Below are 47,538 nucleotides of genomic sequence, written 5' to 3' on the forward strand. Positions count from 1 at the left end.
TGAAGAAAGGCCTCTGTGGTGTTCGACCACGGAGGCTCGGTTTGTCTGTGGCCGCCGGCGCTACTTCAGCGCGTCGGTGATGTGCCCGGTGTGCTCGCGGTCGTGGCGCGCCACCGTGCGCAGGATCTCCTCGACGGTGACCTCGCGCATGACCGACGCGTGAGTGCCTTGCGCATCGAGCTGCGCGTCGTTCAGCGCATCGACCAGCGCGAGCAGGTCGGCCTGGCTGGCCGCCAGATCGACGCTCAACTGCTCGACGGACTTCTCCTTCTGCTTCTCGACGCCGCGCCGGTTGTAATATTCGAGGTCGAAATTGGCCGGCGTACCGCCCTTGCCGTCGAGGATGTTGCGGATCAGGCGGCCCTGGCCCGCTTGGTTGTACGCCAGGTGCGCGAACACGTCCTTGACGCTCCAGCCCTCGGCGGCGGTCGGCCGCGCCCACTGCGCGGCGCTCAGACCGGCGACGGCCTTCATCAGCGCATCGCGCGATTCCTGCAGGTCCTGCTTCAATGCGGCTTTGCGGTCAATCATTGGTTTTCCTCCCCAGTGTTGTGAAGTGATGACAGGGTGACAAGACGACAAGGTGAAAACGCACTACTGCGTCATCAAGTCACCTCGTCACCTTGTCATCCAGTCATCCGCTCACGCCAGCGCCAGCGCGTACTCCCAGACCTTCTCGCTCATGCGGGCAACGGCCTCTTCGAGGTTCGCCCAGATGCCGCGGTGCCGCGCGTTGAAGAAGCAGACGATCACCGGCGGCTTGCCGTACGGCTCGATCAGCCCGACGTCGTTGGCGATGAACGGGCCGAAGTCGCCGGTCTTGTGCGGCGTGCCCGCGCCGAACAGGTATTTCGGGATGCGCGATGTGAACTGCTGGAGCCGCATGAAGCGCAGCATCTCGTCGCACGAGGCGCGGCTGGCGCACGTGCCGGCCTGGATCATCTCCAGCAGGCGGCCCATCTCCCGCGCGCTCGACAGCCCGAACGGGTGCTCCCCGGCCAGGTGGAACCGTTCGCGGGCGGCGGCGGCCTCACGCGGCGGCAGGTTCGGGTAGCCCTTGCTGAACAGTTCGGACGGCGAGAGCGTGTCATACGACGGATCCATCGCCGTGCCGAGTGCGCGGAACCAGTCGAAGCAGGTGCCGGGCGCGTGCATGCTCGTGAAGCCGAGTGCGAACATGCTGCGGTTGACCGCCTCCGGGCCGCCGACGGCGTCGAAGCAGAGGTCGGTGCCGGTGTTGTCGCTCTGGATGATCATCAGCATCGCCGCGTCGCGCAGGGTGAGCGACAGCCCGTTGTCGAGCGTGCGCAGGACGCCGGTGCCGAAGCGCTTGTGGTACGTCTCCAGTGTGATGCGCCGATCGAGGTCGATGCGCCCGGCATCAACCTGCCGAAACAACTCGACGAGGATCGGAATCTTGATGACGCTCATCGTGTCCATCGGCCGGTCGGCGTTGATGGCGATCTCGGAGCCGTCGGCGAGGAACTTGGTGTAGACGCCCCACTCGGCGTTGACACCGTTGGCGATGCGTTCGAGGTTGAGTTGCAGGTCGGATAGCATAGCGTCTCCGTTGTGCGTCAGGCGGCGCGCGCCCTCAGCGTAATGTGGGTGATCTCGGGCGGGCAGTTGAAGCGCACGGCGGGGGCAATCATGCCGACGCCGCGCGTGACGTACAGCGGCAGGCGGTTGACCTGGTACAGGCCCATGGTGTACTTCGTGCCGAGGAACGGCAGGATCAGCGGCCCGACACCCGGCACGCGCACCTGTCCGCCGTGCGAGTGGCCGGACAGTTGCAGGTCGACCGGGTGCCGCGACACATAGTCGGCGATGTCCGGCTCATGTACCAGCAGAATGGTCGGCTCGCTGGCTGGGATGCCGCGCAGCGTCTTGTCCAGGTCGAGCCAGCCCTTGCAGGCGTCGTCCGCGCCGGCCAGCCAGAAGCGCGCGCCGTTGTGCTCGATCGCCTTCGCCGTATTGCGCATGATCGGTACGCCGGCGCTCGGCAGGGCCGCGGCGACCAAGCGCCCGTCGCTCCAGTCGTCCTGGTTGCCGAGCACGCCGTAGACGCCGAGGCCCGCTTTGAGGCGCGCCATCTGTGCGGCGCACGATTCGACGTAGCGCGGCGCATCGGCGTCGGGCACGTAGTCGCCGGTCAGCACGACCAGATCGGGGGCGAGCGCGTTGGCGGCGTCGACCGCCGCCGCGATCTCGGACTCGTCCGTGTGCGGCCCACGGTGCAGATCGCTCAACTGGACGATGGTCAGGCCGTCGAGCGCGGCGGGCAGGCGCGGCAGGGTGATCGTGACGCGCTCGATGCTGAGGACGCGCGGCTCGACCAGCGCCGAGTAGCCGAGGCCGCCCGCACACAGCGAGAGCGCGCCGATGGTGCCGCGCACGAACTGGCGACGCGTGAGTGGCATAGCGATAAGTATAGCACGGCTGAGGAACAGAGAGCAGGGATCGGGTGTCAGGGATCGGGTGTCAGGGATCGGGTGTCAGGGATCGGGACTCAGGGAACAGGGATCGGGTGTCAGGGAACAGGGCTCAGGGACTAGACGACAGAGGAAGAGTTTCGTGCTTCTTCGTGTAGCTTCGTGGATAGGTTTTAGCGCCGCGTAAGACTTCCGCTATTTGGCTTTGTGCGGGAAGAGCTCGCTCAGGCTGCGGCGCCAGTGAATGCGCCGGATCGCCTCGGCCAGCAGCGGCGCGACGGTGACGACACGCACTTTCGGCGAGAACAGCACTGGCTGGCTCTCGATACTGTCGGTGATGACCAGTTCCTCGATCGGGCTGGCGTCCAGCCGTTGCATGGAGCCGGGCGCGAAGACGCCATGGGTGACGGCGGCCACCACGCGCACCGCGCCGTGCTCGACCAGCGTGTGCGCCGTTTCGACCAGCGAGCCGCAGGTCAGCGTGAAGTCGTCCACGATCAGGGCGGTTTTGCCGCGCACGTCGCCGATCAGGTCGAATACCCGCGCGCGTTCGTCGTGCGCCGGGCGGTCCTTGTCGCCGATCGCCAGTCCCGCGCCGAGCAACTCGGCATACTGCCGGGCGCGCTTGGCGAAGCCGACGTCGGGCGAAACGACGACGACGTTGTCCAGACCGCGCGCGCGGAAATCGTCGCACAGCACGTGCACGGCGTACAGGTCGTCGACCGGAATCTTGAAGAAGCCCTGAATCTGCTGGGCGTGCAGGTCGAGCGTCACGACGCGGTCGGCGCCGGCCGACTCGATGGCATCGGCGCAGACGCGCGCGCGGATCGAGACGCGCGGCTCGTCCTTCTTGTCGCCTTTGGCGTACGAGAAGTAGGGGATGAGCGCCGTGACCGATTCCGCGCTGGCGCGCTTGAATGCGTCGATCCAGAAGAGCAACTCGACGAAGTTGTCGTTGGCGGGGAAGACGATTGACTGCACGATGTAGACGCGGCGGCCGCGGACGTTCTCCCGGATGCGCACGAACAGGTTGCCCTCGGAGAAGCGGAGCACCTCGTTGGCGCCCGGCTCCACGCCAAGCTCGGCGCAGATCCGGCGGGTCAGCGCCTGGCTGCCGCTGCCTGCAAAGACGCGGATCTCGTCGGGCTCGTAGGCGGCGTGGGTCATGGGAAAAAGAAACAGACCTGCCGAGGTTGCCCGCCGGCAGGTCTGTGCATAGTTTCGGGCTAGTGCGAGGAGGGCGGAGCGCTCTCGCGGTGGGTGACAAACGGTTCGATGAAGATGCCCATCAGAATCGCCACGCATACGGTCGGCACCAGGATCAGCAGCAGCGCGCCGCCGCCGACCATGAAGAGACCGGCCAGCGCGATAACGCCGGCGCCGGCGGCCACCAGGCCAGCCACGCCCGCCAGCAAGTATGCAATGGCGGCGAAAGCGCGCGCCAGCGGGGCGAGCACCGGGACATCGTCGAATGCCTCCACGACCGTGGCGCCGAGGAACCAGAGAATCGGCGCAGCCGCGGCGATCAGCAGGCAGCCGAGCGCGATGGTGTACTGCTCGGTGATCAGGCCGAAGCCGGCCACGATGAACATCCAGGCCACGGCGCCCAGCACGAGCGCGAGGCCCATGCGCCACAGCGCGTCGCCGACGAGCAGGACCAGCAGGAAGATGATGACCAGCAGCACGCCGGTCGTCGTCTGGTCGAGCGTCGCCAGTTCGAAGCCGATGGCGCCGAGGGTCGTCCAAGCGATGGCCGTGAGCAGCAATGCGCGGACGAAGCGGCCGATCTGCGGCGCGCGCTCGGCGAACGGGCGCGCCATGGCCTTCACCACGCCAAGCCCGCCCAGCAGTTTGAGCACCAGGTCAGTGACGAACAGGGCCACCGATGCGCCGGCCAGATTGATGATGAGCCGGAACGTCGCATCGTCCAGTCCAATGTTAAACATCGCAGTCGATCTCCTTGCGTTGTCTTTCGCCGCACTGATAATGGCGAGCGCGTGTGCGCTTACGGCGCGAATTATAGCACAGCTGGCAGCTAGCGACTAGTTTTTACAGGACGATTCAAAAGTTATAGCGCTGCGCCATAATTCGACGAGCCGCATGCTTCTCATGCGCTGCTCCTCAAGTGTATATCACCCAAACCGGTTCGACGAGTCTTTGTTGCAGCCCTCCCCCCGACCCCCTCGCAACGAAGTTGGGAGGGGGAGAGAATCCAAGGGGATTAGCGCGGCGGCGCAGCCGCCGCGCTAATCCCCGTTAGCTTTTCCCCTTCTTCCCTGCGCGCGGGGGAGAAGGGGCTAGGGATGAGGGGGCGAAACTGGCGGCCGGACTCCAAAATGAGAATTGCTGTGAATCGCCGTGCTAGTTTTTGGCCGCTAGCCGCACCTGCGCACCGTGCTCTCTCCAGTGCTCGACCGGCCGGCGGCAGACCGTTTCCATGTCCCAGAACCCGCTGCCGAAGAACTCCGCGCCTTTGCTCCATTCGTCGTCATGGATGCCGTCCAGCAGGAGCAGTCCGGCCGCGTAGTCGCGCTCGAAACGCTGCTTGAGCCCGTCGCGCTTCAACCGCATGGCGGTCAGGCGCGTCAGCCAGTAGCTGCCTGTATGAAGGAGACCGCCCGGCATGTTGCCGAGATTAGCGCCCTTGCGGGCGCTGTCGACCTGGCGCGGGAGCAGGCCAATGCTAATCACGAAATGCGTCAGCAACTCGCCGTTCGTCCAGCCGGTGCTCACGCTCGGCTGCCGCCACTGGGAGTCCGTCAGCGTATCGACCAGGGCGTGGAAGTCGGTGCGCATCGCCTCCCATTCGGCGCGCAGCGCGGCGCGGTCAACGGTTTTGGGGGATTGTGCGGTCATCGCTAGCTCTCCTTGGTCAGTTCTAGAGCGGTTTGCGGAATAATCCGATACAGTGTCACAGGGCTGCGCGCCGCATCGCATGTAGGGACAGGCCTTTGGCCTGTCCGCTGGGCAGGTCAAAGACCTGCTCCTACCCGGCGAACCGCATGGCGTGCCCGATGTTTCTGCAAAACGCTCTAGTGGCCGTATGTTACACTAGGGCCAATCCGCCGCGAAATGGCGATGTATCGAAATCTGCGCGAACGGCGTATACTGTAAGGAGAGACGGGGGGTTTTGCCGAGGGGGAAGAGCACTCGCGCGCCCGGACGGGCAAGGAGGCGCTCATGTTGAAACTCAGAATACGCTGGGTGTTGGGGTTGTGCGCGCTACTGTGCGCGTTCAACGCGTTGCTGATCGTACCGGTGGCCGATGCCGGGAGCGTGCCCGGTGAGCCGGCGACATGGTCGGAGCCGGATGGCGCGGATGCGGTCGAGCCGACCGATGCCGACCTGCCGGAAGTCACCGCATTTCTGCCCGCGCTCGCGCCGGATTTCGCGACGGGCAAGTGGATCGACGTCAACTTGTCGCGCCAGCGCATCACGGCCTACTATAACGGACGCGCCATGCGCTCGGTGCTGGTGTCGACCGGTACATGGCGGCACCCGACCGTGGTCGGGCGCTTCCGCGTCTATCGCAAGGTCCACTCGCAGACGATGAGCGGCGGTTCGCGCGCGGCGGGCGACTACTACCGGTTGCCGGGCGTGCCGCACGTGATGTACTTCTACAGCGGGTACGCGATCCACGGCACCTACTGGCACCACAACTTTGGACGCCGGATGAGCCACGGCTGCGTCAACCTGACGCTGGCCGACGCCGACTGGTTCTACAGTTGGTCGCCGATCGGCACGCCGGTCATCACGCATTACTGAGGCATGAGGGCGGCGTAGGCGCGGAGACCGCACCCCTACGGCATCGGCACGGTATGACCAGGACGATTTTTCTGCAATAAGCTCTGGGAACTCTCGCGGGAGACGCAAGAAATGATACGACGATTCATCGCTGTGTTGGCAGTGATGGTTCTGCTGGGTGTTGTGACTGCGGGGCCGGCCCTGGCTGCGCCGCCGGCGGCCGGCAAGGTGTACCGCTTTGATCGGCTGGATGCAGACCTGACCGTGCAGTCCAACGGCGACATTGACGTGGTCGAGACGCAGACGTTCTCCTACGTCAGCGGGGATTTTGAGGGGTACGGCTTCCGGCACATCCCCTTCAACAACCTGGAGGACATCACACAGGTATCCGTCGCGGAGGCGGGGCGCGAGTTCCGGCAGTCGACCGACCGCTCGGCCGGCACGTACTACACGATACGCGACAGCCAGTTCCACATCTGGTGGTGGTACGGGCGGCCGCAGGTGCCGAGCACGCGCACGTTTGTGGTGCGCTACACGGTCAAGGGCGGGCTGCGCATCTACGATGGCGGCGACCAGTTGTGGTGGAAGGCGGTCTTCCCCGATCACGCCGTCACGATTCCGAACAGCAAGATCACGGTGCGCCTGCCGGCCGGCGCGGTCGGCAGCCAGTTGAAGACCGACATCTACCGGAACGCGGAGATCGACTCGCGTGCGAAGGCGCAGGTCGTGGGCGACAACGCGGTGGTGTTCACCACGACGAGCATCCCGGACGGCACGTTCATCGAGGCGCGGGTGCAGTTCCCGCACGGACTGGTGAGCGCGGCCAGGCCGAAGTGGCAGGACGCCGCCGACGCCGAAGCCGCGCGCGCCGAGGCGATGAAGCCGATGCTGTCGCTGGTGAACCTGGCGCTGCTGGCGCTGGCGGCATTGATCGGCGTCGTCAGTCTGCCGCTGATGTACCTGCTCTGGTACGTGCGCGGGCGCGACGCGCCAACGCACTTCACGGCCAGCCAGGTCAGCGAGCCGCCGGATGCGACGCCGCCCGGCGTCATCGGCACGCTGCTCGACGAGCAGGCCGATGTGCGCGACGTGCTGGCCACGCTGGTGGACCTGGCCCGGCGCGGCCACCTGCGCTTCGAAGAACGCCAGACCGAGGGGATCTTCGGCATCGGCGCGCACCGGACCTTTGCGCTGGTCCGCGCGCGCGGCGCGCAGGACAGCCTGCGGCCGTACGAAGCGAGCGTGCTGAGCGCTGTATTCTCCTTTAGCGACGAGACGACGCTCGATGCGCTGAAAAACAAGTTCTACCGCGCGCTGCCGGGCATTCGCAGCCAGATGTACCAGGAGGTCGTGTCTTCCGGTTTCTATCGCCAGAGCCCCAATGCCACGCGCTCAAGCTGGCAGATGCTGGCGTTTGGCTGCCTGGTGCTGCTCGGTCTGCTCGCGTTCTTTGCCGGCAAGCCGCTTATGAGTGTGTTCTCGAACGTGCCGTGGGTCGGCTTTGCACTGATCGCCTTTGCGATCGAGTTGATGGTTACGGCGAACTTCATGCCGGCGCGCACGACGAAGGGGGCGGAGGCATCGGCCCGCTGGAAGGCGTTCCGGCGCTATCTCGAAGATATCGACCGCTATGTCAAGACCGGCATGCCGCAGGCCGGCGCGATATTCGAGCGGTACCTGCCGTTTGCGATCGCCTTCGGATTCAACGACCGGTTCACGAAGGCGTTTGCGGCGGCGGGCGCGCCCGCGCCGGTCTGGTACCACCCGTATTACGTAGGGCACAGCACTGGTAGCTATCGCGGCGGCGGTGCTGACTTGACGGGCGGCAGCGGCGTCGGCGGCGTGCCCGATCTGCAGAGCGTGAGCAACAACATGGCCGGGTCGCTGCAGTCGATGAGCGATGGCCTGACGAGCATGCTCAATTCGGCGTCGACCACGTTCACGAGTTCGCCGTCCTCCGGGCATAGCGGTGGCGGAGGCGGCGGCGGTGGTGGGGGCGGCGGTGGCGGCGGCGTCGGGTAGCTAAAATGTAAACGGGCGTTCAATTGAACGCCCGTATTTCGTTCCACGGGATGCTTCCCCCGCACCCATAACTGTCTGGCCTATACCAGCTCATTTGGTCGGGACGCATCATCCACCCCAGATGGTCTCGCTATGCCCGCACTCTCGCCGGGAAGATGCTTCGCCCGTACAAAAGGTCTATAATCAAATCACGACGATATGGATCTGCCATGAAATGGAGGCATCAATGAACCGCACGTTCTTCCAGCCAGCCATTGTGGCCACTTTGGTTTTGATGTTGTCACTTGGCTGCGGTGCACTGACTGGGACACCGCAGGCGCAGACGATGGGAACGATCAAGATCGTCAATGCGCACGTCAGAGGCAGCGATCCGTTTCCGGGCGGTAAGAACTTGCCGGATGCGCGCGAGTACGGGATCTGCATTCTCGCGTATCCACTGCCTAACCCGGCCGGGCTAACCAAGCCCGCTTTCGACATGATCCTGGCCAAAGACGGGGAACAGACAACCTACGGGTTGCCAGCCGGCACCTACACGGTGCAGGAATGGCAGTTTGACTCGGAGATCAACCAGGATCCGCTCTATTCGCCTGCCGTGAAGAACTATGTGCGCCCACCGGAAATGGTCGTTCTCAAGGCGAATGAGACGGTGGTATTTGGAAGCGGGCGCACCGGGGCCGTGCCGGGAGACTTTTTCGAGGGGCAACTACTCAGCCCGAATTGCCTGGGCGGGTTACAGCAACCGGGCAGGCTGCCCACGCCCACCAGCACGCCCACAGCGACACGCACAACCACGCCGACGGCGACGCCCACAGCCCCGCCGGCAGCAACGCCCGCAGCCACGCCGGTGCTGACGCCTAAAGCCGCGACCGGCGCCTGGGCGCTGAAGTTGATCCAACCGGATGTTGGCAAGAGCGAGGCACAGTTCAGCTATCCGGGGCTGGCGTGCAGCGGCGGAACAAAGGTGACAGCGTCGGAAACCAGCGCGTCGACCACGACGGCCGGCACGTGCCAGGTGAAGGGCGCGTTGGTCGCCAACGAGAAGACGCAACATTCGTGGAGTCGCCCACCCGACCAGCTTACGCCGGGCCAGGAGTTGAGCGGCAGCATGAACGTGAGCCAGTCGGGCCTGTGCAGTTGGACGGTCGCGACGACTGAGGCCGGCTGCCGTACTCAGGCCACCACAAGCCACATCGTGTGGCAGGGAGATGGTTGGCCCGGAGGCCCGGTGGAATTCCCCTACCGGAACCTGATCTATGGCAATGACAGCAACGTTCGGGCTCTGGCTTCTACCCGGCCGACCGGCAGCTTTAAGTGGAAGGTTCCCAGCGGCGCCTCCGGCGGCAAAACCCTAGTGCTCCAGTTCGTCTCGGCCTCAAGCGGCGGAAAGGTCTACACGAACTTCTGGTACGAGTGGCAGGCGCCGTGAGGGGCCGGGAGGCCATACCGCAGGTGAGTGGCGGCATCGTGCAGGGGTAAACAAAACGGGCGTTCAATTGAACGCCCGTACTGTTTCGCTCTGCGCCTACCGCGCCCGCAGCGCCACGAGCGCGATGTCGTCGTGCTGCGGCGCGGCGGCGCGGTAGCGATCGAGCGCGCCGATCAGATCGTCGCACAGCGTGTGTACCGGCTCGCCGTGAAGACTGGCCAACGCGGCGCATAAGCGTTCAGCGCCGAACGGCTGTTGCTGTGTGTTCATCGTGTCGGTAACGCCGTCGGTGTAGAGGACGAGCGTGCTGCCGGGCACGAGGTCGACCGTCTGGCGGGTCAGGGCCGGCGTCGGCAGCAGACCCAGCGGCTGGCCGGGCATGCGCGCGCTGAAATCGCACGCGCCCTGCGCGCCGACATGCGCGGGGCGCTCGTGACCGGCGCGCACGTACTCGAAGCGATGGGACGCGCCATCGAGCACGCCGTACAGCATGGTGACGAACATGCCGGCGTCGTTCATGTCGAGCAGCAGCCGGTTCACGTTGCGCAGCACCGCGTCGGGCGCGTCGGCGCGGAATGCCTCGGCGCGCAGGAGACTGCGCGCCAGCGCCATGAAGATCGCGGCGGGCACGCCTTTGTCCGACACGTCGCCGATGGCGATGCCGAGTCGCCCGCCGGCCAGCGGCACGAAGTCGTAGAAATCGCCGCCGACCGCGCGGCTGGGGATCATGCGCGCGTCAAAGTCGAAGCCGGGCATCTGCGGCAGGGTGTGCGGCAGGATGCTCTGCTGGATCTCTCGCGCGACCTGTAACTCGCGCTCCAGCCGTTCTTTCTCGATGATCTGCGCCTGCGCGGCTTTGAGGTCTTCGTAGGCGCGCGTCAATTCGGCATTCTTCTGCCGCAGGCTGGCGACCGTCTCGTTTTCCGACTCCTGCAGGCGGCTGCTCACCACGCGCACCATCTCATACGCGATCAGCGGGTGGCGATGCAGGACGGTCTCAAAGTCGGCCCGCGTCATCTCGTACATCTGCACGGGCGTGCGCGCGCGGACGCTGGCGGTGCGCTGCCGCTCCGGGTTGAGCAGTCCCATCTCGCCGATGAATGCGCCGGGGCCGCGCACGGCTAACAGGCGCTCGTCGGATGTGCCCAGCGCCTTGATGACGTCCACTTCGCCTTCGGCGAGCACAAAGAAGCGGTCGGCGACATCGCCTTCGTGGAGCATCAGCGTGCCCGTGTCGAGCGCCAGCGTGCGCATGGCGTCGGCCAGCGCTTGCACGTCGGCGTCGGGCAGGGCCGCGAACAGCGGCAGTCTCTTCAGCAGGAGCGCTTTCATGGGCGGACCTCCGGCACACACTGTAGCACAAAATGGGACGCGGCCGCAAGCGATTTGAAACGGCGCGGCCCGTGGACTATAATCGCGCCAATTCACCGGTATCAATCAAGGAGCGAACATGAAAGGCGCGGAAGCGTTGCTGCGGACACTGCTGAACGGCGGTGTCGACGTCTGCTTCACCAACCCCGGCACGTCGGAGATGCAATTCGTGGCCGCGGTCGATCGCGTGCCGCAGATGCGGGCGATCCTGGCGCTGTACGAGGGCGTAGTGACCGGCGCGGCCGACGGCTACGCGCGCATGGCCGACAAACCGGCCGCGACGCTGCTGCACCTCGGCCCCGGGCTGGCCAACGGGCTGGCGAACATCCACAACGCGCGCAAGGCGCTGTCGCCCATGGTCAACATCGTCGGCGAGCACGCGACCTACCATGTGCAGTACGACGCGCCGCTGACATCGGACATCGCGGGCATCGCCAAGCCGGTTTCGGCGTGGGTATGCACCACGCAAAGCGCCGGCACGATCGCGCGCGACGCGGCCGAGGCCGTGCAAATCGCGCGGCAGACGCCGGGGCGGATCGCGACACTGATCACGCCGGCCGACGCGACGTGGGACGAGACGGATGGCCCCGCAACCGTGGCCGCGCCGGCCGCACCAGCGGCGGTGGACGATGCGGCGATCCTCGACGCGATGCGCGCGCTGACCTCCGGCGAGCCGTGTATGCTGATGCTGGACGGCTTCGCGCTGCGCGCGCAGGCGCTGGAATACGCCGGGCGCATCGCCCGTCAGACCGGCGCGCGCCTGCTGTCGCCGACGTTCTATCCGCGTATGCAGCGCGGCGCGGGCCGCGTCAACATCGAGCCGCTCCCGTATTTCGCTGAGCTGGCGAGCCAGAAGCTGCAGGGGTTGAAGCACCTGATCCTGGTCGGCGCGAAGCCGCCGGTGGCGTTCTTCGCATACCCCGGCAAGCCGTCGTGGCTGACGCCGGACGGCGTGCAGATCCACGAACTGGCGACGCGGGCGAACGATCTGCCCGACGCGTTGATGCGCCTGGCCGATGCGGTCGGTGCGAAGGCTCCGGCGGCGACGCAGACTCTGCTGCGGCCGGACCTGCCGAGCGGCGAACTGAAGCCGTCCAGCATGGCGCGGGCGCTGGCCGCGCTGCTGCCGGAGCAGGCGATTGTCGTGGACGAATCGGGCACGTCATCCCTGCCCGGCTTCGGCATGACCGCAAGCGCGTCGCCACATGACTGGCTGGTGTCCACCGGCGGCGCGATCGGCTGGGGGCCGCCGGTCGCGACGGGCGCGGCGGTGGCGTGCCCCGATCGCAAAGTGCTGAACCTGCAAGCGGATGGCAGCATGATGTATACCCTCCAAGCGCTCTGGACACAGGCGCGCGAGCAGTTGAATGTGACGACGGTCATCTACAACAACCGCGCTTACCGCATCCTGGGCATCGAGTTCGGCCGCACTGGCTCCGGCGCGATGCCGGGTGCGCAAGCTGCGCCGCTGCTGAGCCTGGAGAACCCGCAACTCGACTTCGTATCGCTAGCGAAAGGCATGGGCGTGCCGGCCGTGCGCGTGACGACGGCCGAAGAGTACAGCCGCGCGCTGGCCGCGATGCTGAAAGAGCAGGGGCCGAACCTGATCGAAGCGGTGATATAGCGATCCAGCCGCTCGCGCCCGATTGCGGGTCAGCCGCAACCAGGAGGCAGTGGGATGATCGTTGCCTTTTGTGGACTCTTTGGAAAATCGACCAATGCCATGGAATATACGATGCCCGCTTCGACGTCTGCGGTGAAGCCTCCTCGAGTAGTGCCGAATTCGTAGTGCCCCGGGTTCAGGTGAAGGATCTTTCGGTCAATCGTATCTCCTTTCCTGGGTTGCAATATGGCCTCCAACTCGATGCCTTTTATCCCAACAATGGTAACTGGCATTTGGCCCCAGTGGTTCTCCACGATCAGAACCGCCTTGCCGGGCTGCGGTCGTTCGAACCAGGCCGGGCATTGGGGCGGCGCAGGCGGCGTCGGCGGCACATAGCCTGGGCACGCGGGCGGTGCGGGGGCTCCATAGACTGGCAGTAACGCGGGCGTCTTCTGGGGGCTGTAATAGGATACCATGACAGATATCCCCGGTCCGATGTCCACTACGATTCGCTTGCCGCCAGAAACCTCAAACTCGTGATGCCCAGGCGAGAGTGTCACACTCGCGATGCCGGATATGTCACCCTCCATGACTGGTACTTTGACGACAAGAGCTTTGGAGTCCGGCACAAGCACCTCCAGAAGCTCGTTTGTCCTGTTCTCAATGAACAGTACTCCCTTTTCCGGCGCAGGCGTGACGAACCACGCAGGACACTGGGGCGCCGGAGTTGGCGTCGGCGGCAAGCCACCCGGGCAACCGTATGGAGTGAGGACGCCACCCACATGGGCGTCAGCGATGGCTCCTGAAGTATGACCAACCCACGGGCTATACCCCTCTCGTGCTCGACGGCCTTTGTAGATTTCTGCGAGCATCATTGCGTCAGCTTCAATCGTGAACGAAATGCTGCCGCCCCCCGAGGCGCTTGCAAACGGGAAGACGTAATCACCGGGCGTGAGTTGGAGGGTTATGTACACCGGCACGTCGGACTGCGTGCCTGACAACTGGAAGGGTGAGGGGTAGCCCGGCAGGCTCTCGATGAACGTGGTGTCATTCATCTCGTTAGCGATGAAGAGCACTCCCTTGCCGGGTTGCGGCGCCTGATACCATGCCGGGCAGGCGGGCGCAGCTGCCACCGGCGCGGGCGTGTCGGTGGGGCGACGGGTCGGCGCGCGGGTGGCGGTCGCCGCCGGCTCGGGCGTTGGCGGTTCGGTTGGCGTCGGTGTAGCCGTGCGCGTTGGCGGTGGAGTCGCGGTGTTGGATGCTGTGGACGTCGGTGTTGGCGATGACACAGTCGTTGCCGTGAGCGTGGCGGGCGGCGGTACCGGCGTAGCCGTCTGAGTTGCAGTGGGCGGCTCGCCGGTTGGCGTCGGCGCGACGCTTGCAGTGGGGCTGCATGCGACGACGAGCAGCGCGCAGAGGGCCAGCAGCATGCTGATGATGGCGACGGGGAGGGAAAGGAACGGGCGCATTGTGGGCCTCCTGTTACGAATGTTACCGCAAGTGCGCGGTGTGCGTCAAGGTCTTGACAGCAACCCTCTGCTGTACCGGCAGGCAACAGCATGGCGGTTCTGCATGGTATCTGTCTCCGTGCGCCATACCACTTTTCAGGCTTGCCTCGGATCGGGATAGAATCAATTTAGACTCGCAGTGCAAATCCGATGTCCGGCGACATGGCAACCATCTGTCACGGCAAGCTGGGAGCCGCTACCGAGAACAACGGAATCAGTCACGGAGGGATGCTGTGAAGCGACATGCGCAGATCAATCCGGAAGCATTGGCATGGCTGTTAGCGCCGGACGACCCCGGCGTGCGCTACCTGGCGCTGCGCGACCTGTGCGACCGGCCTGAAGATGACGCGGAACTGGTTTCTGCACGTCGCGAGGCGCATACGCACGGGCCGATCGCGCAGGTGCTGGCGGCGATGCAGCCGGATGGCTATTGGGAGCAGCCCGGCCCCGGCTACCTGCCGAAATACCGCTCGACGGTCTGGGCCGTCTGCCTGCTGGCGCAACTGGGCGCGCGTGTCGACATGGATGTACGCATCGCGACCGCCTGCGCGTACCTCTGCGACCACGCACTGCTGCCGGGCGGGCAGTTCACGTCCAATGGCGCGCCGTCCGGCACGGTGGACTGCCTGCAGGGCAATCTCTACTGGTCGCTGGCTGCACTCGGCTGGTTCGACCCGCGCCTGGATGCCGCGCTGGAGTGGATGGCGCGCACCGTCACCGGCGAGGGTGTCGCGCCGATGGCCGACAAAAAGGCGCCGGTGCGTTACTACGCGGGCAAATGCGGGCCGCAGTTTGCGTGCGGCGCGAATAACAAGCATGCTTGCGCCTGGGGCGCGGCGAAGGTGATGCTGGCGTTTGGCGCGGCGCCGCCGAAGCGGCGCACGCCGCTCGTCAAACGGGCGATCAAGGCCGGTGTCGACTTCCTGTTCAGCGTCGATCCCGCCGATGCGACCTATCCGTCAGGCTGGGCCGCCAAACCGAGCGGTAACTGGTGGAAGTTCGGCTTTCCGTTGTTCTACATCACCGATCTGCTGCAAATCGTCGAGGCACTGGCCGCGCTTGGCTACGCGCGCGACGAGCGCCTCAAACGCGCGCTGGCCGTCGTGCACGAGAAGCAGGATGCGCGGGGCCGCTGGCCGCTTGAGTACGGCTACGCCGGCAAGACCTGGGTGAACTTCGGTGTGATGAAGCAGCCGAACAAGTGGGTCACATTGCGCGCGCTCCGCGCGCTGAAGGCGGCGGGCGGGTAGCGCCACTCGGCGTTAAGGACAGCCCGGCGGCATATACACGGTGGCCGCGCGCTTGCCCCACAGGCCCCAGGTCAACCCAATGCCGTACACCTGCCCTTCCGCCACGTCGACCGTGAAGCCGCCCTGGATCGTCCCGAACTCATAGTGGCCGGGAGACAGTTGCAGGACCAATCGATCGATCTTACCGTCGCGGGCCGGGAGTAACATGTGATCGAGAACGATACCTTGCAAGCCTACAACGGTTATTGCCTGTTGCGAGACGTAGTTTTCGACAATCAATACACCCTTGCCCGGCTGCGGGCGCTGGAACCAGGCCGGGCACTGCGGCGGAGGTGGCGGTGTCGGTGGCGTGTAGCCAGGGCAGGCGGTCGGCGGGGTCAGCCCGTATACCTGCAGCAGGTCTGGCCCCCAGCGTGACTCGGGATGCACGACGACGGCGGATGTGCCGGGGGCGAGGTCCACGACGACTCGCTTGCTGGTCGAGGTTAGGAACTCGTAGTGGCCGGGCGAAAGTGAGATCGCAACAAACCCCGGCAGCTCATTGGCATTGCGCGGCACTTTGGCGACTACCTGGCCGGTGTTTGGCGCGAGCAGATCAAACGATTCGGTGCTCCGGTTCTCGATGGCCAGCACGGCCTTGTCGGGCGCGGGCGTCGCATACCAGGCCGGGCACTGCGGCGGTGGGGTTGGGGTCGGCGGCAGGCCGCCCGGGCAGCCGTACGGGATGTCGAATCGATTTAGGTATGCGTCTGCGCTGAAGGCGGTGACGGGCCGCCACCAGGAGTCTAGCTCCTTCCCCGATGCGCGCAGAAAGACCTGGAGCAGTTGTCTATCGCCGTCGCCAATAATCACCGCGACACTTCGGCCTCCGGCTTCGCTACTGTAGCTGATCTCGTACTGACCCGGCTCCATCTGTAGAGCGTAGCGAATTGGATCGCCCGTCTTGGTTGCGTCGAGTCGCAAAGCTGTCGTGCGTCCAGGCAACCCCTCAAACCACGCGGGAATCTTCATCCCGTTCGCGATGACCAGCAGGCCCTTGCCGGGCTGTGGGGGCTGATACCATGCCGGGCAGGCGGGCGCGGGCGCGGCGGCAACCGGCACGGGTGTGTCGGTGGGCGGGCGGGTGGGCGCGCGCGTGGCGGTTGGCTGCGGTGTTGCGGTCGGCTCAAGCGTTGGCGTGCTGATCGGGGGCACGGCGGTGGGTGTTGCCGATGGCGATGGTGTGGCCGTGGGCGGCAGGGTCGCCGTCGGCGTGGGCGATGGGGTGGCCGTGGGCGCGCTGGTCGGCGTGGGCGGCGCCGAGGTCGCCGTGGCCAGCACAAGTGTCGCCGTCGGTACCGAGAGCGAAGACGGCATGGGGGCCAGCGGCCCGCAGGCAGCCAGTAGTAGAGCTATCATCAGCACAAAAGCTGGGCGCATTGGAAGTTCCTTGCAATTGCTGTAACTTTGCCTGCTAGCGGCCGGCGCAGAAGATTCGGACGCCTCCGCATTGGGCATCCTAAACGAAGAGCGCTTTTTGATCACATCATATGTGAACACTATATGACGATCGCCGCACATTTTCAAGAGCGATTTTGTTAACGCTAGATTACAGGATTGTAACAATTGTGTTACGGTTTATTGGAAGCGGGCCATGGCCGGCCTGGTCCTGCTTGTGGCCGCACGCCAACCGTCCACCCGGAGCTTGTTCCCGGCATGGTCGCTTGTGTGACCTATCGGCATTGAACGGGGCACCTGAAACAAAACAAACGCCTGCGGGATCGTTACCCGCAGGCGTCTAGTCGTCGAGGGGGAGCCAGTCGTGCTACCGCCGGATGATTGGCAGGAACGCCCTTTGGTAACACGACGCCAGTCCGTCGCGGATCTGCTCGCGCAGCAACTCGGCTTTCGTGGCGTTGAATGTGTTGCCGGAGTTGGTGTCGCTGGTCGCGTTGTTGATGAACAGACCGAAGACGTATTGCTTCGACGATGCCGGCCCGGTGCAGAACGGGATCTGCGCCCAGCCGGCGATCGCGATGTGATCGACGTATGTCGCGCACGTGGCGCCGCAGATCTTGTAGTTCCCGGCCTTGTACGCCAGATCCATTCTGCTCATGAACGTCTGTGTCAGCACACCGGGCATACCGGGCGGCGCTTCCTGGTTGATGATCTTCGGGATGTCCGTCGTCCACAGCCCGGTCCAGTCATAGCCCTCTAATTGGTACTCGGCCTTGCCCGCCATGAGGCTGAAGAATGTGGTGCGGTTCGTCGGCGTCAGGAGCGTGCCGTTCGCTACCTTTTCGTACAGCGTGCCGAGGTCATCCAGCGTGGTCTGGTTGGGGATCGGCCCGCCGCAGCCGATGACATGGTTGATGGACGTGCTGTTCATGCCAAATGACTGCGCGTAGCCGATGATGTTGTTCACGCCGAAGGTATCGCTGATTTCGCGGGTGCGCGTGTTGTCGGAATGGCGCATCATCTCGCCGAGCGCGACGGACAACGTCTCCGTGCCGTTCACGGTGTTGCCGGGGCAGGAGCCGCTGAGCGGCGGCTGATAACGATTGACTGAGCCCGACAGGCTGGCCGCGCCGTTCTGGACCTGGCGCATGGCGTACACATGCAGCACGGCCTTGATGGCGCTGGCCGGCTCGAATTGTTTGGCGTCTTCGAGGTTGGCCAGCACCGGGCCATTGACTTCTTTGAGATACAGTCCCTTGACGCCGTCCGTGCCGTTGCGCAGCAACTGGCCGACGCGCGTCGTGACGGCGTTGGCGTTGTTGATCATCACATATGAGTAGCAGCGCCCTCCGCACCCGTCGTATGACATGGCGTCGATGATGCGTGAGCCGTTTTGGGCGTAGTTGTCCAGCAACTGCTGGGCCGTGGAACCGACGTACCACCACCACAGCGGGCAGTCCGTCCCGCATGATGTCATGATCGCGTTGTAACTGCCGTCGGGGTTGCGGTCGAGGTCGATCAACCGCGCGTTGTTACTGTTGATGAAGCTGCTGAGGTTTCCCACCGACTGGCCGACGTACCACCACCAGCCGCTGGCGTCGGCGCCCGTGTTGCTGATCATCACGACGGCGTAGTACGTCTGCGCTCCGACCGTGTAGGCATGCACCTGTACCAGCCGAGCGCTGTTGGCCTGCCATGCGGCGGTCACATTGGCGATCGACTGGTTGTAGTACCACCACCAGGCCTTGGCGTCGGCGCCGGTGTTGCTGACCATCACGGCGGCAAAGTGGATCACGCCACCGCCGCTGTCCCACGCTTTGAGCACCGTCAGGCGCGCATTGTTTGCCGACAGGTGGCTGCTGAGCGTCGCCGCGTCAACGTCCACATACCACCACCATGCCTTGCTGTATGCACCGGTGTTGGCGACATAGGTGACGGTGAATTTGATCGGCGCGGTTGTCGTCTCTACATCGAGATCGACGATGCGCACGTTGTTGGAGCCGTAGTACGCAACGATGTTGGCGACGGTCTGGCCGGAGTAGACCGACCAGCCGGTGGGGGTGCTGTTCTCCCGGTCGTCGACGCCCGCCACGGCGGGCGCTTCGGGCGTTCGGGGTGCGGCAGGCGCGCCGGCGGCGCCGAGCAAACCGGGCAGCATCAGCAACACCAGCAATGGCGAAACGGCATACACGACGAAGAGCGTGAATTTGCGGCGCATGGTCCCCTCCCAGGGCTCATATTCAAACGTGGTCGCAAGCCTGTTCGTGCAAGGCGAAAAGATAAGTAAACCTAAGCGAGAATCAAAACATCGTCAAGCAGCCGGATGATGCGCCAGCAATTCTCATTTTGGAGTCGGCTGCCAATATGCCCCCTCATCCCCTGCCCCTGCTCCCCCGCGCGCGCGGGGGAGCAGGGGAAAAGCTAACGGGGAGGGCAGCGCCACTTTTTCGGCGGGCCAGCTTGCGTGACAAGCGCCTGAGAGCCAGCGCATCGCAAGCGGCATTGGAAAGTACCCGTTGCGCTGATGCGCGCTCGCGAGGTCAGTGAGCACGAAATGCTATTTGACAGTCCGCGCCATATCGGTTATACTAGCGGATATTCGTAAATTCCCTCAGAGCGAGTTCACCATGCACGCATGGACCTGTAAGAGGCGGGGCCTGTAACTCCGCCACCGTCGTCAGCCTAACGAAACTGCCTGCGGGCGGCCCTCTTGGGACCCCGCGAACACATTGCCGACAGACGGCGATGCGCCCCAAGCCGCGCGCATCGAACAGCCGCCCCGCTCTCCTCTCACTCCCGTTCCAAACGCATATCCGTTGTCGCCTCTGCTTGTTTGCGCGCGTGCGCGCCCGGCCGGCGACCGAGTACGCATTACGATCCTGCCGTTAGACTATCCATCTCAAGGAGACCATCCCATGTCCAGTGACGCGCCCGCGCGCAAATTCGGCTTTAGCACCCGGCAACTGCATGCCGGGCAGAAGGCAGACCCCGCGACCAATTCCCGCGCGGTCCCGATCTACCAGACCACGTCCTATGTGTTCAACGATACCGAGCACGCCTCGCGCCTGTTCGCGCTGCAGGAGTTCGGCAACATCTACACGCGCATCATGAACCCGACGAGCGACGTGTTCGAGCAGCGCGTCGCCGACCTCGAAGGCGGCGTCGGCGCGCTGGCGGCTTCGTCGGGCCACGCCGCGCAGACCATGGCGATCCTGACGCTGTGCGGCGCCGGCGACCACATCGTCTCGGCTTCCACGCTGTACGGCGGCACGTACAACCAGTTCGCGTACACGTTCCCGCGCCTGGGCATCGACGTGACGATGGTCGATCCGCGCGACCCGGAGAACTTCCGCAAGGCGGTCCGCCCGAACACCAAGATCATCTATGGCGAGACGCTCGGCAATCCGGGCATCAACGTCTTTCCGTTCGAGGCGGTGGCCAAGATCGCGCGCGAGTTCGCGATTCCGCTGATGATCGACAACACATTCGCCACGCCGTACCTCTGCCGCCCGTTCGAGTGGGGCGCAAACATCGTGGTGCACTCGACGACGAAGTTCATCGGGGGCCACGGCACCTCGATCGGCGGCATGATCGTGGACGGCGGCAACTTCCAGTGGGCGGGCAACCCGCGCTTCGCGAACTTCAACACGCCCGATGACAGCTACCACGGGCTGGTGTACGCCACGCTCGGCGCGCCGGCGTTCATCCTGAAGGCGCGCGTGCAGATCCTGCGCGACATCGGCGCGTGCCAGTCGCCATTCAACTCGTTCCTGTTCCTGCAGGGGCTGGAGACGCTGAGCCTGCGCATGGACCGCCACGTGCAGAACGCGCAGCGCGTGGCCGAGTTCCTGGAGAAGCACCCGAAGGTCAGTTGGGTGAGCTACCCGGGACTGAAGAGCAGTCCGGACTTCGTCGCCGCGCAGAAGTACCTGCCCAAAGGCCCCGGCGCGATCATGGGCTTTGGCGTCAAGGGCGGGCTGGACGCCGGGCGCAAGTTCATCAACAGCCTGAAGCTGTTCAGCCACCTGGCGAACGTGGGCGACTCGAAGAGCCTGGCGATTCACCCGGCCAGCACGACCCACAGCCAGTTGAGCGAGGAGCAGCAGGTGAGCGCCGGCGTCTCGCCGGACTTCGTGCGCCTGAGCATCGGCGTCGAGGACATCGACGACATCCTGTGGGATCTGTCACAGGCGCTCGGCTAGTCATTTTCACTTGACTGTTTTGCAGCGCATTTGCCGTCACGCAACTGCCCAGAGCCAGCAGTCCCCACCCCCCCTCCCCCTCCCCGCAAAGCGGGGAGGGGGAGGCAATAAAGGGGATTAGCGCAGCGGCCTGGCCGCCGCGCTAATCCCCAATGACTATTCCCCCTTCTCCCCCGCATACGGGGGAGAAGGGGCCAGGGGATGAGGGGGTTTATTCCCGGCACCGAGCGCAGAACGCAGTGAATGGTGCATTGGCACTGTGAAACAGCATATGTCCGTGCTAGCGAGCGCCGCGAAGCGTCCGCCGGCACGCCTGAGGTTAGCTTATGCCGGTTAGAATTCCCGATTCGCTGCCCGCGCGCGCTGTGCTGGAAGGCGAGAACATCTTCGTCATGGGCGAACAGCGCGCCTCGCACCAGGATATCCGCCCGCTGCAGGTGGCGATCCTGAACCTGATGCCGACCAAAGTGGCAACCGAGACGCAGTTGCTGCGCCTGCTCGGCAATTCGCCGCTGCAGGTCGAGGCGACGCTGCTGCACATGGACTCGCACGAGTCCCGAAACACGCCGCGCGAGCACCTGCTCGAGCACTACGTCACCTTCGCGGAGGTTAAGGACCAGAAGTTCGACGGCCTGATCATCACGGGCGCGCCGGTGGAGCAGCTGCCGTTCGGGGAGGTCGATTACTGGCCGGAACTGCGCGACGTGATGGACTGGTCGCAGACGAACGTCTTCTCGACGTTCCACATCTGCTGGGGCGCGCAGGCCGGGCTGTACCACCGCTACGGCATCCCGAAGTACTCGCTGGCCGCGAAGATGTTCGGCGTCTTCCCGCACAAGGTGCTGAGCCGCAATGAGAAGCTGCTGCGCGGCTTCGACGACGAGTTCTTCGCGCCGCACTCGCGCCACACCGAGATCCGCCGCGAGGACATCGACCGCGTGCCGGATCTGGCGATCCTGGCGGAGTCGAGCGAGGCGGGCGTGTACATTGTCGCGTCGAAGGACCGGCGCAACATCTATATCACAGGTCACTCGGAGTACGATCCGCTGACGCTCAAAGCGGAGTACGATCGCGATGTGTCCCGTGGCCTGCCGATCAACGTGCCGCGCAACTACTATCCCGACGACGACCCCGCGCGGCCGCCGAGCGTGCACTGGCGCGGGCACGCCCACCTGCTGTACGCCAACTGGCTGAACTATCACGTGTACCAGACGACGCCGTACGACGTGGCGCAGATCCCGCAGGGCGATCCGATTGTGGATAGCGACTGACACGCGGCCATCGGCCGGCATCTCTGACGCCAGCGCGCCCCCCGCACAGGTTATGTGCAAGGGGCGCGCTGCTTTTTCCGTGCGGCCCACAAAAACGCGCCCGGACGCCCGAAGTTCACGAATTGTTGCTGGACGTGTATCTTCCGGCATCGATCGCGCGTTATATTGGCTGTCCGGATGTTGTAGAACACACACAAGCTAAACAACCAGGGAGAGATTCTAATGCATCACAAATTGACTATGTCCGCAATCGGCCTGCTGGCCGCGTTGTTGCTGACGGGCGTTGTCGCGCTCGCAGCGGCCGACGGTAATGCCACTGGCGCGCACCAGACCCAAGTGGGAACGAGCGCGCCGGTCGCCCTGGCCCGCAGCGAAAGCGTGCGCGAGACGGAGTCGCTGACGGGCACGCAAGACATTGATGACACACATGACGACAAGGGTCAGAAGCTTGAAGTCAAGGACGCCGACGACAACGGCGTGGCGCCTGAAGTCGAAGATGCCGACGACAAGAGTCAGAAACTCGAAGTCAAGGACGCCCGGGGCACAACGCCTGAAGTCAAAGACGCCGACGACAAGGGTCAGAAGCTCGAAGTCAAGGATGCCAAGCACACGACGGCTGAAGTCAAGGACGCCGACGACAAGGGTCAGAAGCTCGAAGTCAAGGACGCCAAGCACACGACGCTCGATGTGAAGAACACGAAGGATGACAAGGGCACGTCGCCCGAAATGAAGGACAGCAAGGACGACATGCACCGGGGACCGGAGTCCAAGGGCGAGCCGGAAGGCAAGCACAAGGGCAAGTAGATCAGGCTGCCGACTTGAGTATCGAAAGAAGCAACGCCCCCGACTCAGTTCTGAATCGGGGGCGTTTGTTATTGTGACACAACAATCTCACCACGGAGACACAGAGGCACAGAGAAACGCTGCGTGCAACGACGATCTGGATGTGATACAGTCGCGCCTGGCGTCATTGTGACAGCAGCTTGCCCATAGCGTACTCGTCAACATATGTGCCGCCGACGAGCAGCGAGTGCCGCTTCACCCCTTCGACTTCAAAACCGACCTTCCGGTAGAGCGCGATCCCCCGTTCGTTGTGCGTCATCACGGTGAGCTCCAGACGGTGCAGCGCGTGCGCGCGCGCCCACTGCTCCAGCGCGGCAGACAGCCGCGTGCCGAGCCCCTGCCCGGCGAACGACTGCCGGACGCCGATGACGACATAGGCGCAGTGTCGGTTGCGCCGGTAGTCGCCGCCCATGCCCTCGATGTAGCCGGCGAGACCGTCACTGCTGTCGGCGACCAGAATCGTCTGATTGGGCCGCGCCAGCAGTTCCGAGACGCGCACGCGCTGTTCCTCGGCGGTCGTGGTCCGCTCGCCAGGTTCGAGCATCATGAACTGCGTTTCGGCGTCCAGTTGGAGGCACAGGGCTAGGAACGCAGCGGAATCGTCAACGGTGATGGGGCGGATGGTGATCATGCGCGAAGTATAGCACGCGGGGGTTTTGGAACACGAACGGTACGAAAAGAGGCGAAGGACGCGAAACGGGGCACATGCAATGTGCCCTACGAGTTTTCCGCACGCGCCCAACGCGGACGCAACTATTTCGGCATTTGGTCAAAGAAGGCCACAACACGCCGTGCGTACTCGGCCGGGTACTTGGGGTAGATAGGGGCATGCGCTGGCCGGGCCGCTTCCCAGAATTCAACTGCGGCCGCAGCAGCCCGGAACGCGGCTCAGTGCCGAGGGAGAATCAGTCGGACGCGGCGCCAGCCGCCGCTGCGCCGCCCAGCATGCCGATCCTGCCGGACTGGAATCCTTGCGCCTTGAGCCAGTCGAACGCACCGAGCACGTCGCCGTGCATGCGCGGAGCCGTGCACCGACGCGCCGACTACCTGCTACTCAGGCCCGTTCATGCGGAAGGCAGAAAATCCACCACAAAGCACGAAGACACAAAGACGACCTCGTTGATCTTCTTCGTGCCTTTGTGTCTTTGTGGTGAAGGCCCTTATCAATGGCCGGATTCGAAGGTGGCCCAGCCGTCGACGGCGGGTAGCGGCACCTGCTCGCCCGGCTTGGACTGCGACACGACGGACAGACTGCGCGAGAGCCACTCGAACAGTTCGCTGAACGCCAGGCCCTTGAGCGACAGCGGGGGCCGCAGGGTCGAGAAGCGGCCGAGCGTCTGCACGTTGGCCTTGCGCACGGCAACCGCGTAGAACGACAGGCCCTTACGCGCCTCCTCCTGCTGCACCTGCGCCGCCGCCGACAGCCATTCGTCGGTCGGCTCGCCGTCGCTGATCAGGAACATCCAGGGGCGAAAGTAGTCGATGCCGTTCTGCTTGTAGACCTCTTTGCGTTGGCGCAGCAGCGTGATGCCCTGCCGCACCGCCTCGCCCATCGGCGTGCCGCCGTGCGCGCGCAGCGTCGGCGCGTCGAAGCGGTCCACGGTGACGAAGGCGGCGTTGGCGTCGAAGACGGGCGATTCACTGCCGCTGCGCACATCGAGCGCGCGCGCTGAGCCGCCAAAGGCGACGACCGCCACCTCGACGCGCAGGGACGCCAGCCGGTCGGACTTGAGCGCCTGCTCGAAGGCGCGCAGCCCCTCGTTTAACTCTGCGATCGCGTCACCCTCCATCGAGCCGGACGTGTCGAGCAGCAGCACGACCGCACAGCGCGGCTCGGGATTATCGGCAAACTCGGTCAGGGCCAGTTGCGTGTTGGACATCGTTGCCTCGTCTCCGGTAGTTAGTCCCGATGGGATTGAAGATTCCGCCGGGTCGTCTTGGCGCCTTCACATGATTTTACCACACGGGGGACAACAGGCGAGACAACGGACAGTCAACGGACAAACGGACGATGCGGTGGACGAGACAACAGACGAGACGATGGACAGGCGCCGCGAAGCGTGACCCGGGCTGGACTCACGTGGATTCGCGCTATCCGTGCACAGCAACCCGCCCGTCGCACATGGTCGCTTTTGGGCGTGATTCGGCACGATGTTATAATCCCGCAGGCAAATGCCCGACCAAAATCAATCTGTATCAAGGGAGAAAACGCATGAACCAAAAGATGCTGTTGACGGCCCTGCTTATGCTCGGCCTGCTGATTGCGGCCTGCGGCCCGTCGGCCACGCCAGCCCCGACGACCGCCCCGGCCGCGCCCACCGCTGCGCCGACCAAGCCGGCCGCCGCCGCGACAACGGCCCCCGTCGCCCCGACGGTCGCCCCCGCGGCCGCCGTCACGCTCGACATCTGGTACCCGCTGCCGACCGAAGGCGTCCTGAAGGATGCGATGGACGCGCTGGTCAAGAAGTACAACGACTCGCACCCGAACGCCAAAGTCAACATGGTGCTGACCGGCAACTACGGCGACAACTACACCAAGATCCTGGCGGCCGCCTCGGCCACCGCCCTGCCGGACGCCGCGATGGTCGAGCTGCTGCAGATCCCGATCCTCGCGTCGAAGAATCAGCTCGTCGCGCTGGACGACCTGTCGAAGGACGCCGACTTCAAGTTTGCCGACATGGCCCCGGCGCTGATGGGCAACTCGTACTACAACAGCAAGCTGTACGCGATCCCGTGGCAGCGCAGCACGACGATGATGTTCTACAACCGCGACGCCTTCAAGGCCGCCGGCCTCGATCCGGCCAAGCCGCCCCTCACCTGGGACGAGGCGAAGACGATGGCGCCCAAGCTGCTGGTCAAGAGCGGCGACGCCGTGACGATGTGGCCGGTGATGGGCACGCTGGCCGGCGACTGGTTCTTCGAGAACCAACTGCTGGCGTACGGCGGCGCGCTGCTGAGCGCCGACGGCAAGACCGCCACGTACAACAGCGACGCCGCGCTCAAGGGCCTCGCCGTCTGGAACGACATGGCCAAGAAGGACAAGACGCTGTCGATCCGCGGCGGCGCGGAGTTCGGCGCGGTGACGAGCGACTTCATCGCCGGCAAGTCGGCGATGATCATCCACTCGATCTTCTCGCGCGCGGCAATCGAGAACGGCGCGAAGTTCGACTGGGGCGTCGCGGCGGTACCGGGCGGCCCGGCCGGCCCGGTGCTGGACGCCGGCGGCGGCAACTTCGTCATCTTTGCCAAGACCGACCCGGCCAGGCAGAAGGCGGCCTGGGCGTTCATCAAGTGGATGACAAGCCCGGAGAACACGGCGTTCTACGCGATCAAGTCCGGCTACCTGCCGGTGCGCACGAGCGCACTCGACGACGCGCAGATGAAGGAGTACTTCGCCAAAAGCCCGAAGGCGAAGGACGCGATTGACCTGGCCTTCAAGTACGGCAAGGCGCGCGCGATCAACGCGAACTTCGAGAAGGCGATCAACCAGTTCCTGAACCCGGCTCTGCAGGCGATCCTGCTCGGCACCGACGACCCGAAGACCGCGCTCGACGCAGCGGTCAAGAAGTCGAACGAAGAGCTGGCCAAGTAGCCTGCTGAAACCCGCCCGCGCCCCGGCCAATGCATGACCGGGGCGCGGACTTTCTGACACTGCTTCAGACTGATCGCGTTTGTTGAAGTTGTCATGCTGAGCACGGCCAGACCGCGCGCGGTGTGCGATGCGGCATGACGTTTGTTGTACGGGTCGGGCTTGCCCCGACCCAGCGCCGGGCGACCGCAACCCCCCAAAGGGGGCGAACAGGTCGGGGTCGCCCCTACGAGCAATACCGCGAACGTCATGAGTAGCACGGAAACAAGGCGGCTGTGATCCGGTCCGCCACGCGCGCGAAGCATCTGTAGTGAGCCACCTGAGATCCTTCGCGCGCGTAACGCCAATAAACGCGAGGGGCTTTGCCTTCGCGCTCAGATTGACAAGACCCAAAAGGCGCACGCAAGCCGCAACGGTTTAACACCCCTGCCTATGCCCAACCGCCGCCAACTGCGCGAATGGCTGACCGCCTATGCGCTCCTGCTGCCGTCGTTCGCCGGCCTGGCCCTCTTCGTGCTATGGCCGCTGATCGATTCCGGCTACCTCTCGCTGACCGACTGGGACTTCTTCGATGAGCCGAAGTTCATCGGGCTCAAGAACTACCAGAAGATGCTCGATGACGACGTGCTACACCACGTCATCGCCAACACGGCGATTTACACGCTGGCGGTCGTCCTCATCACGCTCGTCCTGGCGCTGGGGCTGGCGGTGTTGCTCAACCGCCCGATGCGCCTGCGCACGCTGGCGCGCACCGTGTTCTTCCTGCCGGTCGTCACAACGCTGGTCGCGATCTCCGGCCTCTGGCTGTTCATCTACACGCCCGACTTCGGGCTGATGACCTACCTGCTGCGGCTGGCCGGCCAGTCCGGGCAGGCCTGGATGAACCAGCCGAGCACGGCGCTGTGGGCGATCATCCTGATGATGATCTGGCAGGGGCTCGGCTACGACATCATCATCCTGCTCGGCGGGCTCGGCAATATCCGCGAGGACCTGTACGAGGCGGCCGCGCTCGACGGCGCGTCGCGCTGGACGCTGTTCCGGCACATCACGCTGCCGCTGCTGTCGCCAACGCTCGTCTTCTTAATCATCGTCTCGACGATCCAGGCGTTCCGCGTCTTCGATCCGGTGTATGTCATGTCGGGCGGGCTGGGCGGCCCGGCCAACAGTACGGCGACGCTCGTGTTCTATCTCTACAAGCAGGCGTTCGCCAACCTGGACGGCGGCTACGCCTCGGCCATCGCGTACCTGATCGTCGGCATCGCGCTGGCGCTGACGATCATTCAACTGAACATCTCGAAGCGCTGGGTGACCTACCAATGAACGCCGGAGCCCGCTCACCGCTGTGGGAACGCGCCGTCGTGTACGTCATCGTCTTCGGCGCGGCATTCATCGTCGTGCTGCCGTACGTCTGGATGGTGCTGGCGGCGTTCAAGACGCCGGAGGAGATCCACCACTACCCGCCGGCGATCCTGCCCGCCGAATGGCGCTGGCAGAACTTCATCGACGCGTGGGGCAAGGCGCCGTTCGGCACCTTCTTCGTGAATAGCGTGATCGTGACCGGCGCGATCGTGATCATCCAGGTGACGACCAGCACGCTGGCCGCGTACGCCTTCGCGCGCTTCCAGTTCCCGCTGAAGAATGCGCTGTTCCTCTGCTATCTGCTGATCCTGATGGTGCCGTCGCAGGTGACGCTGATCCCGAACTATGTAACGATCCGCGTGCTCGGCCTGCTGGAGAAGCAGGACCAGTTGAAAGCGTACGCCGCGCTGATCCTGCCGTTCCTGGCCAGCGGCTTCGGCACGTTCCTGATCCGCCAGCAGTTCATGACGATCCCGCACGATCTGATCGAAGCGGCGATCATCGACGGCGCCGGCACGCTGCGCATCCTGCGCTCGATCATGGTGCCGCTCTCGCGCGCGTCGATCGCGACGTTCGCGCTGCTGGCCGCGATGTGGCACTGGAACGACTTCTTCTGGCCGCTGATCGTGACCAACCAGCTATCGACGCGCACGATGCCGCTGGGCCTGGCGGTCTTCACGCAGGGCGAGGCGGGCACCGAGTGGCATCTGCTGATGGCGGCGGCGATCTTCACGGCGCTGCCGATCGTGGTGCTGTTCCTGATCGCGCAGAAACAGTTCGTGCAGGGCATCGCGAACGTGGGCGTGAAGGGGTAGCAAGCGAAGGCAGAACAACTGAAACACAAAGCCACCAAGGCACCAAGCGAGTCATTGCTTGGTGCCTTTGGTTTTATCTGCGCCCGCCCGCGTGACGCTGTGTGTCAGCGCGAGATCGTGCAGTCGGCCACGGCGGTGGCCAACGCGACGACGATGCGGTTGGCCGATGGCATGGGCGTGAGCGCGACGGTGCTGACCGGCTCGGCGAGCGCGACGGGCGACGTGGTGACGCCGCCGGTGTTGAGCGGGCTGACTGCCGATCACATCTACCGACTGGTGATCCAGTTCACGGCGGGCGGGAATACGTTTCAGGCGGTGGTCGAGGTGGCGAGGGAGGAGTAGGCAGGAGACTGGAAATGCAAACCGCCGGCTGCTATCTTGCCAGCAGCCGGCGGGGGTGTTCCGTGCGTGAGTGGCGCGGCTATAGAAGCGCAGGCTGATGCACTTCCAATCTCTTGGGGTACCACAGTCCGACTATGGTAAATGTCTGCGGATAGTTGTGAATGTTGCCAACGAAGAATCGCGTGTCTTTGTCGCCTGCGCAAACATCGTTAGCCAACTTGTCCACAACCACCTGTGCCGCTTCTGTTTGGGATCGGCCGCCGGTGCGTGAGTTGAAGTACAAGGCGTCGACTTCCCAATCACGAATACTGAAGTCATGCTCGATGTTGCAGCGTTTGTCATTGCATCTGAACTTGACCTTGAAGCGAAACTCGGGGGGCCTCAGTGGTTTAACCTCGTCATTTTCACGGTCCATGTCCAAAGCCATTTGTGCAAGTGTGGCGGTGTAGTCATCCCAATAGCGTTGGCGCTCATCTTCCGAGACGCGCTCAGAGGTGACGCGAATTACGTTTGGCTGAATTATGCCAAGCGAGGTTCCGTCTTCCTGTTGTTTCTGCTGAATGTCCTCAATGGACGAGAATATATTGTTCTCGTCCATAATCCATTGTGCTCGCTGCTGCCAGTTTCCGGGTTGAGGGGGAATGACTTCCCCAACCGTAATTGCGTCGTAGTTGATGCGGTAGCTTTCTGGTCGCGGGTCTTGCGACGCCTTGACGATGGGCGCTTCAATCCACTGATACTTCTTGAAAACCCTTTCCTCGTTCATTAATCGGAGTGGAATGGGATAGAGACGGATCAGTCGTTTTGTGTCCGCGAGCACTCCGCCTGTGCATACTATTTCACGATACGTTTTGCTGAGTTCGGGGCGAGTTTTGCCCCAGATCAGAATCCGGCGACGCTCCCAGCCAGTATTCATTTGAGTCTCCTTCGTTGGTGGCTTTATTCCACCTCGATTACGTTGATGTTGCGAACCTGCTTAGCCAATTGGCCGAGCAGGATGCTGCGATGGCAATCGACGTTGTTCCTCTCATAACACAGAATGGCGACGGTTTTCCCTGACACCTCCTTTGCCAGCGCGCTAATAACAGTCGGGTGTTGGCGCAGGTGCTTTGCGTACAGCGACAGGCATCGCGCGCGATCGGCTTTCAATTTGTGATATGGATTGCCTGCGCCTACCATGTGACAATACTCGATGCCCGCCTCGGCAAGCTTTGTCCCTAAACGTCGTTTGTTGTACTCCGGACGCCTGGATACTGGGGCTTGGCGGATATCGATGAGCTCCGACACGCACTTTCGTAGCAGTTCTTCTATCAACTCATCCACTTTGCGCCGTTCGTATCCTATGCTGACGATTGATGTGATCATGGTCTGATTATAGCGCACGGGTTAGTATCGCCGCCCGCTCCAGGATCAGGGCCAGCAGGCGCGCTAGGATGTCGTTGTCGGTGACGCCGGCGGGCCAGCCGTAGGCGGCGATCACGGCGGCGTCAGATGTCGAGGCGCGACTGGTTGCCCGGCTGATTGTCCGCGCGCTGCGCCTGCCGGAACGTACCGTAGGGAGGGGGAGTGCGGAACGCCTGGCCATGCAGCAACTGCTCGACCGTGAGCACCTGGATGCGCGGGAACTCGCCCCAGGCGGCCGACTTGTAGATACCGGCGCCGGAGGCTTCGCTGAGCATGTCGCGCGTCGGCGATTCGAGCGTGACGAATAACCCGATCGCGGCGCCCTCGCGGTCGACGGTGCCGACCAGGTCGCGCACGTCGCCGCTCTTCACCTTGCCGCTTTTGACCTGCACGAGTATCTGCCGCGGCTTGCCGGCTTCCTCGATGAACGTCAGCATGCCGTCTACGCCCTTGTCGCTGCCCTTCTTCCCGGACTTCGCGCCGGCCGCGCCGCCGAGTGGGCGGGCGTTGACCAGCGAGAGCGCCCACCACTGGAACTGATAGCGGTCGTCGTGCGCCAGTTGGCGGGCGTCCTCGACATCTTCGGGCTCGCCGATCACGGCGTAGTCCTTGCGCTCCTCTAGTTGGTAGCTGTCTTTAAGTCGGTACTTCATTAACGCGATCGACAAGTGTGTGATATCAATGCCGATCCAGCGCCGGTTGAGCTTCTGCGCGGCGGCGACTGCCGTTCCGCAACCGCAGAACGGGTCGAGCACGACGTCGCCTTCGTCACTACTTGTCTTGATGATGCGTTCAAGCAAATCTAACGGTTTTTGTGTTGGGTATCCCAATCGCTCGGGGCTAGTCCCGCCAATCAACGGAATATCAGTCCATACATCTTGAACCGGCACCCCTGGTAACTCTTCCAAGTAATTCTTTAGCCTAAGTCGCCCACTGACCTTGCCGGGATAATGTAGCCGACCTTCCTTGTCGAGTTGCTCCATTCGTTCTCGCGTATACTTCCAGCCATTTGGAGGCGGCTGGTATGTTATGCCATTGGATGCCTTAAATGTATACGTCAGATTTGGTCTAGGATTTGGGCTAGCAAGGTTTTGCTCGGACCAACGCCTGCCGTCGGGATCTGCAAATCGGAATCTCTCCTCAATATAGGAAGTGTCATACTCTTGATACTGTTTGTTGAATACGCGCGGCTGGCCTTTCGCAAAATACAGAATGACGTCGTGGACTGCTCCGAAGCCTTTGGAGTCATTATGTGCGCCGTATCGCTTCCAGATGATTTCAGACTGGAAAAAGACAGGGCCAAAGATCGCATCCATCACGATCTTCAGATAGTGGCTTGCGGTTGGGTCACAGTGCAAATAGATGGCCCCACCAGGCTTGAGTACTCGGTGAAGTTCAATGAGGCGCGCGGCCATCATGACGAGGTAGGCCATCATCTGGTTGGCACCGATTGCCTGGCGAAGCGCGCCAATCAGCGTTCCGACGTTGCCGCCGGCACTGGTGACCAGTTCGTTGAAGACGTGCTCAGTCTCGTCGTTCCAGTGCCAGGTGTCGGCAAAGGCCTCGATCTGAGACTCGGCTTCGTGTCCGCTCTCGTCCTTGAACAGGACGTTGTACGAGCGATTGGAGTTGAACGGCGGATCGAGATAGATCAGGTCAACGCTGGCATCGGCGATGTGATCGCGCAGAATCGGCAAGTTGTCGCCGTAGAACAGCGTGTTGCTGGTGAGCGGTGCGGGCATGGTAGGTCAGCGAGGAATGGCGATCAGGATGCTGTCCGCATCCTGATCGAGCGCCGGATGCACATCATAGCGGAATGCGCCGTCATCCACGGTCGGACCGGAGGTCATGATTGAGACCGACTGCTTGCCGCCTTCCAGGACAAGTCGCAATGTGGCGTGGTCGGTTGGAATGACCGGCACTCTGAGGCTGACCCTCAGGCTTCCGTGCAATTCGGTGAGTATGTCCGGGCTATGCTTGATTATGAGCGCGTATTGCGCCTTGGCGATTTCGCGGCCATCGCGCTGGAGGGAGCCGGTGCCGACATAGCGTTTCAACACGATGCCTCCGGGTATAGCGAAGTGCGGCTGGCGTGGCATGGCGTCCACATTCTAGCCGCATAACAGACTGGCGGAATTGTACGCTAAAGGGGGGCGAGAATCAAGCGGGCGAGTTACCTAGCCTAATATCTTACCGAGCGAGGCATCGTTGCCTAATTAGGAAATCTTACCCGGTAGTGCGTAGATTCACGCATGCCATTTCATGTGCGGAGGCCATGCGTGAATCATTCCAAACCATCAGTCAAGTATCCGAGGCATCGTTGCCTAATTAGGAAATCTTACCCGGTAGTGCGTAGATTCACGCATGCCATTTCATGTGCGGAGGCCATGCGTGAATCATTCCAAACCATCAGTCAAGTATCTGGCATCTTTGCAGAAGCGCTATCGGCGTGGCGATCGGTCAGCGCGCAGCCAGATCCTGGACGAGTTTGTTGCCACCAGCCACTACCATCGCAAGTATGCGATTGCCTTGTTGCGCGGCCAGCGCCAGCGCACAGCACACGCCAGGCCGCATAGACGTGCGGCCACCTACACGCCCGAAGATCAACAGGCTGTGCGTCAGTTAGCCGAGTTGTTCGACCAAATCGGGTCCAAGCGCCTGCGGGTAGCGCTGGATGATAACTTGCCGGCTTTGCGGGCCAATGGATTCCTGGCCGTGAGTGAAACCTGCTATGCACATCTGCGCACGGTCAGTCCGGCCACCATGGATAAGCTGCGCGCGCATGATCCGCGGCGCGTCGGTGTGCGCCGGAGCCTCACCAAACCGGGCAGCCTGCTTAAGCACCAGATACCGATCCGCACCTTTGCGGATTGGAACAACAAGCAGGTCGGCTTCATGGAGATGGACCTGGTTGATCATTCCGGAGGCCGCGCAGAAGGCGATTTCGCGCAGACGCTCAACATGACCGATGTGCTCAGTGGATGGACCGAGATGCGCGCCGTGCCCAACAAGGCGCAGAAACATGTCTTCAACGCACTCAAACATATCCGCGCGCGCCTGCCCTTTGGGTTGAAAGGCATCGACTCGGACAACGGCTCCGAGTTTATCAACAACCAACTCTATCGTTACTGCCTGGCCGAACACCTGACGTTCACGCGCGGACGGTCGGGACGCAAGAACGACAATGCCTACGTCGAACAAAAGAACTGGTCGGTGGTGCGGCGACTGGTCGGCTACGATCGCTATGATCGCGTCACCCAGGTCCAGTTACTCAACCGTTTGTACGACGTCTATCGTCTGTACGTTAATCACTTTCTGCCGATCATGAAGTTGCAACGCAAGACGCGCATGGGCAGTCGCACACGCAAGATCTATGACGCGCCGCAGACACCCTACGCACGCCTGCTGGCTTCCGACGCGCTATCCCCCACGGCGAAACAAGCGCTGCGCAAACAGCATGCCCAGTTGGATGTCGTCCAGTTGCATCGCACCGTCCTTGAACTGCTGCACGAACTCAAACCATCACCGCTGCGGTAAGGTTTTGTGGCTAGGCCACGAATCAGCTGAAAGTAAGATTTTTATATTAGGCTACACGCTAGTATTGCTTCGCCCCCTGCTGAGGCTCACGATGACAGCGCTTTGTGGTCGGATATTTGTGTATACCGTTTTTCGCATAGAACGCGACAGCCTTGGTCAAGTGAATTGGTATGAAAAAGCAAGCGCCCACTCAGACTGGACACACTCCAATATCTGAGCAGGCGCCGTATGTTGTGGTCTTGGCTGGTTCCAGGAAGATACTGCGATGCTGGCTATTTTCGCATCGGCAGTCCGGATCAGGTCAATACTATATAGTCGAGCTCGATTCTGCGCTAAACCACGTCCGCTTGATCCACAGCGAGACGTACACCAGCCCGATCAGCACCGGCACCTCGATCAGCGGGCCGATCACGGTCGCCAGCGCTTCCTGCGAGGCGATCGTAAATGTGCCGATGGCCACCGCAATCGCCAGCTCGAAGTTGTTGCTCGCCGCCGTAAACGACTGCGTCGCCGCCAGTTCGTACGGGAACTTGCGCCAGAGCGACAGGCCGAACGACACGAAGAACATGATGATGAAGTAGACGACCAGCGGGACGGCGACACGCAGCACGTCAAGCGGCGCGGCCAGAATCTTGTCGCCCTGCATCGAGAACATGACGACGATGGTAAACAGCAGGCCGACCAGCGCTGTCGGTCCCAGGCGTGGCATCAACTGCGTCTCGTACCAGACCAGGCCGCGCCGGCGGATCAGCACGAAGCGCGTCGCGATGCCCGCCGCGAGCGGGATGCCAAGGAAGATGAGTACGCTCTGCGCGATGTCCCACATGCCGATGCTGACCGCCGTGCCGGCCATGCCAAACCAGCCGGGGACGACGACCAGGAACAGGTAGGCCAGCGGGCTGTACATAACGATCTGGAAGACACTGTTGAGTGCGACCAGCGCAGCGCAGTATTCGCTATCGCCGCCGGCCAGCATATTCCAGATCAGCACCATCGCGATGCAGCGGGCCAGGCCGACGATGATCAACCCGGTACGGTAGTGCGGCAGGTCGGGCAAAAGCAACCAGGCCAGCACGAACATGATGATCGGCCCGATGATCCAGTTGAGCGCCAGGGAGACGCCGAACTGCTCCCACGCCTGCGCGACCTTCCCCAACTCCTCGTACTTCACCTTCGCGAGCACCGGGTACATCATCCAGAGCAGACCGACCGCAATCGGCAGCGAGACGGTGCCGACGGACAGCGCGTTGAACGCGTCTTTGACGCCCGGCCAGAGCGCGCCGAGCAGAATGCCCAGCGCCATGGCGGCGAAGATCCACAGTGGCAGGAAGCGGTCGAGCAGGGAGAGTTGCTGCAATACTCCGCCTGATGAAGCTTGCCGGGCGGCAGGATATTCATTCATTTTGTTCGGTTGCCTCGCCGATCATTGATCAACTAGAAGATGTATGGGCTATGAACTCACTCGCGCGTTGCGCTCGTTGACGCGCTGGCCAGCCATGCAGCTACCTCGCCTTCGCCCGGAATACGCCCCGCGCAGAACAGTTTCTCATCAATGACGAGTCCGGGGGTTGACAACACGCCGTACTTCATGATTTCAGCATAGTCGGTTACTTTGACAACTTGGGCTGCTAAACCAAGCCGGGTGACGGCCTGCCGGGCTACCGCTTCCACCTTCTTGCAGTTGGCGCAGCCGGAGCCAAGGACTTTGATGGTCAGCATAGATGCTCCTTTTTTCATCGAAAAATAGTCGCGTTATACTATTTCAACTTGGCCATGTCCTCATAGCGATTGCGCAAGTGCAACTGCCGCCCCCTCATCCCCTGGCCCCTTCTCCCCCGCGCGCGGGGGAGAAGGGGAAAAACTAACGGGGATTGGCGCGGCGGCGTAGCCGCCGCGCCAATCCCCGGAGACTTGCTCCCCCACCCAGCGAAGCTGGGAGGGGGCTGGGGGGAGGGCAGAATTTGGCGGTGTGCCGTGTGCTCATGCGACATGCACATGGGGACATTTCCAATTTGAAACAGTATTAGCCAGATGCGCTTAGCCGTATAACGCATTGAACAGATACCCTGTGATGACAATCGCCAGCGCGATGACGGCGACGAATGTGGCAATCAACTGGGGTTTCAGCACGCGCCGCAGGATGATCATCTCCGGCAGGCTTAACCCGATGACCGACATCATGAACGCGAGCACCGTGCCCAGCCCCGCACCTTTTTCCATCAACGCACTGACGATCGGGATGATGCCAGCCGCGTTCGAGTAGAGTGGAATGCCTAGCAAGACGGCCGCTGGAACTGACCACCAGGCCTGCGTTCCCATGATGCCGGCCAGCGCGCTTTCCGGCACGTAACCGTGGATGCCGGCGCCAACCGCAATGCCGACAACCACATACACCCAGACCTTGCCGACGATCTCCCGAACGGCTTGCCAGGATCGCTCAATGCGCTGCGGGGCGCCAAGGTGCTCTTCCACGCCCCCGCCGCTCTGTATCGACCAGACGAAGTCCTCGACATAGCGCTCCATCTTTAAGCGTCCGATAACTATCCCTGCGGTAATAGCAATCGCAAGTCCTGACGCGATGTAGAGCGCGGTAACCTGCCAGCCGAACAGCCCGAAGAGCAAGACGACAGCCACTTCATTGATGGTCGGCGCGGCAATCAAAAACGAGAAGGTCACGCCCAATGGAATGCCCGACTCGACGAATCCAATGAACAGGGGCACCGCCGAACAGGAACAGAATGGCGTTACGATACCGAGCAATGCAGCGAGCACATTGCCGATACCTTCACGCCTGCCGCCAAGCAACGCGCGCGTGCGCTCCGGACTGAAGAACGTGCGAATAAGCGAGACGAGGAATACCATGCCTGACAGCAGCCACAAGATCTTCGGCACATCGTACAAGAAGAACGCGACGGCCTGCCCGAGTTGCGAGTCGCGGGAGAGCGCCAGCATGCCATAGGCTATCCAGTTTGCCAGGAGCTCAATACTGCTGTAGGTGGCCCACCAAAGTACAGCGGCGAGGATCAAGACCAGGTAAGTCCGCCACGCCGCGCCTGGCGCGGCGTGCAGCTTGACCACAGAAGCAAGATTCACCGTGCCCCCCCAAGACGTGTTCTCATGCCACCGCTGTGACCTCGCGGATCCATTCGCGCACCTGCGCTTTGGTCGGCAATTCCGTGCCGCCGGACCAGACCAGTTGCTCGTTGATAACCAGCCCGGGCGGCTCGCCCGTCAGGTAGCGCTCCATTTGCCGTTCCGCCGCGACCTTCTCGACGATCGCGTCGCGGATTCCCATCTCCGCCAACACCTGCATCACGAGCAGTTCGAGTTTCAGGCAGTTGGCGCAACTCGGGCCGAGAATCTTGACGTTCATCGCAAGCTCTTTTCTGTTAAACCGATGTGCAGCGCGGGCACGGGCACTTGTCCAGCGCACGCGGGCTGATTCGCACATCACGGAATGCTTCTGCATGCCCAATGATTTCGCCTACGGTGTCGAGCAATAAGAACACGCGCGGATCACGGATGCGATAATAGATCCTCACTCCTTCTCGATAATCTGCCACCAGACCCGCGTCGCGCAAGTACGCGAGTTGCTGCGATACATAGGGTTGCCGCTGGTCAAGCAGCGCGGTCAGGTGACAGACGCATTGCGCGTTGTCACGCAGCGCCACCAGCAGGCGCAGACGCTCGGGATGAGCCAGCACTTTGAGCAAATTGGCGGGCCGTACCAGCTTGTCAATCTTGGATTGCATGTTCATTCAATTTTCTGAATATAGTGACGGAAAATAAACGGCGGACAATCCGCTACAATAAATCTATCACGGAGTGCTTGCGTCTTATAGTGATAAGCGTCCCGGGATTAGCAGGCTAATTGTCACGCGGAGCGTCCATCGATTGACTGCCCAGCCGCCCGCTCAATCACTGACTGGGGCTACTTTTGCCCGGGCGCTGACCATTCTCTCGCTGGATCACGGCGAGCAACAACTGGATGCGCACCTGAAGCTGTTGGGCGGTCTGTACGAACGCACGGCGGCGCTCAGGCTCGGACTCAAGCGCGGACGGGTCCGCGAAGCTCCAGTGGATGCGCTCCGGGTCGCCGGGGAAGATGGGACAGCTTTCGCGCGCGCGGTCGCACACGGTGATCACATAGTCGAACCGCTGGCCGATAAACTCGGTGCTGGATTTCGAGCGCAGACCGCTGGTTTCAATGCCCATCGCGCGGAGCGTTTCAATACTGAGCGGGTGGACGCGCGACGGCTCGCTGCCCGCGCTGATGACGTCAACTCGCTCACTACCCAGGTGGCGCAGGATGGCCTCCGCCATCTGTGAACGCGCGCTGTTGTGGGTGCAGAGGAACAGCACGCGCGCGCGCCGCGTGAGATGCGCATCCGCCGCGATGGGCGCAGCATTCGCGTTGAGCGAGGGGTGGAGCGCATCGCCGCTGGCCGCCAGCAGTACGCGCAGGTGCCCCAGGTCCGCGCTGTAGTAGACGGCGCGGCTGTCGGCGCTGCTGCGCCGCTCGGTAACCAGGCCGTGGGCTTTCAGACGCTTGAGGTGATACGACACCAGGTTGATCGGGCGTCCAACCACCCGAACAAGTTCGTGGACACGCCGGTCGCTGCGCGCCAGCGCGGTCAGAATCTGCCAGCGGATTTGATGATCCAGCAGGGTCAGGACGGGCGGGAGTGCGGTTGTCGCGCGCATCGCGGGATTCTCCAAGTCAAAATATATTTCAATTTGGTTTGAAGTAACTTTACAACCGTACGCATCACTCGTCAAGCGCGCTAAACGGTACGGGGCATACCGGCCTTACGCCCTCCGACAGTTTCGAGCACGCCACGAGCCGTTTGTTGGGATTTGGAAGTTGGGGCTTGGGAGCTTGTCGTTGGGTATACCGCAAAAGTGTCGGGATCGCACGGCCAGCCAGACTGTCATTCCGGCACGTTTTTGGCCGGAATCCACTTAAACCGCGCGCCACAAAAGCCTTAGATTCCGGTGGGAGTGGATGCCGGCTAACTACTTGCCGGCATGACGATCTACGGCATCTCCGACAGTTCAACGGTATACCCTTTGTCGTCAGCAGTTCTCAATTTGGCTTTGGCTGATACTTTCCAATGCCGGCTTGTCATGTGGTGGTGCTCGGCGCTTATCGCGCAAGCCGATTCGACGAGTACGCCGTGCTGCCCTCCCCCCGACCCCCTCCCAACGAAGTTGGGAGGGGGAGCGATTCGATGGGGAGGTGCGCGGCGGCGCAGCCGCCGCGCACCTCCCCGTTAGCTTTTCCCCTTCTCCCCCGCGCGTGGGGGGAGAAGGGGCCAGGGGGTAACCTGGTGGACAGACTCCAAAATGAGAATTGCTGCTTTGTCGTTCCAGTGCTTGCTCTCCCCCGACGCGCGGCTTATAATGAATGTCGCATGCGGCATTACGCCGCGTATCCTCCTCACGACGAGGCACAGCATGACAGAAACGATGCGGGCGATCTTCAAGACGCACGCGGGCCGCGGGCTCGAAATGCGCGAAACGCCCATTCCGCAGGCCGGTCCCAACGATGTGCTGATCAAGGTCAAAGCGACATCGATTTGCGGCACCGACCTGCATATTTATAACTGGGATCCATGGGCGGCCGGCCGCCTGAAACCGCCGCTGATTGTCGGTCACGAGCTATGCGGCGAGGTGGTTGAGGTCGGCAGCCAGGTCGCGACACACAAGCCGGGCGACTTCGTCTCGGCGGAGAGCCACATCGTCTGCGGGTATTGCGACCTGTGCCGCACCGGCAACGGGCACATTTGCCGCAACACCAAGATCATCGGCGTCGACCGCGACGGCTGCTGGGCCGACTACGTCGCGCTGCCGGCCGTCAACGCGTGGATCAACCCGCCGGACTACCCGGTGGACTTCGCCGTGCTGGAGGAAAACCTGGGCAACGCCGTACATACGGCGTTCGCGGTGGACCTGCGCGCAATGAAGGTGCTGGTGACCGGCTGCGGCCCGGTCGGGCTGATGACGATCCTGGTGGCGAAAGCGATCGGCGCGCGGGCGGTCTACGCGACCGACGTCAGCCCGTACCGGCTGGCGCTGGCGAAGCAGTGCGGCGCCGATGTGACGCTGAATCCGAAGACAGAAAACATCGTGGACAGCGTGCGCGACCTGACGCGCGGCGAAGGCGTAGACGTGCTGCTGGAGATGAGCGGCGCGCCGTCGGCGATCACACAAGGGTTCACGGTGCTTAAATTCGGCGGCAAAGCGGCCCTACTGGGACTGCCGTCCGCGCCAATCGAGTTCGATTTGTCAAACCTGGTCATCTTCAAGGGCGCGACGGTGGTTGGCGTGGTCGGGCGCGAACTGTGGCAGACCTGGTACCAGATGCGCGGGTTGCTGCGCTCGAACGCGATCGACCTGAAGCCGATCGTCACGCACCATTACCGGCTCGACGAGTTCGAGCAGGCGGTCGCGACGATGGCGAGCGGCGAGAGCGGCAAAGTAGTGATGAAGCCATAGAACTAACCGCAAAGCGCGCAAAGAACGCAAAGAAAACCAAGGCTGTCCTTCGCGCCCTTTGCGTCCTTTGCGGTGCAATAAGGAGAACCATGAGCGACAAACTGGCCTGGGTGCGCGAGGAGATCGCCGCGCTGAAGGCACAGGGGCTGTACAGCAATGTCCGCACGATCTCGTCGCCGCAGGGCGCGACGATCATCGTCGAGGGCCGGCCGGTCCTCAACTTCTGCTCGAACAACTACCTCGGGCTGGCGAACGATGACCGGCTGAAGGCGGCCGCGACGGCGGCGGTGCAGGCGTGGGGCGTGGGCCCCGGCGCGGTGCGCACGATCGCCGGGACGACCGACCTGCACGTAAAACTGGAGCGGCGGCTGGCTGAGTTCAAGGGCGCCGAGTCGGCGATCACGTTCCAGTCGGGCTACACGGCGAACCTGGCAACGATCGCCGGTCTGCTGGCGAAAGAGGACGTCGTCTTCTCCGACGAGCTGAATCACGCGAGCATCATCGACGGCTGCCGGCTGTCGGGCGCGCGCATCGCGCGCTACAAGCACAACGACGCAGCCGACCTGCGGCGCGTGATCCGTGAAACGACTGACTACCGGCGCGGTATGATCATCAGCGACGGCGTGTTCAGCATGGACGGCGACCTGGCGCCGCTGCCGGCGCTGGTCGAGGTGGCCGAGGAGTTCAACCTGCTGCTGATGGTGGACGACGCGCACGGCGAGGGCGTGGTCGGGCATGGCGGGCGCGGCGCCGTTGACCACTTCGGCATGCAGGGACGCGTGGACATCGAGATCGGCACCATGAGCAAGGCGTTCGGCGTGATGGGCGGCTACGCGGCCGGGCGCGCGGAGATCACCGAGTGGCTGCGCCAGCGCGGGCGCGCATTCCTGTTCTCATCGGCGCCGACGGCGGCGGACGTGGCGGCGTGCCTCGCGGCCGTGGATATTCTCGAAGGCTCGACGGTGCTGGTGGACCGCCTATGGGAGAACGCGCGGCTGTTCAAGGCGGCGATGAAGAAGATCGGGTTCGACACCGGCGTGAGCGAGACGCCGATCACGCCGGTGATGCTGGGCGAGGCGCCGCTGGCGCAGCAGTTCTCCCGGCGGCTATTCGAACTGGGCGTGTTTGCGACCGCGATCGGCTTCCCGACGGTGCCGCGTGGCAAGGCGCGCATCCGCGTGATGGTCAGCGCGGCGCACAGCCAGGACGACCTGGAGCGCGGGCTGGCGGTGTTCGAGCAGGCGGGCAAGGAACTGGGCGTGGTGAAGTAGCGGGCACGCTGAATAATACTGTTTCCAGTTAGCTGCGTCCTCAACTGTCATGTTGAGCGCGAAGACAAGTCCATTGTCCTATGAGCACGCTAGGCGCGCGAAACATCTGAAGTGCTGCCTTTGTGATGCCTAGCGCGCGAAGCGTGTGCTAAGCGCAAGTCGGACCTTCGCGCTCGGCTTGACAACTATAGGGCGCAAGCAGCTTGAATCAGTACAACACGAGAAACGCCTTTCCGGGTTTGATCCCAGCAGGGCGTTTTGGGTTGGCGGGACGCTCAGGTCCTTCGCGCGCGAGGCGTAACCGGCAATACTGCGCCTTGCGTTCGCGCTCAGGACGACAAGAAGAGGGCGGCTCGCGAGCCGCCCCTACTTTGGAAATCTACGCCGTTTTGACGGCGGCCGCAGACTGCAGGCCGAGCTCTTCGACGCTTGCCTGGCGCATGAGATACTTCTGCACCTTGCCGGTGACGGTCATCGGGAAGGCGTCTACGAACTTCACGTAGCGCGGGATCTTGTAGTGCGCGATCTTGCCGCGGCAGAACTCGCGGATATCGTCGGCGGTGGCGGTGCTGCCATCGCGCAGCTTCACCCAGGCCATGATCTCCTCGCCGTATTTCACATCCGGCACGCCAATCACTTGCACATCCTGCACGGCGGCGTTGGTGTACAGGAACTCCTCGATCTCGCGCGGGTAGACGTTCTCGCCGCCGCGAATGATCATGTCCTTGATGCGTCCGACGATGTTGACGTAGCCCTCGTCGTCCATCGTTGCCAGGTCGCCGGTGTGCATCCAGCGCGCCGTGTCGATCGACTGGCGCGTGGCGTCCGGGTTGTTCCAGTAGCTGAGCATGATGCTGTAGCCGCGCGTGCAAAGCTCGCCCGTTTCTCCGACCGGCACGACCTGCCCGGTGCCGGGGTCGATGATCTTGACCTCGACGTGCGGGTGTACCTGCCCGACGGTGCCGACCTGCTTCGCCAGCGGCGTGCCGATGCGCGTCTGGAAGCTGACCGGGCTTGTCTCGGTCATGCCGTAGCAGATCTCGACCTCGGTCATGTGCATGAGCGACTGGACCTGCTTCATGACCTCGACCGGACAGGGCGAGCCGGCCATGACGCCGGTACGCAGCGAGGTTAGGTCGTAGCGGCCAATGTCGGGGTGATTCAATTCGGCAATGAACATGGTCGGCACGCCGTAGAGCGCGGTCGCCTTCTCGGCCTGCACCGCCTCCAGCACCGCCTGCGGGTCGAAGCCGTCGCTCGGGTAGATCATCGCCGCGCCGTGCGTGACACAGCCGAGATTGCCCATGACCATGCCAAAGCAGTGATAGAGTGGCACGGGGATGACCAGCCGGTCGCGATCGCTGAAGCGCATCGTCTCGGCGACGAAGTAGCCGTTGTTGAGGATGTTGTGATGGCTGAGTGTCGCGCCCTTCGGGTAGCCGGTCGTGCCGCTGGTGTACTGGATATTGATCGGATCGTCGAACTCCTGCTGGCGCTGGCGCTCGGCCAACTGCTCCGCGCTGACGGCGTCCGCCAGCGCCAGCAAGCCGCCCCACGTCAACATGCCAGGCGCCGGCTCGACGCCGAGGCGCACCACGCAGCGCAGGTCGGGCAGTTGCGCGGCGTGCAACTGGCCGGGCGCGGCATCGCGCAGTTCCGGCGCGAGGTCGAGGACCATTTGCGTGTAGTCAGAGCTCTTGAACTGCGGCGCGATCACCAGATACATGCAGCCCGACTGCTTGAGCGCGTACTGCAACTCGTGCACGCGATACGAAGGATTGATATTGACGAGGATGGCGCCGATCTTGCTGGTCGCAAACTGCGTGATGGCCCACTCGGCACGGTTGGGCGCCCAGATGCCGACGCGCTCGCCCTTCTGCACGCCGAGCGCCATCAGTGCACGAGCGCAGCGGTCGACCTCGGCTTTCAGCGCGGCGTAGGTGTAGCGCAAGTTCTGGTGCCGCGAGATCAACGCGTCGCTGTCCGGCCAGCGCGCGGCCGTCTGATCGAACAGGTCGCCGATGGTGACGCCGAGCAAAGGCTTCTCGCTGGCGCCGCTGGTGTAGCTCCACTGCACGCTCATGGCAACTCCTCCCTCAGAGTGATGGGCGCGAACGGGCCGGGATGGATCAGTCGGTTTTCGCGCGGGGGTACGAGCCGAGCACTTTCACGCGCATGGCGCGCTCGCGCAGGTCGGCAAGCGCGGCGCTGACGTTCTCATCGTCCATGTGGCCGTCGAAGTCGCAATAGAAGACGTAATCCCACGTCTTGAGCCGGAATGGGCGCGACTCGATCTTGATCAGATTGACGCCGCGCGTGGCGAACGCGCCGAGGCAGTGATAGAGCGAGGCGGGCACGTTCGGCGTGACGAAGACGATGGAGGTCTTGTAGGCGGTGCCGGCCTGCGGCTGCACCGGCGCAGCGCCGGGCACCAGCACCACGAAGCGGGTGCGGTTGTTCGGGTTGGTCTGGATGCCCTCGGCGAGCATGTTCAGGCCGTACAGTTCGCCGGCGCGCGCGCTGGCGATCGCCGCCGCGTCGCGCCAGCCGTTGTCGCGCACGAGCCGGGCGCTGCCGGCCGTGTCCTGCGTGGCGATCTTCTCCGCGCCGAGTCTGGCGATGTACTCCTCGCACTGGGCGAGCGCCTGCGGGTGCGAGTAGATCTTCTTCACGTCGGACAGCGCGACGCCGGGCAGGGCGAGCAGGCAGTGACGCACCGGCAGATCGACCTCGCCGACGATCGGCAGGTCGTGCTCCAGCAGCAGGTCGTAGGTATCGTTGATGCTGCCGGCCTGCGAGTTCTCGATCGGGATGACGCCGGCATCGGCGCGGCCCGCGATGAGGGCGTCGAAGGCATCGACGAACCAGCGGCACGGCACGATCTCGACGTCGCCGAAATAGAGGCGCGCGGCCGACTCGCTGAACGAACCCGGCTCACCCTGAATGGCGATCTTCATTGGGACGATCCTTGCCACATGGAATTAGCATCGTTGAAAGGGAGATGGGGCGCATTGCAATGCGCCCCTATAGACACCTCAAACCGTTCACTGTTTACTGATCACTGACGACTGGCTACTGCCGACTGGTTGCTACCTCACCGCCCCGCTGCCACAGGTGATGCCTCGGCGCGAGCGACGGCGGCAGCCGGGTTCCGGGCACGGCCCTCCTTGATCATGAACGAAGCGATCGCGCCCAGCCCGGCAACAACCACATTGGCGATGATGATTGCCGTGTAGTTATGCAGGAGGTCGTAGTCCAGGCCGCCGAGGTACGAGCCGATGGCCGAGCCGACGGTCATGAACGTGTAGATCACGCCAAACAGGAAGCCGGCCGATTGGCGGCCCCACGTCTCAGCAGTGACAGCAGCCGAAAGCGGCGTGGTGGACGTCCATGAGAGGCCAAGCGTGACCGCGAAAAAGAAGAGCGTGATCTCGTTGTTGGCGAAGTACAGGATGGCGAAGGCCAGGCCGCGCAACGCGTAGGTGATGCCGAGTGGCACGCGGCGGCCGATGCGGTCCGACCAGCGGCCCATGAGGACGGCGCCGATGATGCTGAACAGGCCCGACATGCCCAGATCGTTGGCGGCGACCATCTCGTGGACGCCCATGTCGCTGGCGTAGGCCATGAAATGCACGTTGGCAAATGACATCGTGAAGCCGCACGCGAACACCCCCATCAGCAACTGCCAGAACGTCGGGTGGCGCATGGCGTCCCAGAGCGAGGTGCGCCCGCCGTCGGCCGCGTGGGCCTCCGCTCTCACTTCGGCCGTCTCGGTGGGCGGGTTGCGCAGCAGCAGCAGCACCAGCGGCAGCATTACAATCAGCATGACCACCGACAGGGTCTGATACGACATGCGCCAGCCGCCGCTGACCATGAGATACGTGGCGATCGGCGTGATCAGTAACTGGCCAAAGGCGACGCCCGCCATGGCCAGCGAGAGCGCCGTGCCGCGGCTGCGCGCCGCGAACCAGCGGCTGACCATCGCCGACGAGACTGCTGGAGACGCCAGCGCAAAGCCGATCGCACCGAAGACGCCATAGATCAGATAGACCTGCCAGAGGTCGGTCACGAACGACATTGCGAACAGTACGAGGCCGGAGATCACGAAACCGACCGTCAACGTCAGCCGCCCGCCGAAACGGTCGGCCAGCCAGCCGCTGGCGATCTGAAAAGCGCTGACGAGGATCAGGCTCAGCGAGGGCACTGCCGAGAGGGCGCTGCGGCCCCAGTGAAACTCCTCGGTCAGCGTCTTGAAGACGACGTTAAAGGTGTAGCGGCTGCCGCTGGACATGGCGAACATGCCCATCAGCGTGAAGACGACGATCCAGCCGTAAAACAGTTTCTTATTCGACATCGTATTCCCTGGTTGATTTGTAATGAAGTCTGCCAACTACAGCTTCGGCGGCTGGCCGTGGGCGACCACCACCAGATTATCGCCGAACGCGACGACCTGCGTCTTGGCCGGGTTGAGCATCGTCGAATCGCGCCGCTGGAGACCGATCAGGATTGCGCCGTGGTCGCGGCGCAGGCTGTGCAGCAGCTCGTCGAACGATTTGCCGGCCAGCGAAGGCGGCGCGGGCACCACAAACACCTCGGCGCTCTGGTCAATGCGCATCAGCGTGCTGAAGACATGGCCGACGCCGGGATTGAGCGCGGTGCGCGCCAGCAATCCGCCCGCCAACTCGCTGCTGGCGACCATCTCGTCGGTCTTGGTGCGCGAGAAGTGGCGGCGGTTCTGCGGATCGCGCACCTCCGCCACGGTGTAGACTTTCGAGTTCGCGCTCTCGACGGCCAGCGAGGTCAGCACGGTGCGCGCGTCCACCGACGCGGAATCGCCGCCGCGCGTGTCGTCGGCCAGCAGGATTGCAGACGTCGCCGCATCGGCGGAAGCGCGCTGCAGATCGGCGTCGAGCGTCGGATCGCCGCGCACAAACTTGATATGCGTGTTCGGCAGGGGATTCTCCGGCAGATCGGCCAGCAGGACCACGTCTACGCCGTGCCCGTACGCTTCCTGCTGGAGCACCTTCACCATCTCTTTGGCGTAGGAGTTCCAGCCGCAGACCAGAATATGTCCCTTCACATCGAAATCGCCCAATCCCTTACCCTCCAGAATCAGCCGGTTGACGAACGCGGACGCCACCGCGGCAGTGAAGATGCCTTTCAGCGCCGAGCCCGCGACGCCGGCGATGATCGCCAGCGAGCGGCCGCCTTCGGTGAGCGGCGCTTTGGCGCCGACGCCGATGCCCGCAACCGATGAGAGCATGTACCAGAATGAATTGTTCCAGTTCGTGAACGCCGGCTCGCCGCCCAGCGTCTGCTCCTCCCACCAGAGCAGCGTGGCAGTCGCCAGCACGATGACGGTTGTGGACAGCAGCAGAATCAGGACGAGGCTGGGGCGCCCCAGCCAGAGAATGATGGTGCTGAAGCGGCGGCGCAGAGCCGTCACAACCGTGGGGCGAGAGTATGCAATCGTCATATCGGCAACCACGCGATGCCTTGAAATCGCGCCGGGCGGCAGCGCATGGTGGCGGGTATTGTAACACCGCGTGCGGCGAACGAAAAATCGCCGCGCAATAGTTCAGCAATTCTCAATTTGGCTTTGTACGGGTACTTT

At 63.4% G+C, this 47,538-nt stretch carries 41 protein-coding genes; 15 read left to right on the plus strand and 26 right to left on the minus strand.

What is annotated here, in order from left to right; all coding sequences use genetic code 11:
• Positions 1 to 60: 60 nt before the first annotated feature.
• The 6 genes from HZB53_08500 to HZB53_08525 all read right to left on the minus strand — a co-directional run bounded on the left by HZB53_08500 (position 61) and on the right by HZB53_08525 (position 5,288).
• The gene (locus tag HZB53_08500) at positions 61 to 531 is read right to left on the minus strand and encodes a DinB family protein (GenBank protein MBI5877675.1); all 471 of its coding nucleotides are present in this window, start codon (positions 529 to 531) and stop codon (positions 61 to 63) included.
• Positions 532 to 642: 111 nt separating this feature from the next.
• Positions 643 to 1,560, minus strand: coding sequence for a serine hydrolase (locus HZB53_08505; GenBank protein MBI5877676.1), 918 nt, complete (start codon positions 1,558 to 1,560; stop codon positions 643 to 645).
• A 17-nt stretch (positions 1,561 to 1,577) separates the two neighbouring features.
• Entirely contained in the window at positions 1,578 to 2,420 is an 843-nt protein-coding gene (locus HZB53_08510; protein ID MBI5877677.1) for a metallophosphoesterase, read from the minus strand.
• 207 nt (positions 2,421 to 2,627) lie between these two features.
• On the minus strand, positions 2,628 to 3,599 hold the full coding sequence (locus HZB53_08515; GenBank protein MBI5877678.1) for a ribose-phosphate pyrophosphokinase: 972 nt from the start codon (positions 3,597 to 3,599) through the stop codon (positions 2,628 to 2,630).
• A gap of 59 nt (positions 3,600 to 3,658) precedes the next feature.
• Positions 3,659 to 4,378: a hypothetical protein gene (locus HZB53_08520; GenBank protein ID MBI5877679.1), complete on the minus strand. Its 720-nt coding sequence runs from the start codon at positions 4,376 to 4,378 to the stop codon at positions 3,659 to 3,661.
• A gap of 415 nt (positions 4,379 to 4,793) precedes the next feature.
• The gene (locus HZB53_08525; GenBank protein MBI5877680.1) at positions 4,794 to 5,288 is read right to left on the minus strand and encodes a maleylpyruvate isomerase N-terminal domain-containing protein; all 495 of its coding nucleotides are present in this window, start codon (positions 5,286 to 5,288) and stop codon (positions 4,794 to 4,796) included.
• A gap of 324 nt (positions 5,289 to 5,612) precedes the next feature.
• Between HZB53_08525 and HZB53_08530 the strand changes: the two genes are divergently transcribed.
• The 3 genes from HZB53_08530 to HZB53_08540 all read left to right on the plus strand — a co-directional run bounded on the left by HZB53_08530 (position 5,613) and on the right by HZB53_08540 (position 9,624).
• Positions 5,613 to 6,197, plus strand: coding sequence for a L,D-transpeptidase (locus HZB53_08530; GenBank protein ID MBI5877681.1), 585 nt, complete (start codon positions 5,613 to 5,615; stop codon positions 6,195 to 6,197).
• A gap of 111 nt (positions 6,198 to 6,308) precedes the next feature.
• Positions 6,309 to 8,198: a DUF2207 domain-containing protein gene (locus HZB53_08535; GenBank protein ID MBI5877682.1), complete on the plus strand. Its 1,890-nt coding sequence runs from the start codon at positions 6,309 to 6,311 to the stop codon at positions 8,196 to 8,198.
• Positions 8,199 to 8,424: 226 nt separating this feature from the next.
• A complete protein-coding gene (locus HZB53_08540) occupies positions 8,425 to 9,624 on the plus strand; it encodes a hypothetical protein (GenBank protein MBI5877683.1) in 1,200 nt (399 codons plus the stop codon).
• A 96-nt stretch (positions 9,625 to 9,720) separates the two neighbouring features.
• Here HZB53_08540 and HZB53_08545 read toward each other — a convergent pair whose 3' ends face one another.
• Positions 9,721 to 10,956, minus strand: a complete 1,236-nt coding sequence (locus HZB53_08545) for a SpoIIE family protein phosphatase (protein MBI5877684.1) — start codon at positions 10,954 to 10,956, stop codon at positions 9,721 to 9,723.
• A gap of 118 nt (positions 10,957 to 11,074) precedes the next feature.
• Here HZB53_08545 and HZB53_08550 point away from each other — a divergent pair, with 118 nt between their 5' ends.
• A complete protein-coding gene (locus HZB53_08550) occupies positions 11,075 to 12,619 on the plus strand; it encodes an acetolactate synthase large subunit (protein ID MBI5877685.1) in 1,545 nt (514 codons plus the stop codon).
• Between the two features lie 29 nt (positions 12,620 to 12,648).
• Here the strand turns inward: HZB53_08550 and HZB53_08555 are convergent, their stop codons facing one another.
• A complete protein-coding gene (locus tag HZB53_08555; GenBank protein ID MBI5877686.1) occupies positions 12,649 to 14,067 on the minus strand; it encodes a hypothetical protein in 1,419 nt (472 codons plus the stop codon).
• Positions 14,068 to 14,339: 272 nt separating this feature from the next.
• Here HZB53_08555 and HZB53_08560 point away from each other — a divergent pair, with 272 nt between their 5' ends.
• Complete coding sequence (locus tag HZB53_08560) at positions 14,340 to 15,356, plus strand: nitrogen fixation protein NifH (protein MBI5877687.1); 1,017 nt, start codon at positions 14,340 to 14,342, stop codon at positions 15,354 to 15,356.
• A 12-nt stretch (positions 15,357 to 15,368) separates the two neighbouring features.
• On the opposite strand, the gene HZB53_08565 is transcribed toward HZB53_08560, so the two are convergent.
• Positions 15,369 to 16,775: a hypothetical protein gene (locus HZB53_08565; GenBank protein MBI5877688.1), complete on the minus strand. Its 1,407-nt coding sequence runs from the start codon at positions 16,773 to 16,775 to the stop codon at positions 15,369 to 15,371.
• Between the two features lie 385 nt (positions 16,776 to 17,160).
• Positions 17,161 to 19,011 carry a serine hydrolase gene (locus HZB53_08570; GenBank protein MBI5877689.1) on the minus strand — a complete coding sequence of 617 codons (1,851 nt, stop codon included), beginning with the start codon at positions 19,009 to 19,011 and terminating at the stop codon, positions 17,161 to 17,163.
• 697 nt (positions 19,012 to 19,708) lie between these two features.
• Here HZB53_08570 and HZB53_08575 point away from each other — a divergent pair.
• The 3 genes from HZB53_08575 to HZB53_08585 all read left to right on the plus strand — a co-directional run bounded on the left by HZB53_08575 (position 19,709) and on the right by HZB53_08585 (position 23,070).
• Entirely contained in the window at positions 19,709 to 20,995 is a 1,287-nt protein-coding gene (locus tag HZB53_08575; protein ID MBI5877690.1) for an O-acetylhomoserine aminocarboxypropyltransferase/cysteine synthase, read from the plus strand.
• 326 nt (positions 20,996 to 21,321) lie between these two features.
• A complete protein-coding gene (gene metA / locus HZB53_08580) occupies positions 21,322 to 22,266 on the plus strand; it encodes a homoserine O-succinyltransferase (GenBank protein MBI5877691.1) in 945 nt (314 codons plus the stop codon).
• 222 nt (positions 22,267 to 22,488) lie between these two features.
• Positions 22,489 to 23,070, plus strand: a complete 582-nt coding sequence (locus HZB53_08585) for a hypothetical protein (GenBank protein ID MBI5877692.1) — start codon at positions 22,489 to 22,491, stop codon at positions 23,068 to 23,070.
• A 163-nt stretch (positions 23,071 to 23,233) separates the two neighbouring features.
• Here HZB53_08585 and HZB53_08590 read toward each other — a convergent pair whose 3' ends face one another.
• A complete protein-coding gene (locus tag HZB53_08590) occupies positions 23,234 to 23,740 on the minus strand; it encodes a GNAT family N-acetyltransferase (GenBank protein MBI5877693.1) in 507 nt (168 codons plus the stop codon).
• A gap of 532 nt (positions 23,741 to 24,272) precedes the next feature.
• A complete protein-coding gene (locus HZB53_08595; GenBank protein MBI5877694.1) occupies positions 24,273 to 24,989 on the minus strand; it encodes a VWA domain-containing protein in 717 nt (238 codons plus the stop codon).
• A 332-nt stretch (positions 24,990 to 25,321) separates the two neighbouring features.
• Here HZB53_08595 and HZB53_08600 point away from each other — a divergent pair, with 332 nt between their 5' ends.
• The 4 genes from HZB53_08600 (at position 25,322) to HZB53_08615 (ending at position 29,214) form a co-directional block, all read left to right on the plus strand.
• Positions 25,322 to 26,701 carry an ABC transporter substrate-binding protein gene (locus tag HZB53_08600; protein MBI5877695.1) on the plus strand — a complete coding sequence of 460 codons (1,380 nt, stop codon included), beginning with the start codon at positions 25,322 to 25,324 and terminating at the stop codon, positions 26,699 to 26,701.
• Between the two features lie 429 nt (positions 26,702 to 27,130).
• A complete protein-coding gene (locus tag HZB53_08605) occupies positions 27,131 to 28,018 on the plus strand; it encodes a sugar ABC transporter permease (GenBank protein MBI5877696.1) in 888 nt (295 codons plus the stop codon).
• Positions 28,015 to 28,872 (plus strand): carbohydrate ABC transporter permease, encoded by an 858-nt coding sequence (locus HZB53_08610; protein ID MBI5877697.1) that lies wholly within the window; start codon positions 28,015 to 28,017, stop codon positions 28,870 to 28,872. The genes HZB53_08605 and HZB53_08610 overlap by 4 nt, the downstream gene beginning before the upstream one ends.
• A 99-nt stretch (positions 28,873 to 28,971) precedes the next feature.
• Positions 28,972 to 29,214 (plus strand): hypothetical protein, encoded by a 243-nt coding sequence (locus HZB53_08615; GenBank protein MBI5877698.1) that lies wholly within the window; start codon positions 28,972 to 28,974, stop codon positions 29,212 to 29,214.
• Between the two features lie 79 nt (positions 29,215 to 29,293).
• Here HZB53_08615 and HZB53_08620 read toward each other — a convergent pair whose 3' ends face one another.
• From HZB53_08620 to HZB53_08635, 4 genes are all read right to left on the minus strand, one after another.
• Positions 29,294 to 30,130 (minus strand): hypothetical protein, encoded by an 837-nt coding sequence (locus HZB53_08620; protein ID MBI5877699.1) that lies wholly within the window; start codon positions 30,128 to 30,130, stop codon positions 29,294 to 29,296.
• Between the two features lie 23 nt (positions 30,131 to 30,153).
• Positions 30,154 to 30,579 (minus strand): DUF488 domain-containing protein, encoded by a 426-nt coding sequence (locus tag HZB53_08625; protein ID MBI5877700.1) that lies wholly within the window; start codon positions 30,577 to 30,579, stop codon positions 30,154 to 30,156.
• 122 nt (positions 30,580 to 30,701) lie between these two features.
• Positions 30,702 to 32,360 carry a restriction endonuclease gene (locus tag HZB53_08630; GenBank protein MBI5877701.1) on the minus strand — a complete coding sequence of 553 codons (1,659 nt, stop codon included), beginning with the start codon at positions 32,358 to 32,360 and terminating at the stop codon, positions 30,702 to 30,704.
• A gap of 6 nt (positions 32,361 to 32,366) precedes the next feature.
• The gene (locus HZB53_08635) at positions 32,367 to 32,675 is read right to left on the minus strand and encodes a hypothetical protein (protein MBI5877702.1); all 309 of its coding nucleotides are present in this window, start codon (positions 32,673 to 32,675) and stop codon (positions 32,367 to 32,369) included.
• A 334-nt stretch (positions 32,676 to 33,009) separates the two neighbouring features.
• Here HZB53_08635 and HZB53_08640 point away from each other — a divergent pair, with 334 nt between their 5' ends.
• Entirely contained in the window at positions 33,010 to 34,155 is a 1,146-nt protein-coding gene (locus tag HZB53_08640) for a transposase family protein (GenBank protein ID MBI5877703.1), read from the plus strand.
• Positions 34,156 to 34,462: 307 nt separating this feature from the next.
• On the opposite strand, the gene arsB is transcribed toward HZB53_08640, so the two are convergent.
• The 6 genes from arsB to HZB53_08670 all read right to left on the minus strand — a co-directional run bounded on the left by arsB (position 34,463) and on the right by HZB53_08670 (position 38,859).
• Positions 34,463 to 35,512: an ACR3 family arsenite efflux transporter gene (arsB, locus tag HZB53_08645; GenBank protein ID MBI5877704.1), complete on the minus strand. Its 1,050-nt coding sequence runs from the start codon at positions 35,510 to 35,512 to the stop codon at positions 34,463 to 34,465.
• A 101-nt stretch (positions 35,513 to 35,613) separates the two neighbouring features.
• A complete protein-coding gene (locus tag HZB53_08650) occupies positions 35,614 to 35,874 on the minus strand; it encodes a TM0996/MTH895 family glutaredoxin-like protein (GenBank protein ID MBI5877705.1) in 261 nt (86 codons plus the stop codon).
• Positions 35,875 to 36,192: 318 nt separating this feature from the next.
• Positions 36,193 to 37,107: a permease gene (locus HZB53_08655; protein MBI5877706.1), complete on the minus strand. Its 915-nt coding sequence runs from the start codon at positions 37,105 to 37,107 to the stop codon at positions 36,193 to 36,195.
• A gap of 163 nt (positions 37,108 to 37,270) precedes the next feature.
• On the minus strand, positions 37,271 to 37,528 hold the full coding sequence (locus HZB53_08660) for a thioredoxin family protein (protein ID MBI5877707.1): 258 nt from the start codon (positions 37,526 to 37,528) through the stop codon (positions 37,271 to 37,273).
• Positions 37,529 to 37,544: 16 nt separating this feature from the next.
• Complete coding sequence (locus tag HZB53_08665) at positions 37,545 to 37,907, minus strand: winged helix-turn-helix transcriptional regulator (GenBank protein MBI5877708.1); 363 nt, start codon at positions 37,905 to 37,907, stop codon at positions 37,545 to 37,547.
• Between the two features lie 166 nt (positions 37,908 to 38,073).
• Positions 38,074 to 38,859 carry a MarR family transcriptional regulator gene (locus HZB53_08670; GenBank protein ID MBI5877709.1) on the minus strand — a complete coding sequence of 262 codons (786 nt, stop codon included), beginning with the start codon at positions 38,857 to 38,859 and terminating at the stop codon, positions 38,074 to 38,076.
• A gap of 753 nt (positions 38,860 to 39,612) precedes the next feature.
• Between HZB53_08670 and tdh the strand changes: the two genes are divergently transcribed.
• Positions 39,613 to 40,653: an L-threonine 3-dehydrogenase gene (gene tdh / locus HZB53_08675; GenBank protein MBI5877710.1), complete on the plus strand. Its 1,041-nt coding sequence runs from the start codon at positions 39,613 to 39,615 to the stop codon at positions 40,651 to 40,653.
• Positions 40,654 to 40,742: 89 nt separating this feature from the next.
• Positions 40,743 to 41,924: a glycine C-acetyltransferase gene (locus tag HZB53_08680; GenBank protein ID MBI5877711.1), complete on the plus strand. Its 1,182-nt coding sequence runs from the start codon at positions 40,743 to 40,745 to the stop codon at positions 41,922 to 41,924.
• Positions 41,925 to 42,303: 379 nt separating this feature from the next.
• Here HZB53_08680 and HZB53_08685 read toward each other — a convergent pair whose 3' ends face one another.
• The 4 genes from HZB53_08685 to HZB53_08700 all read right to left on the minus strand — a co-directional run bounded on the left by HZB53_08685 (position 42,304) and on the right by HZB53_08700 (position 47,400).
• Positions 42,304 to 44,007, minus strand: coding sequence for an AMP-binding protein (locus HZB53_08685; GenBank protein ID MBI5877712.1), 1,704 nt, complete (start codon positions 44,005 to 44,007; stop codon positions 42,304 to 42,306).
• Positions 44,008 to 44,053: 46 nt separating this feature from the next.
• Entirely contained in the window at positions 44,054 to 44,881 is an 828-nt protein-coding gene (pheA, locus tag HZB53_08690; protein MBI5877713.1) for a prephenate dehydratase, read from the minus strand.
• Between the two features lie 137 nt (positions 44,882 to 45,018).
• A complete protein-coding gene (locus HZB53_08695; GenBank protein MBI5877714.1) occupies positions 45,019 to 46,278 on the minus strand; it encodes an MFS transporter in 1,260 nt (419 codons plus the stop codon).
• A 36-nt stretch (positions 46,279 to 46,314) separates the two neighbouring features.
• Entirely contained in the window at positions 46,315 to 47,400 is a 1,086-nt protein-coding gene (locus HZB53_08700; GenBank protein MBI5877715.1) for an NAD-binding protein, read from the minus strand.
• Positions 47,401 to 47,538 lie beyond the last annotated feature (138 nt).

Source organism: Chloroflexota bacterium, assembly GCA_016235055.1.
GTDB lineage: Bacteria > Chloroflexota > Anaerolineae > JACRMK01 > JACRMK01 > JACRMK01.

Excerpts from the sequence above, each read along its gene's own strand:
- HZB53_08610 (MBI5877697.1), top strand. The coding sequence starts at position 28,015 with ATGAACGCCGGAGCCCGCTCACCGCTGTGGGAACGCGCCGTCGTGTAC.
- HZB53_08520 (MBI5877679.1), bottom strand. The coding sequence starts at position 4,378 with ATGTTTAACATTGGACTGGACGATGCGACGTTCCGGCTCATCATCAAT.
- HZB53_08575 (MBI5877690.1), top strand. The coding sequence starts at position 19,709 with ATGTCCAGTGACGCGCCCGCGCGCAAATTCGGCTTTAGCACCCGGCAA.
- HZB53_08550 (MBI5877685.1), top strand. The coding sequence starts at position 11,075 with ATGAAAGGCGCGGAAGCGTTGCTGCGGACACTGCTGAACGGCGGTGTC.
- metA (MBI5877691.1), top strand. The coding sequence starts at position 21,322 with ATGCCGGTTAGAATTCCCGATTCGCTGCCCGCGCGCGCTGTGCTGGAA.
- HZB53_08590 (MBI5877693.1), bottom strand. The coding sequence starts at position 23,740 with ATGATCACCATCCGCCCCATCACCGTTGACGATTCCGCTGCGTTCCTA.
- HZB53_08600 (MBI5877695.1), top strand. The coding sequence starts at position 25,322 with ATGAACCAAAAGATGCTGTTGACGGCCCTGCTTATGCTCGGCCTGCTG.
- HZB53_08525 (MBI5877680.1), bottom strand. The coding sequence starts at position 5,288 with ATGACCGCACAATCCCCCAAAACCGTTGACCGCGCCGCGCTGCGCGCC.
- HZB53_08670 (MBI5877709.1), bottom strand. The coding sequence starts at position 38,859 with ATGCGCGCGACAACCGCACTCCCGCCCGTCCTGACCCTGCTGGATCAT.
- HZB53_08660 (MBI5877707.1), bottom strand. The coding sequence starts at position 37,528 with ATGAACGTCAAGATTCTCGGCCCGAGTTGCGCCAACTGCCTGAAACTC.
- HZB53_08500 (MBI5877675.1), bottom strand. The coding sequence starts at position 531 with ATGATTGACCGCAAAGCCGCATTGAAGCAGGACCTGCAGGAATCGCGC.
- HZB53_08565 (MBI5877688.1), bottom strand. The coding sequence starts at position 16,775 with ATGCGCCCAGCTTTTGTGCTGATGATAGCTCTACTACTGGCTGCCTGC.
- HZB53_08605 (MBI5877696.1), top strand. The coding sequence starts at position 27,131 with ATGCCCAACCGCCGCCAACTGCGCGAATGGCTGACCGCCTATGCGCTC.
- HZB53_08555 (MBI5877686.1), bottom strand. The coding sequence starts at position 14,067 with ATGCGCCCGTTCCTTTCCCTCCCCGTCGCCATCATCAGCATGCTGCTG.
- HZB53_08685 (MBI5877712.1), bottom strand. The coding sequence starts at position 44,007 with ATGAGCGTGCAGTGGAGCTACACCAGCGGCGCCAGCGAGAAGCCTTTG.
- HZB53_08620 (MBI5877699.1), bottom strand. The coding sequence starts at position 30,130 with ATGAATACTGGCTGGGAGCGTCGCCGGATTCTGATCTGGGGCAAAACT.
- HZB53_08595 (MBI5877694.1), bottom strand. The coding sequence starts at position 24,989 with ATGTCCAACACGCAACTGGCCCTGACCGAGTTTGCCGATAATCCCGAG.
- HZB53_08630 (MBI5877701.1), bottom strand. The coding sequence starts at position 32,360 with ATGCCCGCACCGCTCACCAGCAACACGCTGTTCTACGGCGACAACTTG.
- HZB53_08625 (MBI5877700.1), bottom strand. The coding sequence starts at position 30,579 with ATGATCACATCAATCGTCAGCATAGGATACGAACGGCGCAAAGTGGAT.
- HZB53_08650 (MBI5877705.1), bottom strand. The coding sequence starts at position 35,874 with ATGCTGACCATCAAAGTCCTTGGCTCCGGCTGCGCCAACTGCAAGAAG.
- HZB53_08655 (MBI5877706.1), bottom strand. The coding sequence starts at position 37,107 with ATGCTGGCGCTCTCCCGCGACTCGCAACTCGGGCAGGCCGTCGCGTTC.
- HZB53_08515 (MBI5877678.1), bottom strand. The coding sequence starts at position 3,599 with ATGACCCACGCCGCCTACGAGCCCGACGAGATCCGCGTCTTTGCAGGC.
- HZB53_08530 (MBI5877681.1), top strand. The coding sequence starts at position 5,613 with ATGTTGAAACTCAGAATACGCTGGGTGTTGGGGTTGTGCGCGCTACTG.
- HZB53_08535 (MBI5877682.1), top strand. The coding sequence starts at position 6,309 with ATGATACGACGATTCATCGCTGTGTTGGCAGTGATGGTTCTGCTGGGT.
- HZB53_08545 (MBI5877684.1), bottom strand. The coding sequence starts at position 10,956 with ATGAAAGCGCTCCTGCTGAAGAGACTGCCGCTGTTCGCGGCCCTGCCC.
- HZB53_08505 (MBI5877676.1), bottom strand. The coding sequence starts at position 1,560 with ATGCTATCCGACCTGCAACTCAACCTCGAACGCATCGCCAACGGTGTC.
- HZB53_08570 (MBI5877689.1), bottom strand. The coding sequence starts at position 19,011 with ATGCGCCGCAAATTCACGCTCTTCGTCGTGTATGCCGTTTCGCCATTG.
- HZB53_08665 (MBI5877708.1), bottom strand. The coding sequence starts at position 37,907 with ATGCAATCCAAGATTGACAAGCTGGTACGGCCCGCCAATTTGCTCAAA.
- HZB53_08540 (MBI5877683.1), top strand. The coding sequence starts at position 8,425 with ATGAACCGCACGTTCTTCCAGCCAGCCATTGTGGCCACTTTGGTTTTG.
- pheA (MBI5877713.1), bottom strand. The coding sequence starts at position 44,881 with ATGAAGATCGCCATTCAGGGTGAGCCGGGTTCGTTCAGCGAGTCGGCC.
- HZB53_08680 (MBI5877711.1), top strand. The coding sequence starts at position 40,743 with ATGAGCGACAAACTGGCCTGGGTGCGCGAGGAGATCGCCGCGCTGAAG.
- HZB53_08585 (MBI5877692.1), top strand. The coding sequence starts at position 22,489 with ATGCATCACAAATTGACTATGTCCGCAATCGGCCTGCTGGCCGCGTTG.
- HZB53_08510 (MBI5877677.1), bottom strand. The coding sequence starts at position 2,420 with ATGCCACTCACGCGTCGCCAGTTCGTGCGCGGCACCATCGGCGCGCTC.
- HZB53_08700 (MBI5877715.1), bottom strand. The coding sequence starts at position 47,400 with ATGACGATTGCATACTCTCGCCCCACGGTTGTGACGGCTCTGCGCCGC.
- HZB53_08695 (MBI5877714.1), bottom strand. The coding sequence starts at position 46,278 with ATGTCGAATAAGAAACTGTTTTACGGCTGGATCGTCGTCTTCACGCTG.
- tdh (MBI5877710.1), top strand. The coding sequence starts at position 39,613 with ATGACAGAAACGATGCGGGCGATCTTCAAGACGCACGCGGGCCGCGGG.